This is a genomic window from Streptomyces sp. NBC_01261 (assembly GCF_036226385.1).
GTDB lineage: Bacteria > Actinomycetota > Actinomycetes > Streptomycetales > Streptomycetaceae > Streptomyces.
The window spans coordinates 8,781,350-8,838,570 of sequence record NZ_CP108463.1; the positions used below are offsets into that span (position 1 = coordinate 8,781,350).

The 57,221-nt window shown below is 70.5% G+C and carries 51 protein-coding genes and 7 tRNA genes (2 of these 58 running past the window's edge); 42 read left to right on the forward strand and 16 right to left on the reverse strand.

What is annotated here, in order from left to right:
• The 5 genes from cbiE to OG226_RS39155 form a co-directional block, all read left to right on the forward strand.
• On the forward strand, positions 1 to 183 hold the end of the coding sequence (cbiE, locus tag OG226_RS39135; protein ID WP_329351577.1) for a precorrin-6y C5,15-methyltransferase (decarboxylating) subunit CbiE. The gene continues 1,041 nt to the left of window position 1, outside the view; 183 of the gene's 1,224 nt are visible here — the last part of the coding sequence; the start codon falls outside the window, past its left edge; the stop codon is at positions 181 to 183.
• A gap of 384 nt (positions 184 to 567) precedes the next feature.
• Positions 568 to 4,539 carry a nicotinate-nucleotide--dimethylbenzimidazole phosphoribosyltransferase gene (gene cobT / locus OG226_RS39140; protein WP_329351579.1) on the forward strand — a complete coding sequence of 1,324 codons (3,972 nt, stop codon included), beginning with the start codon at positions 568 to 570 and terminating at the stop codon, positions 4,537 to 4,539.
• 175 nt (positions 4,540 to 4,714) lie between these two features.
• Positions 4,715 to 5,947: a uroporphyrinogen-III C-methyltransferase gene (gene cobA / locus OG226_RS39145; RefSeq protein ID WP_329351581.1), complete on the forward strand. Its 1,233-nt coding sequence runs from the start codon at positions 4,715 to 4,717 to the stop codon at positions 5,945 to 5,947.
• Positions 5,948 to 6,029: 82 nt separating this feature from the next.
• Positions 6,030 to 6,848, forward strand: a complete 819-nt coding sequence (locus tag OG226_RS39150) for a TrmH family RNA methyltransferase (protein ID WP_328684465.1) — start codon at positions 6,030 to 6,032, stop codon at positions 6,846 to 6,848.
• 8 nt (positions 6,849 to 6,856) lie between these two features.
• Positions 6,857 to 7,252, forward strand: coding sequence for an NUDIX hydrolase (locus tag OG226_RS39155; protein WP_329351583.1), 396 nt, complete (start codon positions 6,857 to 6,859; stop codon positions 7,250 to 7,252).
• Between the two features lie 218 nt (positions 7,253 to 7,470).
• On the opposite strand, the gene OG226_RS39160 is transcribed toward OG226_RS39155, so the two are convergent.
• Positions 7,471 to 8,847 (reverse strand): serine/threonine-protein kinase, encoded by a 1,377-nt coding sequence (locus tag OG226_RS39160; RefSeq protein WP_329351585.1) that lies wholly within the window; start codon positions 8,845 to 8,847, stop codon positions 7,471 to 7,473.
• Between the two features lie 196 nt (positions 8,848 to 9,043).
• Here OG226_RS39160 and OG226_RS39165 point away from each other — a divergent pair, with 196 nt between their 5' ends.
• The 4 genes from OG226_RS39165 to OG226_RS39180 all read left to right on the forward strand — a co-directional run bounded on the left by OG226_RS39165 (position 9,044) and on the right by OG226_RS39180 (position 11,318).
• Positions 9,044 to 9,319, forward strand: a complete 276-nt coding sequence (locus OG226_RS39165) for a hypothetical protein (protein ID WP_033282228.1) — start codon at positions 9,044 to 9,046, stop codon at positions 9,317 to 9,319.
• Between the two features lie 212 nt (positions 9,320 to 9,531).
• Positions 9,532 to 9,741, forward strand: a complete 210-nt coding sequence (locus OG226_RS39170) for a hypothetical protein (RefSeq protein WP_317888187.1) — start codon at positions 9,532 to 9,534, stop codon at positions 9,739 to 9,741.
• Positions 9,742 to 9,999: 258 nt separating this feature from the next.
• Positions 10,000 to 10,938 carry a phosphotransferase family protein gene (locus OG226_RS39175; protein ID WP_328684468.1) on the forward strand — a complete coding sequence of 313 codons (939 nt, stop codon included), beginning with the start codon at positions 10,000 to 10,002 and terminating at the stop codon, positions 10,936 to 10,938.
• A gap of 80 nt (positions 10,939 to 11,018) precedes the next feature.
• Entirely contained in the window at positions 11,019 to 11,318 is a 300-nt protein-coding gene (locus OG226_RS39180; protein WP_078652509.1) for a TFIIB-type zinc ribbon-containing protein, read from the forward strand.
• A gap of 52 nt (positions 11,319 to 11,370) precedes the next feature.
• Here OG226_RS39180 and OG226_RS39185 read toward each other — a convergent pair.
• From OG226_RS39185 to OG226_RS39205, 5 genes are all read right to left on the reverse strand, one after another.
• Positions 11,371 to 11,442 (reverse strand) — tRNA-Val (locus tag OG226_RS39185).
• 34 nt (positions 11,443 to 11,476) lie between these two features.
• A tRNA-Val gene (locus OG226_RS39190) sits at positions 11,477 to 11,548 on the reverse strand.
• Positions 11,549 to 11,567: 19 nt separating this feature from the next.
• Positions 11,568 to 11,639: transfer RNA gene (locus OG226_RS39195), tRNA-Val, on the reverse strand.
• A 1-nt stretch (position 11,640) separates the two neighbouring features.
• Positions 11,641 to 11,714: transfer RNA gene (locus tag OG226_RS39200), tRNA-Cys, on the reverse strand.
• Between the two features lie 40 nt (positions 11,715 to 11,754).
• A tRNA-Gly gene (locus OG226_RS39205) sits at positions 11,755 to 11,827 on the reverse strand.
• Positions 11,828 to 12,006: 179 nt separating this feature from the next.
• Between OG226_RS39205 and OG226_RS39210 the strand changes: the two genes are divergently transcribed.
• From OG226_RS39210 to OG226_RS39220, 3 genes are read left to right on the forward strand one after another with little or no spacing between them, the layout of a single operon-like run.
• Positions 12,007 to 13,050, forward strand: coding sequence for a chorismate-binding protein (locus OG226_RS39210; protein ID WP_329351586.1), 1,044 nt, complete (start codon positions 12,007 to 12,009; stop codon positions 13,048 to 13,050).
• Positions 13,047 to 13,868, forward strand: a complete 822-nt coding sequence (locus OG226_RS39215; RefSeq protein WP_329351589.1) for an aminotransferase class IV — start codon at positions 13,047 to 13,049, stop codon at positions 13,866 to 13,868. Before OG226_RS39210 ends, OG226_RS39215 begins: the two co-directional genes overlap by 4 nt.
• A gap of 54 nt (positions 13,869 to 13,922) precedes the next feature.
• Positions 13,923 to 14,747, forward strand: coding sequence for a GNAT family N-acetyltransferase (locus OG226_RS39220; RefSeq protein ID WP_329351590.1), 825 nt, complete (start codon positions 13,923 to 13,925; stop codon positions 14,745 to 14,747).
• Between the two features lie 15 nt (positions 14,748 to 14,762).
• Here the strand turns inward: OG226_RS39220 and OG226_RS39225 are convergent, their stop codons facing one another.
• On the reverse strand, positions 14,763 to 15,278 hold the full coding sequence (locus OG226_RS39225) for a DsbA family protein (protein WP_328684472.1): 516 nt from the start codon (positions 15,276 to 15,278) through the stop codon (positions 14,763 to 14,765).
• Between the two features lie 322 nt (positions 15,279 to 15,600).
• On the opposite strand from OG226_RS39225, the gene OG226_RS39230 reads away from it, so the two are divergent.
• A complete protein-coding gene (locus OG226_RS39230) occupies positions 15,601 to 16,050 on the forward strand; it encodes a hypothetical protein (RefSeq protein WP_328686567.1) in 450 nt (149 codons plus the stop codon).
• A gap of 169 nt (positions 16,051 to 16,219) precedes the next feature.
• Complete coding sequence (locus tag OG226_RS39235) at positions 16,220 to 16,372, forward strand: hypothetical protein (RefSeq protein WP_019059824.1); 153 nt, start codon at positions 16,220 to 16,222, stop codon at positions 16,370 to 16,372.
• A gap of 73 nt (positions 16,373 to 16,445) precedes the next feature.
• Here OG226_RS39235 and OG226_RS39240 read toward each other — a convergent pair whose 3' ends face one another.
• Together OG226_RS39240 and OG226_RS39245 are read right to left on the reverse strand one after the other, a co-directional pair.
• Positions 16,446 to 17,006, reverse strand: coding sequence for a CGNR zinc finger domain-containing protein (locus OG226_RS39240; protein WP_019059823.1), 561 nt, complete (start codon positions 17,004 to 17,006; stop codon positions 16,446 to 16,448).
• A gap of 326 nt (positions 17,007 to 17,332) precedes the next feature.
• Positions 17,333 to 17,746 carry an SsgA family sporulation/cell division regulator gene (locus tag OG226_RS39245; RefSeq protein WP_004002642.1) on the reverse strand — a complete coding sequence of 138 codons (414 nt, stop codon included), beginning with the start codon at positions 17,744 to 17,746 and terminating at the stop codon, positions 17,333 to 17,335.
• A gap of 191 nt (positions 17,747 to 17,937) precedes the next feature.
• Here OG226_RS39245 and OG226_RS39250 point away from each other — a divergent pair, with 191 nt between their 5' ends.
• The 7 genes from OG226_RS39250 to OG226_RS39280 all read left to right on the forward strand — a co-directional run bounded on the left by OG226_RS39250 (position 17,938) and on the right by OG226_RS39280 (position 25,464).
• Positions 17,938 to 18,402, forward strand: a complete 465-nt coding sequence (locus OG226_RS39250) for a TIGR02611 family protein (RefSeq protein ID WP_329351592.1) — start codon at positions 17,938 to 17,940, stop codon at positions 18,400 to 18,402.
• A 77-nt stretch (positions 18,403 to 18,479) separates the two neighbouring features.
• Positions 18,480 to 18,551: transfer RNA gene (locus OG226_RS39255), tRNA-Val, on the forward strand.
• A gap of 344 nt (positions 18,552 to 18,895) precedes the next feature.
• On the forward strand, positions 18,896 to 20,182 hold the full coding sequence (locus OG226_RS39260) for an ABC transporter substrate-binding protein (RefSeq protein ID WP_329351593.1): 1,287 nt from the start codon (positions 18,896 to 18,898) through the stop codon (positions 20,180 to 20,182).
• Positions 20,182 to 21,150 (forward strand): carbohydrate ABC transporter permease, encoded by a 969-nt coding sequence (locus OG226_RS39265; protein ID WP_329351595.1) that lies wholly within the window; start codon positions 20,182 to 20,184, stop codon positions 21,148 to 21,150. Before OG226_RS39260 ends, OG226_RS39265 begins: the two co-directional genes overlap by 1 nt.
• Positions 21,147 to 22,022, forward strand: coding sequence for a carbohydrate ABC transporter permease (locus tag OG226_RS39270; RefSeq protein ID WP_328684476.1), 876 nt, complete (start codon positions 21,147 to 21,149; stop codon positions 22,020 to 22,022). The genes OG226_RS39265 and OG226_RS39270 overlap by 4 nt, the downstream gene beginning before the upstream one ends.
• 4 nt (positions 22,023 to 22,026) lie before the next feature.
• A complete protein-coding gene (locus tag OG226_RS39275; protein ID WP_328684477.1) occupies positions 22,027 to 22,617 on the forward strand; it encodes a hypothetical protein in 591 nt (196 codons plus the stop codon).
• Between the two features lie 111 nt (positions 22,618 to 22,728).
• Complete coding sequence (locus OG226_RS39280; protein WP_329351596.1) at positions 22,729 to 25,464, forward strand: exo-rhamnogalacturonan lyase family protein; 2,736 nt, start codon at positions 22,729 to 22,731, stop codon at positions 25,462 to 25,464.
• A 7-nt stretch (positions 25,465 to 25,471) separates the two neighbouring features.
• Here OG226_RS39280 and OG226_RS39285 read toward each other — a convergent pair whose 3' ends face one another.
• On the reverse strand, positions 25,472 to 27,859 hold the full coding sequence (locus OG226_RS39285) for an SCO7613 C-terminal domain-containing membrane protein (protein ID WP_443066944.1): 2,388 nt from the start codon (positions 27,857 to 27,859) through the stop codon (positions 25,472 to 25,474).
• A 102-nt stretch (positions 27,860 to 27,961) separates the two neighbouring features.
• On the opposite strand from OG226_RS39285, the gene OG226_RS39290 reads away from it, so the two are divergent.
• Entirely contained in the window at positions 27,962 to 28,408 is a 447-nt protein-coding gene (locus OG226_RS39290) for an SRPBCC family protein (RefSeq protein WP_328684480.1), read from the forward strand.
• A gap of 53 nt (positions 28,409 to 28,461) precedes the next feature.
• Positions 28,462 to 28,533 (forward strand) — tRNA-Val (locus OG226_RS39295).
• A 60-nt stretch (positions 28,534 to 28,593) separates the two neighbouring features.
• Here the strand turns inward: OG226_RS39295 and OG226_RS39300 are convergent.
• The gene (locus tag OG226_RS39300) at positions 28,594 to 29,322 is read right to left on the reverse strand and encodes a 3'-5' exonuclease (protein WP_328684481.1); all 729 of its coding nucleotides are present in this window, start codon (positions 29,320 to 29,322) and stop codon (positions 28,594 to 28,596) included.
• Positions 29,323 to 29,503: 181 nt separating this feature from the next.
• On the opposite strand from OG226_RS39300, the gene OG226_RS39305 reads away from it, so the two are divergent.
• The 3 genes from OG226_RS39305 to thrS all read left to right on the forward strand — a co-directional run bounded on the left by OG226_RS39305 (position 29,504) and on the right by thrS (position 33,412).
• Positions 29,504 to 30,070, forward strand: coding sequence for a DUF4365 domain-containing protein (locus tag OG226_RS39305; protein WP_329351601.1), 567 nt, complete (start codon positions 29,504 to 29,506; stop codon positions 30,068 to 30,070).
• A complete protein-coding gene (locus tag OG226_RS39310) occupies positions 30,067 to 31,299 on the forward strand; it encodes a hypothetical protein (protein ID WP_329351603.1) in 1,233 nt (410 codons plus the stop codon). The genes OG226_RS39305 and OG226_RS39310 overlap by 4 nt, the downstream gene beginning before the upstream one ends.
• Positions 31,300 to 31,435: 136 nt before the next feature.
• Positions 31,436 to 33,412: a threonine--tRNA ligase gene (thrS, locus tag OG226_RS39315; RefSeq protein ID WP_328684483.1), complete on the forward strand. Its 1,977-nt coding sequence runs from the start codon at positions 31,436 to 31,438 to the stop codon at positions 33,410 to 33,412.
• Positions 33,413 to 33,464: 52 nt separating this feature from the next.
• Here the strand turns inward: thrS and OG226_RS39320 are convergent, their stop codons facing one another.
• Entirely contained in the window at positions 33,465 to 34,121 is a 657-nt protein-coding gene (locus tag OG226_RS39320; protein WP_328684484.1) for a potassium channel family protein, read from the reverse strand.
• Between the two features lie 67 nt (positions 34,122 to 34,188).
• Between OG226_RS39320 and OG226_RS39325 the strand changes: the two genes are divergently transcribed.
• Positions 34,189 to 34,749 carry an HIT family protein gene (locus OG226_RS39325; RefSeq protein ID WP_033282250.1) on the forward strand — a complete coding sequence of 187 codons (561 nt, stop codon included), beginning with the start codon at positions 34,189 to 34,191 and terminating at the stop codon, positions 34,747 to 34,749.
• A 25-nt stretch (positions 34,750 to 34,774) separates the two neighbouring features.
• Here the strand turns inward: OG226_RS39325 and OG226_RS39330 are convergent, their stop codons facing one another.
• Together OG226_RS39330 and OG226_RS39335 are read right to left on the reverse strand one after the other, a co-directional pair.
• On the reverse strand, positions 34,775 to 36,442 hold the full coding sequence (locus OG226_RS39330) for a hypothetical protein (protein WP_329351605.1): 1,668 nt from the start codon (positions 36,440 to 36,442) through the stop codon (positions 34,775 to 34,777).
• Between the two features lie 277 nt (positions 36,443 to 36,719).
• Complete coding sequence (locus tag OG226_RS39335; RefSeq protein ID WP_329351606.1) at positions 36,720 to 38,918, reverse strand: elongation factor G-like protein EF-G2; 2,199 nt, start codon at positions 38,916 to 38,918, stop codon at positions 36,720 to 36,722.
• A gap of 232 nt (positions 38,919 to 39,150) precedes the next feature.
• On the opposite strand from OG226_RS39335, the gene pgsA reads away from it, so the two are divergent.
• The 15 genes from pgsA to OG226_RS39410 all read left to right on the forward strand — a co-directional run bounded on the left by pgsA (position 39,151) and on the right by OG226_RS39410 (position 55,383).
• Positions 39,151 to 39,888 carry a phosphatidylinositol phosphate synthase gene (gene pgsA / locus OG226_RS39340; protein ID WP_266878583.1) on the forward strand — a complete coding sequence of 246 codons (738 nt, stop codon included), beginning with the start codon at positions 39,151 to 39,153 and terminating at the stop codon, positions 39,886 to 39,888.
• A complete protein-coding gene (locus OG226_RS39345; protein WP_329351608.1) occupies positions 39,885 to 40,796 on the forward strand; it encodes a phosphatidylinositol mannoside acyltransferase in 912 nt (303 codons plus the stop codon). Before pgsA ends, OG226_RS39345 begins: the two co-directional genes overlap by 4 nt.
• A complete protein-coding gene (locus OG226_RS39350) occupies positions 40,793 to 41,953 on the forward strand; it encodes a glycosyltransferase family 4 protein (protein ID WP_328684488.1) in 1,161 nt (386 codons plus the stop codon). The genes OG226_RS39345 and OG226_RS39350 overlap by 4 nt, the downstream gene beginning before the upstream one ends.
• A 173-nt stretch (positions 41,954 to 42,126) precedes the next feature.
• Positions 42,127 to 42,669, forward strand: coding sequence for a hypothetical protein (locus OG226_RS39355; protein WP_328684489.1), 543 nt, complete (start codon positions 42,127 to 42,129; stop codon positions 42,667 to 42,669).
• 191 nt (positions 42,670 to 42,860) lie between these two features.
• A complete protein-coding gene (gene pdxS / locus OG226_RS39360; RefSeq protein WP_328684490.1) occupies positions 42,861 to 43,772 on the forward strand; it encodes a pyridoxal 5'-phosphate synthase lyase subunit PdxS in 912 nt (303 codons plus the stop codon).
• A gap of 6 nt (positions 43,773 to 43,778) precedes the next feature.
• Complete coding sequence (pdxT, locus tag OG226_RS39365; RefSeq protein WP_328684491.1) at positions 43,779 to 44,393, forward strand: pyridoxal 5'-phosphate synthase glutaminase subunit PdxT; 615 nt, start codon at positions 43,779 to 43,781, stop codon at positions 44,391 to 44,393.
• Positions 44,394 to 44,444: 51 nt separating this feature from the next.
• Positions 44,445 to 45,197: a YebC/PmpR family DNA-binding transcriptional regulator gene (locus OG226_RS39370; RefSeq protein ID WP_329351610.1), complete on the forward strand. Its 753-nt coding sequence runs from the start codon at positions 44,445 to 44,447 to the stop codon at positions 45,195 to 45,197.
• A 150-nt stretch (positions 45,198 to 45,347) separates the two neighbouring features.
• A complete protein-coding gene (gene ruvC, locus OG226_RS39375) occupies positions 45,348 to 45,959 on the forward strand; it encodes a crossover junction endodeoxyribonuclease RuvC (protein ID WP_328684493.1) in 612 nt (203 codons plus the stop codon).
• Complete coding sequence (ruvA, locus tag OG226_RS39380; protein WP_328684494.1) at positions 45,956 to 46,564, forward strand: Holliday junction branch migration protein RuvA; 609 nt, start codon at positions 45,956 to 45,958, stop codon at positions 46,562 to 46,564. Before ruvC ends, ruvA begins: the two co-directional genes overlap by 4 nt.
• 11 nt (positions 46,565 to 46,575) lie before the next feature.
• Positions 46,576 to 47,646 carry a Holliday junction branch migration DNA helicase RuvB gene (gene ruvB, locus OG226_RS39385; protein WP_329351611.1) on the forward strand — a complete coding sequence of 357 codons (1,071 nt, stop codon included), beginning with the start codon at positions 46,576 to 46,578 and terminating at the stop codon, positions 47,644 to 47,646.
• A gap of 165 nt (positions 47,647 to 47,811) precedes the next feature.
• Positions 47,812 to 48,318, forward strand: a complete 507-nt coding sequence (yajC, locus tag OG226_RS39390) for a preprotein translocase subunit YajC (RefSeq protein ID WP_328684496.1) — start codon at positions 47,812 to 47,814, stop codon at positions 48,316 to 48,318.
• A gap of 140 nt (positions 48,319 to 48,458) precedes the next feature.
• Positions 48,459 to 50,225, forward strand: a complete 1,767-nt coding sequence (gene secD / locus OG226_RS39395; RefSeq protein ID WP_329351613.1) for a protein translocase subunit SecD — start codon at positions 48,459 to 48,461, stop codon at positions 50,223 to 50,225.
• Position 50,226: 1 nt separating this feature from the next.
• Positions 50,227 to 51,351: a protein translocase subunit SecF gene (gene secF / locus OG226_RS39400; protein WP_328684498.1), complete on the forward strand. Its 1,125-nt coding sequence runs from the start codon at positions 50,227 to 50,229 to the stop codon at positions 51,349 to 51,351.
• Entirely contained in the window at positions 51,348 to 51,887 is a 540-nt protein-coding gene (locus OG226_RS39405; RefSeq protein WP_328684499.1) for an adenine phosphoribosyltransferase, read from the forward strand. Before secF ends, OG226_RS39405 begins: the two co-directional genes overlap by 4 nt.
• A 952-nt stretch (positions 51,888 to 52,839) precedes the next feature.
• A complete protein-coding gene (locus OG226_RS39410) occupies positions 52,840 to 55,383 on the forward strand; it encodes a RelA/SpoT family protein (RefSeq protein WP_328684500.1) in 2,544 nt (847 codons plus the stop codon).
• Between the two features lie 65 nt (positions 55,384 to 55,448).
• Here OG226_RS39410 and OG226_RS39415 read toward each other — a convergent pair whose 3' ends face one another.
• Both OG226_RS39415 and OG226_RS39420 read right to left on the reverse strand, forming a co-directional pair.
• On the reverse strand, positions 55,449 to 56,678 hold the full coding sequence (locus tag OG226_RS39415; protein ID WP_328684501.1) for a DUF349 domain-containing protein: 1,230 nt from the start codon (positions 56,676 to 56,678) through the stop codon (positions 55,449 to 55,451).
• Positions 56,679 to 56,813: 135 nt separating this feature from the next.
• Positions 56,814 to 57,221: the end of a peptidylprolyl isomerase gene (locus OG226_RS39420; RefSeq protein ID WP_328684502.1), read on the reverse strand. The gene runs 420 nt beyond the window's last position; the window shows 408 of its 828 coding nt (coding positions 421-828); its start codon lies off the right edge, out of view — the gene reads right to left on this strand; its stop codon occupies positions 56,814 to 56,816.

Sequence of the window (57,221 nt, forward strand, 5' to 3'; positions counted from 1 at the left end):
ATCGTGGCGCACGCCTCCACCCGCGACGAGGCCGAACTCGTCGGCCGCGACCTCACGGAGCACGGCTACCACGTCGAGTGCGCCCTCCTCCAGTCCGTCGAACTGGACACCAGGGCCTGGACGGAGACGGAACGGAGCGTCGCGTTCCTGCTGAGCGGCCTCCTTCCGGAGCGCGTTTCCTGACCCTTCGTACCGTCCCCGTGATCCTGTTGTCGTACTGCGCGCGGTAGGCTGGCGGACTGTTGTACCGCATCGGGTCACCCGGCACTTCGTTCGTCAATGTCCGGAAAACCCGCCCGTTTTGGGGTGAGTGTGGTACGGCGGAACCGGAGGACGCGCAACGTGGCGCAGTCCACAGCGGGCCGTCGCGGATCAAGCTGTCGCGACGGCCGAACGCCCGCGACAATGCCAGTCAATGGCTTTGTCGTCTAAATGGCTTTGTCGCCTTTTGACGTCGGGTCGTTCGTGCCGCTGGACAGGCACGCTCGTTCTCCACTGCGGGGCGGTCGGTGCGCCGTTCCCGGTGAGCGGGTCGTAGAAGCACTAACCGATGGGCGAGGGGTACGCATGACCGACACCGGCCAGATCCCGGCCGAGGGGCTGCCGGAGAACGCAGGCATGGTGGAACAGCCAGGCGTTCCCGCGCACGGCGCGTACACCTACCTCTCCGAGACCACCACCGAGGACGAGGACCTGCTGCTCCTTCCGGGCGCCCAGGGCGCCTGGGGCAACGAGGTCCCGCCCCCTGCCCCCGAGCCCGTTTTCGAGACGGTTCATGAGCCGGTCCCGCAGGAAGCGGTGGCTTACGAGCCGGGCCTGCACGAGGCTGCCGCGCAGGAGCCTGGTGTGTACGAGGCCGCTCCACGGGAACCCGCTCCGCATGAGGCCGGTGCGTACGAGGCTCCCTTGCCCGAGCCGGCTGCGCACGAGGCTGCGTCGCAGCAGCCGGTTGGGCATGAGGCTGTTCCGTCCGAGGCCGCCGTGCATGAGCCGGGTCCGCACGAGACGGCCGGTCGTGACAGTGGTTCCGTCGATCTGGGGGGAGTCCGGCTGACCGCACCGCCGCCGCCCGCGCCGGTCCCGCCACGCCGTCCGCTGCACCTCGGCCCGCCCCTTCCCGACACCTCCGCGAGCCCGGTCCGCTCCCTCGCCGACCGCGGTCCCGCCGGGGCGCCGGTACGGCAGGCGGGCCCGCCCGCGACCGGCCCCGAGTACTTCGACGCACCCCAGCTCCGCGACCTGCCCCCGCAGGGCGCGGTTCCCTGGGGCGCCCAGGTTCCGGTGAGCGCCGGGGTGCCGACAGCGGAAACGGTTGTTCCTGTTGGCAAACCGGAGGGCCAGTTCGTCGGCGAGTTCGTCGGCGGGGGAATCGCCATGGCCCTGGACGCCGGGGTGGTCGTGCCCGAGCCCGAGCCGGGTCTCGTCATGGCCGCGGGTGCGAGCGCCGGCAAGGACGCCGACCTGGCACAGGCTCCCGACACGGGTGGGGCGTGGCAGGGGCACGGGCAGTCGTTCAACGGTGAGCCCGCGGCGGCTTTCGCCCACGTGAGCACGGAGGGCTCCGGGCACGCCGGTGTCGGTTTCGCCGAGGTGGGTCAACTGCCGGAGGGCGCCGAGGGGTTGGGTGCCGAGCAGGCCCAGGTGCAGCCGCCGGTGCAGGCCGAGGCGCAGGCGCAGGCGGAGGCGCAGGCCCCAGTGCAGGCGCAGGCGCAGGCGGAGGTGCCGGGCCCCGACGCCGGGTTCGTGCCTGGCGGTGACGGGCACGGTGGTGACGGGCACGGTGGTGACGCCGGGTTCGTGCCGGAGGGTGCGGGTGCCTTCGAGGCTGTGCCGGTTCCCGAGGCCGCGTTTGTCGTGGATGCCGTGCAGGAGTCGACGCCGGTCGCTGTGCCGGCTCCCGTGCCGGGTGCCGGTGCCGGTGCCGGTGCCGGTGCCGGTGCCGGTGTCGATGTCGCGCCGGAGCCTGAGGCCGTGCCGGTTCCCGAGGAGGCGTTCGCTTCTGAGGGTGCGGTGTTGCCGGAGGCCGTTCCTGTGGCGGGAGCCGAGGAGGGCTTCGACGCCGGGTTCGCCGCCGCTGACGAGCAGGTGCCCCAGGCCGTACTCGCGCAGGCCCCCGATGAAGTGCTCGCGCAGGAGGTCGCGCCCGAGCCGGTGTTGGTTCAGGACGCCGTGCAGGCGCCCGAGGCCGTAGTTGTTCCGGAGCCGGTCCAGGCAGCGAGCCTCGTATACGCCCCCGCTCCTGACCAGGTTCTCGAAGTCCCTCCGGCCCCCGAGATCACCCCGGTCGACGAGGCCGCGGTCATCCAGGAAGCCGAGCCAGCTCCGGCCGCTTTCACGGGAGTTGAGGCACCGCTCGCCTCCGAAGCCGCACCTCTTGCCGAGCCCGAGCCCGAAGCCGAAGCAACACCGGCCCCCGAGCCCGTCGTAGCCGCCGAATCTCATGTAGCGGAGACGCCGGTCCCCGAGGAAGCCACCCTCGCAACCGAAGCCCCGCTGGAGCCCGAGCCGCAGCCGGAGTTGCGGTCTCAGCCGCAGCCCCGCCCGGACGACTCCCTCGGCCGCTTCGTCCCGGTGGAGGGCTCCGTGCCCACCACCCCCCACCTCGCGCCGACCCCGCCGCACCCGCTCGTGCTTCCCGCGGAGGAGCGACCGGGCGTTGCAGAGGAGCCCTTCGCCGCCGTCCCCGCCCCCCGTGAGGCGGACCCGGAGCTCGTACAGCACGCGGACGACCTGGACACCCGGGCCGCTGATCAGGAAGAAGAGAGCGCGGCCGTAGTGGAAGCGGAAGACGTACGAGAGTCCACCGGCCCTGCCGCGCCCGCCTACAACGACGCCGAGCGCGAGGCCGTGCTCAAGGTGATGCGTGAGCGTCGGGACATCCGCAACGGCTTCCGCAGCGACCCGATCCCGCACGACGTGCTGTTGCGGGTGCTGGAGGCGGCGCACACCGCGCCGTCCGTCGGGCACTCTCAGCCGTGGGACTTCGTCGTCATCCGGTCCGCGGACACCCGCCGGAACATGCACGAACTGGCGCAGAGCCAGCGCGAGGCGTACGCGAAGTCGCTGCCGAAGGGCAGGGCGAAGCAGTTCAAGGAACTGAAGATCGAGGCGATCCTCGACACCCCGGTGAACATCGTCGTCACCGCCGACCCGACCCGCGGCGGCCGGCACACCCTGGGTCGGCACACGCAGCCGCAGATGGCGCCGTACTCCGCCGCGCTCGCCGTCGAGAACCTCTGGCTCGCCGCCCGCGCCGAGGGCCTCGGTGTCGGCTGGGTCAGCTTCTTCGACGAGCGTGAGATGGTCCGCGCGCTCGGCCTGCCGGAGCACCTGGAGGTCATCGCGTACCTCTGCGTCGGCTACGTCGACGAGTTCCCGGACGAGCCCGAACTGATGCAGGCCGGCTGGTCCAAGCGCCGTCCCCTGTCGTGGGTCGTGCACGAGGAGACCTACGGCCGTCGGGCACTGCCCGGCGAGGACCCGCACGACCTGCTCGCGGAGACCGTCGCCGGTATCCGCCCGCTGGACGCGAAGGCGCTCGGCGAGGCGTGGGAGCGGCAGAAGCGGATGACGAAGCCGCCGGGCTCGCTCGGCATGCTGGAGATCATCTCCGCGCAGTTGTCGGGCCTGTCCCGGCAGTGCCCGCCGCCGATCCCGGAGCCCGCGGCCGTCGCGATCTTCGCGGGCGACCACGGTGTGCACGCGCAAGGGGTCACCCCTTGGCCGCAGGAGGTCACGGCCCAGATGGTCGCCAACTTCCTTGGCGGCGGGGCGGTTTGCAACGCCTTCGCGAGCCAGGTGGGCGCCGAGGTGTGCGTCGTGGATGTCGGCGTGGCCTCCGAACTCCCGTCCACGCCCGGCCTGTTGCCCCGCAAGATCCGTGCCGGTACGTCCGACATGACGACCGGTCCCGCGATGTCCCGCGAGGAGGCCAAGCAGGCCATCGAGGTGGGCATCGAGACGGCCCGCGACCTGGTCGCGGCCGGCAACAAGGCTCTGCTCACAGGTGAGATGGGCATCGCGAACACCACCGCGTCCGCGGTCCTGATCTCGGTGTTCACGGACACCGACCCGGCGGAGGTGACGGGCCGCGGTACCGGCATCAACGACGAGACCCTGGCCCGCAAGACGGAGGTCGTGCGCCGCGCGATCGAACTCCACCAGCCGGACCCGGCCGACCCCATCGGCGTCCTCGCCGCGGTCGGCGGCTTCGAACACGCGGCCATGGTCGGCCTGTTGCTCGGTGGCGCGTCCTTGCGTACGCCGGTGATCCTGGACGGCGTCAGCGCGGGCGCGGCGGCTCTCGTGGCCCGCGCGATCGCCCCCGAGGTCCTCGCGGCCTGCATCGCGGGCCACCGCAGCGCGGAACCGGGTCACGTGGCGGCACTGAACAAGCTCGGCCTGCGCCCCTTGGTCGACCTGGACCTCCGCCTCGGCGAGGGCACGGGCGCGCTGCTGGCCCTGCCGCTGGTGCAGAGCACGGCGCGGGCGATGCACGAGGTGGCGACGTTCGATTCCGCAGGGGTGACGGAAAAGTAGGCGCCCATGGTCCGTGCCCACTCGTTCCGCAGGACGGAACGAGTGGGCACGGACCACGCATCCGCGGTCGGCTACGGCGGCTCAGCCCCTGGACCGGCTGCGCCGCCGTAGCACCCTGCCCTTAAAATCTGCGCGTCAGGGCCACCCCACGCCGTAAAAGAGGAGCCGCACCCTCATGGCCGAAAACCCCGCCTACCCCGTAGGCCTCCGCCTCACCGGCCGCAGGGTCGTCGTCCTCGGCGGCGGCCAGGTCGCCCAGCGCCGCCTCCCGGCGCTGATCGCGGCGGGCGCGGACGTCACCCTCGTGTCCCCCGAGGCAACCCCTTCCGTGGAGGCGATGGCGGACGCGGGCGAGATCACCTGGGAGCGCCGTTCCTACGCGGAAGGCGACCTCGCGAACGCCTGGTACGCCCTGATCGCCACCACGGACCCGGAGGCGAACAGCCGGGCCTCCGCCGAAGCGGAGACGAACCGCGTCTGGTGCGTCCGCTCCGACGATGCCGACCAGGCCACCGCATGGACCCCGGCGACGGGCCACAGCGAGGGCGTGACGGTCGCCGTGCTCACCACGAACGTGCGCGGTCGCGACCCCCGCCACACCGCCGCGATCCGCGACGCGGTCGTCGCGGGCCTGCGCGACGGCACCCTCGTCGCCCCCCACCACCGCACCCGCACGGCGGGCGTCGCCCTGGTCGGCGGCGGCCCCGGCGACCCGGACCTGATCACGGTCCGCGGTCGCCGCCTCCTCGCCGAGGCCGACGTCGTCATCGCCGACCGCCTCGGCCCCCGCGACCTCCTCGCCGAACTCCCCCCGCACGTCGAGGTGATCGACGCGGCGAAGATCCCGTACGGCCGCTACATGGCCCAGGAGGCCATCAACAACGCCCTGATCGAACACGCCAAACAGGGCAAGTCGGTCGTACGGCTGAAGGGTGGCGACCCCTACGTCTACGGCCGCGGCATGGAGGAGGTCCAGGCGCTGGCGGAGGCCGGCATCCCGTGCACGGTCGTCCCCGGCATCTCCAGCTCGATCTCGGTCCCCGGTGCAGCGGGCATCCCGGTCACCCACCGGGGTGTCGCACACGAGTTCACGGTGGTCAGCGGCCATGTGGCCCCTGACGACGAGCGCTCCTTGGTCGACTGGCCGTCCCTCGCCAAGCTCACCGGCACGCTGGTGGTCCTCATGGGCGTGGACAAGATCGGAAAGATCGCCGAAACCCTGATCGCGCACGGCAAGCCGGCCGACACCCCGGTCGCCCTGATCCAGGAGGGCACGACGGCCGCCCAGCGCCGCGTGGACGCGACGCTCGCGACGGTCGGCGAGACGGCACGCGCCGAGGACGTGAAGCCGCCGGCGGTGATCGTCATCGGCGCGGTCGTCGCCGTGGGCCCGAGGACGGCCGAGTAATCCGCGGCATCTGCGTAACCCCGGGTAACACAACCCGTTCCCAGCCGTTGGCACCACACCCAGGACAAGGCAGTATCACCCTGTGGCCGATCTCATCACCGTTGAGGATCCCGACGACCCGCGCCTGCGTGACTACACGGGCCTGACCGACGTAGAGCTGCGCCGCAAGCGTGAACCGGCCGAGGGCCTGTTCATCGCCGAGGGCGAGAAGGTCATCAGACGGGCCAAGGACGCGGGCTACGAGATGCGCTCGATGCTGCTGTCCGCGAAGTGGGTCGACGTCATGCGGGACGTCATCGACGAACTCCCGGCCCCCGTCTACGCGGTGAGCCCGGAACTGGCCGAACGCGTCACGGGCTACCACGTCCACCGAGGCGCACTCGCCTCCATGCAACGCAAACCGCTCCCCACGGCGGATGAACTCCTCCAGAGCACCCGCAGGGTCGTCGTCATGGAGTCGGTCAACGACCACACCAACATCGGCGCGATCTTCCGCTCGGCGGCGGCACTGGGCATGGACGCGGTCCTGCTGTCCCCGGACTGCGCGGACCCGCTCTACCGCCGCAGCGTGAAGGTCTCCATGGGTGCGGTCTTCTCGGTCCCGTACGCCCGCCTGGACAGCTGGCCCAAGGGCCTGGAGTCGGTCCGAGAGGCGGGCTTCACCCTCCTGGCCCTCACTCCCGACGAAAAGGCGAAGAGCCTGGACGAGGCGGCCCCGCACCGGATGGACCGGGTGGCCCTGATGCTGGGAGCCGAGGGCGACGGCCTGTCGACCCAGGCCCTGGTCGCCGCCGACGAATGGGTCCGCATCCCCATGGCCCACGGCGTCGACTCCCTCAACGTGGGCGCCGCGGCCGCGGTCGCCTTCTACGCGGTGGCCACCGGCCGCCCCGAACTCTAGGAGCCCGCTTGGCCCCGCGCGAGGCGATCGTCGCCGTCCTCCGACGAGCGGACCGGGTCCTGGTCATCCGCCGAGGCCCGGACTCGGCCCGCGCCGGCTACTGGGCACCCCTCAGCGGCAAACTGGAACCAGGCGAAACCCAGGAAGAAGCCCTGGTCAGAGAGGTCAAGGAGGAGGTAGGCCTAACGGTCTCCCCCCGCTCCAAGGTCTGGCAGTCCGACGCGGCCGACGGCACCTTCCGCCTCCACTGGTGGACCGCCACGGAAACGGGCAACGGCACGATCGTCCCCGACCCGGGCGAGGTGTCGGAGGTCCGTTGGGTGACGCCGGAGGAGTTCCTGAGGATGACTCCCGCGTTCGACGCGGACCGGGAGTTCTTCGAGGACGTGCTGCCGGGGTTGTAGGCGTTCATCATTCAGGGCGGGGCGCCGCGATCGAGCCGGTTCGGTATTCACTTTCCAGCGCAGGCCGCCACCATCAGCCCGTCCGGCGTTCGAGGACGAGCCGTTCAGGCCGACGGGGGTCCGGGGGCGGAGCCCCTGGGCGGGGCGGAAGGGGCGGCGGCCCCTGGGGATGGGACGGGTAGGGGCGGCGGGGGCGAAAGAACCACCACCGACCCCCGCTACTCGGTGACCCCGTACAGCCCGTCCGAAACCGAACCATCCGCCCCCACGACACTCCCGTGCCCCGTACGCCCAAGCCCATGAGCCGGCCCCGAACACCCCTGAGCCACCGCGATCCCCAGCGCGACCAGCAACGTCACCACGACGAACACGAACAACCGCTGCCGCAGCAACCGCGGATTCGCGGGCCGCCGCCCGGTTCCCGTCGTCCGCGGCCCCGACCGCCCGGCACCACTGCGAGGCGCGGGACGACTCCCGCTGCCGGACCGGGTGTTGTTCCGCCCAGCCGGAGTCGGCCGTGCCTGACCGGCCCGGGACGGCACCCCACCCGCACGCGACGGACTACCACCACCCCGCGACGGACCACCGCCACCCCGGGACGACGGCGCGGCACCACGAGGCGTCGGCGTCCCCTGAGAACCCTGAGGATTCTGCGGCCGCCGCTGCCCCTGGGTACGCTGCTGCTCCGGATAACTGTCGGTGAGCCGCCCGGTAGGCCGATCCGCCTCCGCCGCACGCGGCCCCGGTGGCCGCACATCGGCCATCCCCTGAGCCTCACGCGCGGCGATCTCCTTGAGCCGCAAGGACAGTTGGAGCGTGCTGGGCCGCTCCTCGGGATCCTTCGCGAGGCACGCGCGGACGAGCGGCGCGAGCGCGTCCGGCACCCCGTGCAGCTGCGCCTCCTCGTGCACCACGCGGTACAGCATGACCTCGGAACTACCGTGCCCGAAGGGCGAGTCGGAGGTCGAGGCGTAAGCGAGCGTGGCCCCGAGCGAGAACACATCGGTGGCCGGAGTGACCGCGGCGCCCCGCACCTGTTCGGGCGCGAGGAACCCGGGCGAACCCACCGCCGTACCGACATGCGTGAGCGTCGACGCACCGGTCGCCCAGGCGATACCGAAGTCGATGATCCGCGGACCCTTGGGGGAGAGGAGGATGTTCGACGGCTTGAGATCCCGATGGACGACCCCGGCTTCATGCACCGCGACGAGCCCCTCGGACAGGGCGGCTCCGATGGCGGCGACCTCGGCCGCACCGAGCGCCCCCTCGTCGGCGACCTTGTCGTGCAGGGACGGCCCGGGCACGTACTGAGTGGCGAACCACGGCCGATCAGCCTCAAGATCCGCCGCGACCAGCCGAGCGGTGCACCCACCGCGAATCCGCCGGGCGGCCCCGACCTCGCGTGCGAACCGCGAACGGAACTCCTGGTCCTCCGCCAGATCCGGCCGGATGACCTTCAGCGCGACCCGCTGACCCTTGCGGTCGGAGCCCAGATAGACGACGCCCATTCCGCCCGCGCCGAGCCGTCTGTGAAGCCTGAACGAGCCGACGACGCGCGGGTCCTCGCGCCTCAGGCGCATCATCGCCATGTTCATCCCCGCTGCCCGGTCCGTGTGACGAGCGACAGCTTACGTTTCCACGGCCGCCCGCGCGCAAAGGCCGCGCCCTCTCGAACCGACGGATTGTCAGTGCCGGGTGGGAAACTTGAAGAGTGGTCAGAGGCGTTGCGAGCAGCAGGACTTCACACCGCGTCGGACCCCAACCAACCATCACAGAAGGGGGATTGAGCGCGTGAAGGGTGATCGCGTCGAGATAGTGGTGGACGCCGGCGACACAACACGTACCTACGAGGTGGTGGCGAGCAGGGCGGGCCGTCGGGTGGAGACGGCGGTGCGCCGAGGGGTGGTGGAAGTGAGCGAAGTCACCCGCAGTGGCTCGGTCGTCCGCACCGCCCGCTTCATGGCGACCAGGGTCCTCGCCCTGGTCGAGCAGCCGGTCCCGCGCGAGGACAGCTCAGAGAAAGCGGGGCACACCGGACTACCCCTCCGGGAAGACCCCGAGACGTAGGACCCGGTCTCCACCCAGGGGAGTACTCCGCAGGTCATCGCTCATCCTCCGGGAGGCCCGCCAATCGGTACGAGGGCATGACGACCCGCACCCGCCGCACGCCTAGATTTGAGGTCAAGCGGCGGGTGCAGCACTCGTCCCCCGAGGTCAGACACCCGCCGCTGCCAACGACAACTGAGCTAGGTCAACGGAGCACGGTCAGGAGAGGGACCATGGCCCATACGGCACCGCGGGCATTGATCCGCGAAGAGGGACGCAAGGCGTACAACGCGGCCTTCCACACCCGCCGCACGGGCCGTCGCCACCCACTGGTGGCGACCTTGATGGCACTTCCCCTGGCGGTCCTGCTCCTGGTCGTCTTCGACGGCTGGGAGACCGTGGCCACACAGGCGTCGTCCGTGGGAGTGATGCTGGGGCGCTGAGCGGCGACCCCAGGCCCGGAAGAGCGGTCCGGGCGGGGACATCAGCCCATGAAACCCCGTGGGGACGGGGGTGCGGCGGACGGCAAAAAAAGCCGGCGCAGCTGGGGAGCTGCGCCGGCTTTGCCATGCCCTGAGGCGCCCTGGGTGCAGCGCCCCAAAGGGGCACGGGAACCGCGCGACCGGCCCCCACCGGCCTGCGGCGAAGCCACCTGCCCAGCCGTACGCTCCCAACGAGAGCCGTACGACCCGAGGGGCCCCGTGATCACCCACCAGTTGCTGCCGGCGCTGACAGCCCGAGCCGGAACCGCGGCACACGCCCGAACCCCCAGCTGCCCCTGCGGAGCAACCCGTACCCTCACCGACCGCCCCGACGGCACAGTTGTCCGCCACGAGGACACCGTCGCGAAGGCCCACGCCCCGCACACGGACCCCGCCGACCTCGCGGCCCGCCTCACCACGGCCGACGCCCTCCCCGGCATCCTCCTGCCCCCGCTCGACCCCACCCCCCTCCACCTGCACGACCGCTTGGTGACGTGCTGGCCCTACGGCACTCCCGTGGACCCGGACGACCCGGACGCGGCCCCCTGGGAAGCGGCGGCCACCCTCCTCGCCCAGCTCCACCGCACACCGCCCCCCACCCGGCTCCCACCCATGCGAGGCCCCCTCAAGGCGGTCCGAGCGATCACCCGGCTCCGCGAGGCCGGCCCCCACCCCGCGGCCGCTCCCGTCCTGCACGCCTGGACGCGGCTCCCCGCCTGGGCCCGCGCGGAGGCACCCCAGCCGGACACCACCACCCTCTGCCACGGCGACCTGCACCTAGGCCAACTCGTCCGCCACCCGGCCCCCGACGGCCCGTGGCTGCTGATCGACGTCGACGACCTGGGCGTAGGAGTCCCGGGCTGGGACCTCGCCCGCCCCGCCGCCTGGTACGCCTGCGGACTGCTCCCGCCCGACGAGTGGACCTGTTTCCTGACCGCGTACCGCGGGGCGGGCGGCCCGGCCGTCCCCGCGGACGGCGACCCCTGGCTCGCCCTGGACGTTCCCGCCCGCGCGCTCACCGTCCAGACCGCCGCCCTGGCGATCGTCAAGGCGGTCGCGGCGGACCGCCCGCTGGACGAGGTGGAGCTGGCCGTCGTGGACGCGTGTGACCGAATGGGTTCCGTACCGGCCGAGTTGGCGCCCGAATCCGCGAAGTAGGGTGCAACCGACCGGGGTCGGACGGAGTCTGTCCTGGGGAAACACCAAGATGTACCGACGGGCGAGGAGTTGAGCCGAGCATGCAGTGTCCGAAGTGCCATGCGCCGATGCACACGTACAACCGCAACGGTGTCCAGATCGAGCAGTGCAGCAACTGCCGGGGGATCTTCCTCGACTACGGCGAGCTGGAGGCGCTGACCCGCGTGGAGTCCCAGTGGCAGCAGCCCGCCCCGCCGCCCCCGGGCCCGCAGGCCTACCCGGCCCCGTCCGCGCCCGCCTGGGGCGCCCCGCACGGCGGCGGTCACGGTGGTGGCCACTACGGCGGTCACGGCGGCCACCACCGCCACAAGAGCTTCGGCCACATGCTGTTCTCCAGCTGACCGGCACACGAAGAAGCCCCCGGACGCGGTGAGCGCCGGGGGCTTCGGTGTGTGGACGATACTGGGATTGAACCAGTGACCTCTTCCGTGTCAGGGAAGCGCTCTCCCGCTGAGCTAATCGTCCTCGGGACCATGATCCGGGGATCATGGGCGGTGCGTGCGCGATACTGGGATTGAACCAGTGACCTCTTCCGTGTCAGGGAAGCGCTCTCCCGCTGAGCTAATCGCGCGGGGATCCTTGCGGACCAGTGGACGATACTGGGATTGAACCAGTGACCTCTTCCGTGTCAGGGAAGCGCTCTCCCGCTGAGCTAATCGTCCTTGGAGGTGGAGACGGGATTTGAACCCGTGTAGACGGCTTTGCAGGCCGTTGCCTCGCCTCTCGGCCACTCCACCAGGAGTGCGGGGGGTCGGGAAGATCCCCCACTTTCCTGCGAGCGGACGACCAGGTTCGAACTGGCGACCTCAACCTTGGCAAGGTTGCGCTCTACCAACTGAGCTACGTCCGCTTGTCGTTTCCGCTCGGCTTGCGCGTCGCGGCGACGAGTTGAACTCTAGCGGATTCCCGGGCCAGTACAAAAACGCGTTTGTGCAGCGTGCTGGCCTGCGACTACGGGAACACATGGTCAGGGCACCCGCGGTGACATGGCCGGGCAACCTGTGAGACACCCGCCATAGACTCGACGACGTGTTCCGCCTCACCCCTCTCGCCCGTTTCGGCGGCCGTGTCGCCACCGGTCTCCTCGATGTCACCAGCGATCCCGCGGCCCTGGACTCCAGCGGCTTCTGGGCGGTCGCGGCCGACTTCGAGGGCCGTCTGACCTGCGCGCGCTTCCGCGACGTACGCCACGAACCGGTCCCGGCACCAGCCCCCGGCGCCTGGCACGCCCCCGCGGCCGAGGCCTGGAGCTCCTCCCTCGACCGCGCCGCCTACACCGCCGGCGTCCGCCGCATCCGGGACCACATCGCGGCCGGCGAGGTCTACCAGGCCAACCTGTGCCGCGTCCTGTCCGCACCGGTCGCCCCCGACGCCGACGTGGACGCCCTCACCGCCCTGCTCGCACGCGGCAACCCGGCGCCGTACGCAGGAACGATCCGCTTGCCCGACCACGGCGTCGAGATAGCCACCGCCTCCCCCGAACTCTTCCTGCGCCGCACCGGCCGGGTCGTCGAGTCGGGCCCGATCAAGGGCACCGGGCGGACGGAGGCGGATCTGCTGGAGAAGGACTTCGCCGAGAACGTGATGATCGTGGACCTGGTCCGCAACGACCTCGGCCGCGTGTGCGCCACGGGGACCGTGACCGTGCCGGACCTGTGCGTCGTGGAGAAGCACCCGGGTCTGGTCCACCTCGTGTCGACGGTACGAGGCGAACTGCCCGCCGCCGCCGGTTGGCCGGAGCTGCTCGTCGCCGCCTTTCCGCCCGGGAGTGTCACCGGTGCGCCCAAGTCCAGTGCCCTGCGCATCATCGACACCTTGGAGACCGCGCCCCGGGGCCCCTACTGCGGGGGCATCGGCTGGGTCGACGCGGACCGGGGGACCGGTGAACTGGCCGTAGGCATCCGCACCTTCTGGATTGACCGCGCCGACGGCACGCTGCGTTTCGGCACCGGCGCGGGCATCACCTGGGGTTCGGACCCCGAGGGGGAGTGGCGGGAGACCGAGCTGAAGGCGTCCCGGCTGCTCGCGATAGCGTCGGGCGCGTACGAGGTGAGCGGAGAGGCTCTTTCATGAAGATCTGGCTCGACGGCGGGCTGCAGGACATCGAGTCCGCCCGTGTCTCCGTCTTCGACCACGGACTGACCGTGGGCGACGGCATTTTCGAGACGGTGAAGGTGACGGACGGCAAGACGTTCGCGCTGACCCGGCATCTCGACCGGCTGACCCGTTCCGCGCGCGGCCTCGGGCTGCCCGACCCCGACCTGGACGAGGTCCGCCGCGGCTGCGCGGCCGTCCTCGACGCCGGTCCGCTGCCGCTCGGCCGGCTCCGGATCACGTACACCGGCGGCCACGGCCCCCTCGGCTCCGACCGCGGCGAGCACGGCCCGACCCTCGTGGTCGCCCTCGGCGAGACGAAATACCGCCCCGACTCCACGGCCGCCGTCACGGTCCCCTGGACCCGCAACGAACGCGGCGCCCTCACCGGCCTCAAGACGACCTCCTACGCCGAGAACGTCGTCGCCCTCGCCCGCGCCCACCAACACGGCGCCTCCGAGGCCCTGTTCGCCAACACGGTCGGCCAACTCTGCGAGGGCACGGGGTCGAACGTCTTCGTCGTCCTGGACGGCGAGATCCACACCCCGCCGGTCGCCTCGGGATGCCTCGCCGGCATCACCCGCGCCCTGACCGTCGAATGGACCGGCGCCAAGGAGACCGACCTGCCGCTGGACGTCCTGAAACGCGCCGACGAGGTCTTCCTCACGTCGTCGCTGCGGGACGTACAGGCCGTCCACCTGGTCGACGAGCGTCAACTCCCGGGTACCGCAGGGCCGGTGACCAGCAAGGCCATGCGCGTGTTCGACGAGCGGTCGGGCGACGACCTTGATCCATAAAAGCCCTCTCTGAGCGGGCTGACCTGGGGGTCCAGGTCGGGTAGAACACAGTTGATGACCACGACCCTGCGGCCGACCGAGCCGCTTCAGCGCGAGGCCGACGGGACGCGTTCACGCCGCTACCAGGTGTGTGTGAACAGCCGTTCCGTCGGCGCGATACACCTCGGCACGAGTGCGGTCTTCGGCGACTCGGTGGCCCAGATCCTGGACCTCCGTATCGAAGAGCAGGACGGCCGGCGCGGTCGGGGCACCGTGGCCGCACTCGCCGCCGAGGAGGTGGCGCGGGGCTGGGGCTGCGAGCGGATCGAGGCATCCGTGCCCGCGGTGGCGGAGGTGGCGCTCAAGATGGCGACCAGCCTCGGCTACGTCGTCCGCAACCGCCACCTGGAGAAGTCCCTCGGCGACACCGGGCCCGAGCTGCCCGCGGGGAGCCGGGGGCGGCCCATGACCCAGGAGGAGTTCGGCCCCTGGCTGGAGCGGGACACGGAGACCTTCATCCAGAGCTGGACCGAGCGCGGGGTGCCCGAGGCCGAGGCCCGGACCAGGGCTCTGGAGGGCACCGCCGCCCTGCTGCCCGACGGACTGGCCACCGAGGGCATGCTCTTCAGCGTCCTGGAGCACGAGGGCGCCGCGGTCGGCACGCTCTGGACGGGCCCCCGTGACGGCAAGGCCTTCGTCAACAAGGCCGAGGTCGACGCGCGACACAGGGGCAGGGGCCACGGCCGCACCCTGATGCTCCTGGCCGAGGCACAGGGCGTCGCGGCCGGTCTGCCGACCATCCGCCTGAACGTCTTCGCGGGCAACACGCCCGCCGAGCGGCTCTACGAATCACTCGGCTACGAGACGGTCACCCACCACCTGTACAAGAGCCTGCTCTGAGAATCGGTCCGAGGCTCACTCGCCCCCGGCGAGCAACCGGTCGGCGATCTCCTCGATGCGGGCGCGGAGCCCTTCCTGGCTCTTGCCGCCGTCGAGAAGCTCGCCGCCGATGACATACGTCGGGGTGCCGGTCACGCCGATGGCCTTGCCCTCGGCCTGGTCGGCGTCGACGATCAGGATGTGCCGCCCGTCGATCAGGGCGGTGTCGAACTCCTCGGCGTCCAGACCGAGTTCACCGGCCACCGCGACCAGGAAGGGTTCTCCCTCACGGTCCAGCTCCGCGACCCGGCCGAGCACGGCCTCGACGTAGTCCCAGCCCCGCCCCTGCTCTACGGCCTCCTCGGCGGCCTGCGCGGCGGCGAACGCGTGCTTGTGCTTCTCCAGGGGGAAGTGCCGCAGCCGTACCTCCAGGCGGTCGCCGTAGCGGGCCCGCAGGGCGCGTACATCGTCCAGGGCGGTGTCGCAGTCCGGGCACTGGAGCTCGCACCAGACGTCGAGGACGGGGGTGCGCACGGAGGGGAGGTCACTCATGGGACCAGTCTCCCAGCCCCGGCCGCGCTCCTCGAACCGGGACCACGGGCCGCGTCCGTACGACGCCGACCGGCACCTGGGGAGGATGCGACCCGGAGATGTCCCTGATGTCCGACCGGGGCATGGCCTCCCGGGGACCGGACGGTGCAGGATGGAAGGGACGAAGTGCACGCTGCCCGATCGACCGCACGCTGTCCGATCCGAAACGTGCCCGACCGGCGCCTGTGCGCACTGGACCTGCCCGACCCGCACCCGCGTGCCGGGAGCGTGCCCGACCGGGCGCGACCGAGACCTGCCGACCGAACCACGCCTGGAGGACCGGATGATTGCCGAGACCGTCTGTTCCGCCGTCTCCGCGGCCGGCCTGGGCATCGCGGCGGTCACGGCGTACCGGAAGCGTTTTCTCTCCGCCGCCCGTATCGCCGCCTATTCGCTGGTGCCGGTCGGGCTGGTGATGACCGGGGTCGTCGGCTGGGCGGCCGACACCGCGTTCAGTCCTACGGCCTGGGCGGGTTTCGTGGTGCTGGGCGGCGCCTGGCTGCTCTTCATGGGCACACGTGCCGTGGAGCGCCGCCGCGGCGGTGGCGGCACCCGCAAGGAACGCAGGGCGGCCCGCGCTTCGGCTCAGCCCGACGCGGTGGCCCCGGCGGCCTCCGCCCCCTCCCTGGGACCGGCCAAGCGCCCGGCGACCCGGCCGGCGGCAGCGCCCCGCGCGCAGAGCGGGGACGACTTCAGCGACATCGAGGCCATCCTCAAGAAGCACGGCATATGACGGTCGGACGGGACCGCGACGGAAACGACACAGAGTGAGCCAGGTCCGCCGGTAAGCGTTCAGGAGTCGTCGCGACTCGAAACAGACATCACGGAATTCGGCGAACTCCCTCTCATAACGGGCGTGTTGATCGCGCCGGGGGTCTTCGCTGCGTCATCATCGCGGCGAGATGCTGGACACGACACAGAGCGACGCCGCGCCGCCGAAGGACGAGCCGCGCGGGTGCCTTTTCGCCCTTTCCCAGCCACCGCTGATGATCTTCCTAGCGGTGATCGGGTGTCTGCTGCTCATGGCCTCGCTGCACGACCTGCTGATGCTGTGAGCCGTACTCGTGGTCCCCGACGTCACCCGCCGGGGGCCACGAACTCATCGATTCCTTCGTGCCGAGTCGGGCGTCAGCCCGCCGCTTCCTTGCGTCGCGCCCGGTACGCGGCCACGTGCAGCCTGTTCCCGCAGGTCCGGCTGTCGCAGTACCTGCGGGAGCGGTTCCGGGAGAGGTCGACGAAGGCGCGCCGGCAGTCCGGGGCCTCACAGCGGCGCAGCCGCTCCTCCTCGCCGGCCACCACGAAGAACGCGAGCGCCATCCCGCAGTCGGCGGCGAGATGGTCGGCGACCGAGGCGCCCGGCGCGAAGTAGTGCACGTGCCAGTCGTAGCCGTCGTGGTCCGTGAGCCGGGGGGTGGTGCCCGCGGCGGCGACCAGGTCGTTGATCAGCCCGGCGGCGGTCCGGGGGTCCGGGGCCGAGAAGACCGCGGTGAACCGGCCGCGGATCTTGCGCACGGCGGAGAGGTCGAACTCCGACAGCACCCCGACATCGCTGATCTCGTGGTTTCGTACGAAATCCGCGAGCAGCGCGACATCCTGCAGTCCGTCCGGCGCCGCTGCGTCCTCCGGTGCGGTGTTCACCAGATCGACCACGGTGTCGAGGGCGCACCGGGTGTCGTGGGTGATCAGCACGTTTCGCTCCCTGGCCTGGGGGTCGGGCGGGCGCCCGCCGATGCTGGCCGATGGTAGTGGCTTCCCGGAGGGCGGCCCGCTGTCTCTAAGAACGGGACCGTGCCCCTCGCGGTTCCCCGGACCGGGCAGAGCGCTCCCGGGCGGGACCACGGAGAGTTCGCGCGGCCGGGAGCACGGAAGGTCCAGTGACCGGGTACCACGCGCACCGGCGCCGCCCCCGCGACGAATCGCGGCGACGGCGCCGGTGTGTGCCCTATGCGGTTGTCTAGGCCCGAGCCGTCTCCCCGAGTTCGGACGGCGCCGGGCGGCTTGGTTGGGACCTCGCGCTAGCTCTCCGCCAGGATGTGCGACAGCTCCTGATCCAGGTCGAAGTGCCGGTGCTCCGTGCCAGGTGGCACGGCGGCGTCCGTCCGCTTCAGGAAGGACTCCAGAGCCCGCGCGGGAGCCTCCAGCAGGGCTTCGCCCTCAGGAGAGCTCAGCGCGATGCAGACGACGCCCTGACCGTGACTACGGGATGGCCAGACACGGACGTCGCCTGTGCCGGTGGGCCGGTGGAGGCCCTCCGCGAGAAGGTCGCGGGCGAACACCCACTCGACGGTCTCCTCGGCTCCGGTGTGGAAGGTGGCGTGCACGGCGTAGGGGTCGGCCGTGTCGTACCTCAGGCCTGCGGGGACAGGCAGGGATGACTCGCTCGACACAACGAGGCGCAGGTGCAGCTCGCAGCTGACCGTGGTGTTCATAAGCGCCAGGGCCTTTCGCTCAGTGTGCGCTCGGGGATTCGCACGTCGGCGAAATCGACATGCCACCTACGGTGCCGTTGTAAACCCCTCTGAGTGTTTTGCGTGCCTTTACGTAACTCTTCCGGCCGAGGGCTCGATCGCTCCGTGGGGCCATTCCGGTGACTGGTTTCCCTCGGGTAGGGTTTGTCCGTATGAATACGGGGAGTGACGAGCCGGGTGGGGTTGTCGTGGCGTCGGACGGGGCGGCCGACGAGACGCGGTCGGACGGGGCGCGGGACGGGCAGGGGCTCGGTTCCAAGGCGCCGGAATTCATCAAGGCACGCCGCGCGCTGCACCTGAGCTGGCAGGTCGGCGTCTTCGTCATCGGCCTCGCGGTGGTCGTCGCCGGCATCATCATGCTGCCGCTGCCGGGACCCGGCTGGTTCGTGATCTTCGGCGGCATGGCGATCTGGGCGACCGAGTTCGTCTGGGCCCAGCTGGTGCTCCGCTGGACGAAGCGCAAGGTGACCGAAGCGGCACAGCGTGCGCTCGACCCCGCCGTACGCCGCCGCAACATCGTCCTGACCTCGGTCGGCCTGGTCATCGTGATCGCCCTGGTCGCCGTCTACCTCTGGAAGTTCGGCGTCGTGATGCCCTGGAAGATCAAGGACCAGTGATCCGCTGACGGTGTCCGGATGCCTTCCCGCGCTGGTCGGGGCACCCGCTGACATGGGGTAATGTTCTCCGTGCGCCCGGGCGATTAGCTCAGTGGGAGAGCGCTTCGTTCACACCGAAGAGGTCACTGGTTCGAACCCAGTATCGCCCACCCGGACCGACGGCCCGCCTGTGATCACACAGGCGGGCCGTCGTCGTTCGGTCACCGGATCGCGCCGTCAACTCCCCACCGCCCAGGCGTTTTTCGGCCGCTTGGTGTCCGGGCACGGCAGACCGCTTCCTGTTCGGCCGACCGGCCGCGCGCGCCTCACCTGCGGTGTCCGTCCCGTCGCACCCGCAACGTGTCCGGCGGGGCCGGCGTAGCGCTCGGCCGGTCCGCGAGAAATTCCTGTCCGAATCATTGACGCACCCCGAGGGCCTCCGTACCTTGTGCCAGCAAGCGCTTACTTGAAACGATTCATGCAGGTGGCGACGATGCTACGGGGAGGGCCCATCATGGGAACCCGCACGAATGTGGAGAGGCGTACGGTCCTGAAGGCCGCCGGAGTCTCGGCGGTCGCGCTCGGGGTGGCCGCGACGGGGTGCGGCGGGAACGACGGCACGTCCGCGAACGGGAATGTGACGATCCGTTACTCGTGGTGGGGTGCCGAGGAGCGGGCGAAAAAGATCAATCAGTCCATCGCGCTCTTCGAAAAGAAGTATCCGAAGATCAAGGTGAAGACGGACTTTCAGGACTATCCCTCTTTCTGGGAGAAGTTCCAGACGCAGGCCGCGGGCGGAAATCCACCGGACGTATTCCAGAACGCCGTCGGATTTCTTCGGAAGTACGACAAGAGAGGTGTCCTGCTCGATCTCGGATCACAGATCGACGCGGGAAATCTGAGCCTGGATCACTTCCGCGCGGGCGTCGTGAAGGTCGGCGAGGTCGACGGCAAGCAGCTCGGTGTTCCGGTCGGTTCGAACACCATGGCGCTGGTCATCGACAAGAAGGTCTACGCGAAGGCGGGCGTCGACCCCACGGCGGGCTGGACCTGGGACGAGTACTTCAAGGCCCTCAAGACGGTCCACGACAAGACCGGAGTCCCCGGGGACACCGGCTACTTCAGCATCATGTACCTGTACGACCTCTACCTCCGGCAGAACGACAAGGCGTTCTTCACCAAGGACGGGCTCGGTTTCGAGGAGTCCGATCTGACGGAGTGGTGGACGGACGGATACGGCCGGGTGAAGGCCGGCATCGTCACCTCCCCGAAGGTCGTCGCCCAGGACACCCCCAAGTCCTCGCTCTCGGCCGGACACGGCGCCTCGGAATTCACCTGGGACAACTTCACCGTCCGCTACACGGCGGAGGGCACCAGCGACTACGGCCTCGCGCCGATCCCCACCACCGACGGCAAGGACACCGGCCAGTACCTCGCCTCCCTGATGCTCAGCGGCTCCGCGCGCACCAAACACCCGAAGGAAGTCGCCCAGTTCATCGATTTCATGGTCCACGACCCCGCGGTCGGCAAGATCATGGGCTACGACCGGGGCATCCTCGCGACCACCGACCAGTACGACGCGTTCAAGCCGACCGACACGGTCCAGAAGGAGATCGCCCAGTACGAGGCGGACACCGCCAAGGCCGGTGTCCTCGGGACGATCACCCCGCACCCGTCCGGCGCCGACACCGCCGAGTCCGCCTTCCTCCGCATCGGCGGGGACATGGCGCTGGGCAAGACCAAGGTCGCCGACGCGGTGAAGCAGTTCTTCTCCGAGGCGCAGGCCGCCTTCTCCGCCTGATGGGAACCGCCGTGACGCTCGTCGACGACGCTCCGCCCGCCACCCGGCCGACCCGCTCCGCCACCCCCGCCGCCAAGAAGCGGCGGGGGCGCCGCGAGAACCTCGCCGGCTACCTCTTCATGTCTCCATGGATCGCCGGCTTCCTGCTGCTGACCGCGGGCCCCATGGTCGCCTCCCTCTACTTCGCGTTCACCGACTACAACCTCTTCGACAGCCCGAAGTGGATCGGCTTCGACAACTTCACCCGGATGTTCGACGACCCCCGGTGGCAGAAGTCGGTCGAGGTGACGGCGAAATACGTCGTCATCGGTACCCCGCTGAAACTCCTGCTCGCCCTCGGCGTCGCCATGCTGCTCGCCCAGAGCCGCCGCGGCCAGGCCCTCTACCGGGCCGCCTTCTACGCCCCCTCGCTCATCGGCGCGAGCGTCTCGATCGGCTTCGTCTGGCGGACGCTCTTCTCCGACGGCGCCGTGGTGGACCGTACGCAGTCGTTGTTCGGCTCCCATGTCGGCGGCTGGGTCGGCGACCCCGACTGGATCCTCTACTCCCTGGTCGCGCTCACCGTCTGGCAGTTCGGCGCGCCGATGGTCATCTTCCTCGCCGGGCTCAAGCAGGTGCCGAGGGAGTTGTACGAGGCCGCAGCGATGGACGGGGCCGGGCCCTTCCGCCGGTTCTGGAACATCACGCTGCCGATGATCTCCCCGGTGCTGTTCTTCAACGTGCTGCTGGAGACCATCCACTCCTTCCAGATCTTCGGCTCCGCGTACGTCGTCTCCAACTCGCAGTGCGGACCGGCCGACGCCACGCTCGTCTACACCTGCTACCTCTACCAACAGGGCTTCAAGAACGCCCAGATGGGCTTCGCGTCCGCGATGGCCTGGATGCTGCTGCTCGCCGTGGCGCTCGTGACGGCCGTCCTCTTCTGGTCGCAGAAGAAGTGGGTGCACTACGAGGAGGACGCCCGATGAGTGCTACGACTGCCTCGAAGTCCCCGGGGCTGGGGCGCAAGCGCACCGGCTCGCTCGTCTGGCACGTCGGCGCGCTGGCCGTCCTCGCCGTCGTCCTCTACCCGGTCGTCTGGGTCATCGGCGCCTCGTTCAAGCCGAGCAAGGACGTCATCAACAGCCTGCAACTCTTCCCCGGCCACCCGATCCTCACCAACTTCAAGGGCCTGGCCAAGGGCATCGCCGACATCTCGATCTGGACGTTCTTCCAGAACTCCCTTTTCTACGCCCTCGGTTCGGTCCTCGGCATCCTCATCTCCTGCTCCCTGACGGCCTACGCCTTCGCCCGCATCCGGTTCGCCGGCCGCAACCTGCTTTTCTCCCTCATGATCGGCACGCTCCTGCTGCCGTACCACGTGCTGCTGATCCCGCAGTACGTGATGTTCCAGAAGCTCCAACTGGTCAACACCTACGTTCCGTTGCTGCTCGGCAAGTACCTGGCGACCGAGGCCTTCTTCGTCTTCCTCATGGTGCAGTTCATGCGCAACCTGCCGAGGGAACTGGACGAGGCCGCCCGGCTCGACGGCTGCGGGCACCTGCGGATCTACTGGTCGATCGTGCTGCCGCTGTGCCGGCCCGCGCTCATCACCAGCGCGATCTTCACCTTCATCAACGCCTGGAACGACTTCATGGGCCCGCTGATCTACCTCAACGAGCCCGGAAAATACACCGTTTCACTGGGCCTGATGATGTTCCGCGACTCCGACGGCGTGGCCGCGAACTACGGCGGCATGATCGCCATGTCGCTGGTCGCGCTGCTGCCGGTGCTGCTGTTCTTCCTCGCCTTCCAGCGGTACCTGATCGACGGTATGGCGACCTCCGGACTGAAGGGCTGAGCCGGTGGCCGAAGCACGCGTGAAGGCACGCAGGGAGTCGGTCTTCGCCGAGCGGTTCGGGGTCTTCGCCGAATGTCTGCTCACCGGGGTGTGGATCGCCGTCGCATCGGCGGGAGTTGTCACGTATCCCGCCGCATTCGCCGCCGGGGCACGGCACTTGAGGCGCCGCACGGGCCATGTGGGCGGCGGCTGGCGGGAGTTCGCCGCGGACTTCCGGGCGGCGGTGCACGGTGGGTGGGTCGTCGGGGTCGCCGGGTGGGGCGCGGTAGCCGCCGCATGGGTGGACGTCCAGGCCGTGCGCGCCGGGCTGCCCGGTGGGCAACTCGTCGGTGCCGTAGGGGTGTTCGCGTTGCTCGGAACCGTCGTCGCCGGGATGCGCGCGGCGGCCGTCTGGGCGCCGGGGGACACCTGGCGGGCGCTGCTTGCCGAGGCCGGTCGCCGCACGGTGCTCGACCCGGCCGGTTCCTTCCTGCTCGTCGGCGGGCTGGTCCTCGTCGGCTGTTCCGCCCTGCTCATCGCACCGTTGGCGGTCCCCGTGCTGGGGGCCGTCGCCGCCGCGGCCGTCGCCGTGGAGGAGCGGTACCGGCGCCGCTGACGGGCGGTGCCCTCGCATCAGGTCGGCGCGTTCCCGGCGTCGTACCTCTATCTGTCATGCCCCTGACCAGACGGACGTGAAGAAAGCCTCCCGCACGGAAAGGAACAGGTCATGTCTCCCATTCCCCGCAGGTCCCTGCTCAAGGCGGCCGCCGTCGCCGGAGCCGCCGCGCAGTTCAGCTGGGTGCTGGGCGCGAAGGACGCCCAGGCCGCGCCCGGAGCGGCGGCGGCCGACGGCGACCCGGTGACCCTCGACTGGCTGGAGGACGGTGGTCTCGGCGCCGCGCCCGGTTCGACGGTCGGTGTGCCGTGGCCGATGGGCACCTACCAGGAGGATCAGACCTTCGCGCTGACGGATGCCGAGGGTGCGGCCGTGCCGGTGCAGTCCTGGCCGCTCGCCTACTGGCCCGACGGCTCCCTCAAGTGGACGGCCCACGCGGTGAGTTCGGGCTCCGGCAAACTCACCCTCGCCGCCGGGGACACGGCCGCCCCCGCCAAGAAGGTCACCGTCGACAAGAACGGCGGCACCATCGACGTGTCGACCGGGGTCATCACCGCGAAGATCGGCAAGAACGGCTCCACCCTCATCAAGTCGGTCACCCGGGGCGGCACGGAGATCGCCAAGAACGGCCGTCTCGTCCTCATCCGCCAGCCAGAGATCGAGGACGAGGACCAGGGTTCGGTGAAGACCGAGCGCTTCGACGGAGTGATCGGCGAGGTCACCGTCGAACAGGACGGCCCGGTCCGTGCCGTCGTCCGCATCGACGGCAAACACCGCAAGGGCGGCCGGAGTTGGCTGCCGTTCTCGATCCGCCTCTACTTCTACGCGGGCGCCGACTCCTTCCGCATGGTGCACACGATCACCTTCGACGGCACGGTGGAACCGGGCAAGGCGAGCGGCGACTTCATCCGCGGGCTGGGGGTCCGCTTCACCGTGCCGATGCGAGACGCGGCCTACGACCGCCACATCCGCATCGGCGGCGAGGGAACCGGCCTGCTGCGCGAGGCAGTTCAGGGCATCAGCGGCCTGCGCCGAGACCCGGGCGCGACCGTCCAGGCCGCCCAGTACGCGGGCCAGAAGCTCGCCGACCCGTCCACCTGGGACCAACGCGTCACGAGCCGCCTCCAGTACATCCCCAAGTGGGGCGACTACACCCTCTCCCAGCTCTCCGCCGACGGCTTCACCCTGCGCAAGCGCACCACCAAGGGCCACGGCTGGATCCCCGCCGGGGGTGGCGGACACGCCTCCGGATTCGGGTACGTCGGCGGGGCGAGCGGCGGATTCTCCTTCGGGCTGCGGGACTTCTGGGAGAAGTTCCCCGCGCAGCTCGACATCCGCGACGCCCACACCGACGAGGCCGAGGTCACCCTCTGGCTCTGGTCGCCCGAGGCCCAGCCGATGGACCTGCGCTTCTACCACGACGGCATGGGCCAGGACACCTACGCCAAGCAGCTCGAAGGCCTCGAAATCACCTACGAGGACTACGAACCCGAGTTCGGCACCCCGTACGGCATCGCCCGCACCTCCGAACTCCTCTTCTGGGCCGACGCGTCGACGCCTTCAGCGGAGACACTGGCCCAACAGATCGACGCCGTAAGGGTGTTGCCCCAACTCGCCGCCCCACCACAACAGTTGATCAAGTCCAAGGTCTTCGGCCCCGGCCTCTACTCCGAGCCCGACCGCTCCACCACCGCCAAGGCGAAGATCGAGGACCACCTCGACTTCCTCTTCACCTACTACAAGGACCAGGTGGCGCAACGCCGTTGGTACGGCTTCTGGGACTACGGCGACTTCATGCACTCCTACGACACCGTCCGCCACCAGTGGCGGTACGACATCGGCGGCTACGCCTGGGACAACTCCGAGCTGTCGCCGGACATCTGGCTCTGGTTCGCGTACATCCGCTCGGGCCGCTCCGACATCTTCCGCTTCGCCGAGGCCCTCACCCGGCACACCGGCGAGGTCGACGTCTACCACCTCGGCGAATGGGCCGGCCTGGGCACCCGGCACGGCGTCCAGCACTACGCCGACAGCGCCAAGCAGCAGCGCATCGCCAACACCACCTACCGGCGCTACTACTACTTCCTCACCGCCGACGAACGCGTCGGTGACCTCATGGCGGCGAACGTCGACTCCGACGAGACCTTCCTCGTCCTCGACCCGATCCGCAAGATCCGCACCGCGCCGTACACCCCCGACCGGCACGCCCTGTCGATCGGATTCGGCACGGACTGGAGCGGGTTGGTGTCGGCGTGGCTCACCGAGTGGGAACGCAGGGGCCCCCAGTGGGAGAAGGCCAAGGCGCGCGTCCTGTCGACCATGGAGACAATCGCCGCCCAGCCCAACGGATTTGTGCAGGGGAGCGGGCTGTACGACCTTGACACCGGCAGGTTCGCCATCGCCTCCGCGCCCGTCGTGTCCGTCTCGCACCTCTCGGCCGTCTTCGGCCTCAACGAGCTCTGCGCGGAGCTGATTCACCTCGTCGACATGCCCAAGTTCAAGGAGGTGTACATGGACTACTGCCGCTACTTCAACGCCTCCAAGACCGAACAGGCGGCACGCTACGGCTCCAACTTCGGCACCCTGCTGCTCTTCCAGGGCCACTCACGCCTCGACGCCTACGCAGCCGTACAACTCGGCGACGCGGCACTCGCCAAGCGGGCGTGGACGAAGTTCTACGGTTCCGACGGCTACATGGAGTCGTCCCCGTGGAAGACGGAGCCGCTGACCGGCCCCGTGACGCTCGTCGCGGGCGGTGAGGCCGCGTGGGTGTCCTCGAACGACACCGCGCTGTACGGCCTCGCCGCCATCGAGAACCTGGCCCTGCTCGGCGACAGGATGCCCTAGCGCGGGGCTAGTTCATCCTGCCCAGGACCTCCCGCACCCGCCGGGCGTCCCGGATCCGCTGCTCGTACGTCGCGCCGAGCGCGAGCAGCAGGACTCCGGCGAGGGCGGGAGGCGCCCAGCGGGGCAGGGCGCCGACGGCCTGGGCGATGTACGGGGCGAGTTCGTGCAGGGTGTCCAGCACGAGGGTGCCGCCGCCGAGGAGGAGCGGTGCCTGGAGGCGGTGCCGCGCGCCGATCAGTGTGACAAGCAGCGCGGCCGTGCCCAGCAGCAGCGGGCGGGTCCAGTGCGGGTCCGCCCACGCCGTGAGGAGGCTCGGGGCGAGCGTGGCGGCGAGCCCGGGGCCGTAGGCCGTCCAGGACGAGGCGTTCGGGTCGCGGCGCCTGCGCAGCGCGCCCACCAGCAGCGCCGGGACGGTCACCGCCAGCGTGTACGCCTCGGGGCTGCCGACGTTCCACGTGGACAGTCGTACCCAGGTGGCGAGGACGAACAGGGCGGCGGCCGCGTAGCCGACCTTCCTGCGCTCGGGCCGTAGCGCCGTGCCCGCCGCGATCACTCCACAGAGGGCCAACACCAGTGCCAGGACGGGCAGTTCGGCACCCGCGAGACCGATCGCCAGTACGCCCGCGACGGCACCCGAGATCTCGACCACCAGCGTCGTCGCCGGATCGGCGAGGCGCGCGGCGAGCACCGCGGCCGTCACCGGTACGGCGAGCACCAGCAACGCGATGTGCTGCGGCTGCCAGTCGAGGGCGGCACCCGCCGCGCAGGCGAGGGCGGTCGCGTACCCCAGCGAGAAGCCCGCGGAGACCGGCGCCAGGCGCCCGCGCCAGGCCGCAGCCGCCAACAGGGCGGTCAGCGAGGCGAGTACGGCGAGCGTGGCCGGTTCGGAGGCCAGCGCGAGGGAGACGAGGACGAGAGAGGTGAACAGGGCGAGGGCTGTGGCGACGCGGTGCGTGAGCGAGAGCAGGGCCACGACGATGAGGGCGTACATCGACAGGCCGACAGCGTAGGGAAGGTGCAGTGCGGTCGGGACGATCATCGCCGTCACCCACGCCAGGGTCAGCGCGGCGGCGAGGGCCCGGGGTCGCCATACGACGCTGCGGACCGTGAACGCGAGCACTCCGGCGACCGCGACGAGTACCAGGGGAGCGGTGGTCTCGTGCATGGGCCACGGGATGTCCACCGTCGCCGCGGCTCGCGCGTCGTCCGGCGCGCCGGACCAGATGCGGGAGAGCCACGCCGCCGGGCCGAACAACGTGGTGACGACGGCCGGCAGGGTCAACAGCAGCGCGATCCCCTGTACGCCGACGGAGGCCAGGCCGAGACCGCGGCGCACCGGCTCGGGCAGCGAGCCCCGGACGAGCGTCAACAGGCCCATCCCGCAGGCGAGATAGCCCAGAACCGCCCAGTCGTAGGACAACGGCACCCGCAGCACGCCACCGAGCGTGCCGACCACGAGCAGGCCGCCCGTCGTGGCCGCGCCCGTCCGCAGTCCCGGGCCCGGGACGAGCCACGCGGCGGCGAACACACCCGCCGCCGCGAGGACCAGGAGCGCCGTCGCACGGGCGGCGGCGCCCGGACCGGCCGCGGACAAGGAGATCAGCCCGGCCGTCAGCACGCCCAGGCCGCCCAGACCGAACGCACCGCCCACGGCGACGAAACGAACGGCCTTCGGGGAGACCCGGAGCGCGATCATCATGTCCATCGCGGCGGTCACCAGCATCGCGGCCGTGACCGGGCGGATGCCTCCACCGGCCGCCACCACCCAGAGGATCAAGGGGAGTTGGGCGACCACGAGCGCCGAGGGAAGAGGCAGGAGGAGCGTGCGCGCGGTGGTCGGGTCCGTGCGGGTGGCGGCCGGGCTCGGGAGTGCCGCCACGCCGATGCCGTACGCCGCCCACAGCGCGGCCAGCAGGGTCGTCGCCGCTGCCGCGAACGTCGTGCCGTCCCCGTCCGGGAAGGCGACCTCGTGCAGCGCGTACGCGTCCAGCACCGTCAGCACGAGACCGAGGCCCGCGAGCGACTCGGCCGTGGAGCGCAGGCCCCGGCGCAGCAGCGCGACGGGTGCGGCGAGCGTCGCCAGGGTCACCGCGCCGAGCACCAGAGCCCGGCCCGCGATCCCCATGCTCCCCCAACTGACCAGCGTGAACGCGATCGCGGCGAGGATGAGCAGGGTGGCGCCGAGCAGGAGCAGCAGGTTCTGCACGCTCGGTGCGGTGGCCTCGCGCCGGGGCGGTGCGGCGGACGGCGGTGTCACGGGCGCGGGCCGGGCCGGCTGGAGCACGGTCAGCAGCCAGGCGCGCCGGTGCAGCAACTGCGCGCGGCGGGCGTCCAGTTGGTGCAGCTCGGCGTCCAGGATCCGCAACTCGACGGCCGGGGGCGGGATGTGCGTCATGTCTCGGAGTGTGGTCGCGTGACCGCCGTACGACATGAGCGCACGTACTCAAAACGTACTCAGGTACCGGGAGACGGGCCCCTGGCCGGGCAGACTCCCGCCATGGACTGGACCCATTACCGCTTCCGTGCCCGATGGTCCCTGCCCGCGCCGCCCGCCGTCGTGTACCCGTTCCTGGAACGGGCCGAGGACTATCCCCGCTGGTGGCCGCAGGTGCGCGAGGTCGAGCGGATCGACGACACGACCGGCGTCATCCGCATCCGCGCGAGCCTGCCGTACGTCCTGACCTTCACCGCGCGCGAAGTGCGGCGCGACCCGGCCGCCGGGGTGTTGGAGATCGCGATGACCGGTGATCTGGTGGGCTGGGCGCGGTGGACGCTCACGGCCGACGGTTCCGGCACGCTCGCCCGCTACGAGCAGGAGGTCGACCTGAACCGGCCGCTGCTCAGGCGGTTCGCCGTACCCGGGCGGCCGGTGTTCCGCGTCAACCACGCGCTGATGATGCGGGCCGGACGGCGCGGGCTCCTCGCACACCTGGCAGCGGTCTGACGGAAGCGGTTTGAAGGAAACCCGTGGGGGCCTGTATTGTTCGGTGCGTTCCCGGGCGATTAGCTCAGTGGGAGAGCGCTTCGTTCACACCGAAGAGGTCACTGGTTCGAACCCAGTATCGCCCACCGGGAAAGGCCGGTCCGCAGCAGCGGACCGGCTTTTTTGTGCGCCGACGTGCCGACCGCTTATGCGGCCTCGGCCGTCAGGTCCGGGCGCAGTGGCCACGACTGGTCCACCGACTCCGGGGTGCCGCTGCGCGCGAACCACGCCTGGAGGCCGCGTGCTTGGGCCGCGTGCCACGTCGACTGCAGGGTGTGCAGCTCGGCGGGGGACAGGCGTTCCAGGCGGGTCGCGAAGCGGCGGCCCAGGGCTCGGATCAGCTCCAGGGACGCCAAAGCGTCCGCGCCCGCGTCATGCGCGCCCTCCAGTGTGACGCCGTAGTGGGCGCACAGGTCGGTGAGGGTGCGGCGGCCCTTGCGGTAGCGGTCCAGGTGTTTGTCGAGGACCCGGGGGTCCAGGACCTGCAGGGGCGTCGACTCGAACCAGTGGTCCAGCGAGCACGCGCGGTGGCGGCGCAGTTCGCGGTCCAGCAGGGTCAGGTCGAACGGCGCGTTCATGATCACCAACGGGCGTCCCATCGCGGCCTGTTCGGCCAGCTCGTCGGCTATCTCGTGCATCACCGGCGCGGGCCAGCGGCCGTTGCGCTGAAGATGCTCATCCGTCAGTCCATGGATCGCCGTCGCCCCGGCGGGCACCGGCACCCCCGGGTTCACCAGCCACCGGGTCACCCGGGGACGGGTACCGGGGGCGTCCTGGACGACGACGGCGGCCGACACGATCCGGTCGGTCTCCACATCCACGCCCGTGGTCTCCGTGTCGAACGCGGCCAACGGGCCCTCGTACCAGCACGTCATACGTACACAACTCCTTGTTCACCCACGGCAGCTGACGTACCGTCTTCTGCCTGTTTGGTGATACCCGGGCTGTTTGCGCCGTACGCCGGAAGGACACAACAGGAGTGCGGGTCTTTGCAGTTCAGCGACCCGATCAGGCATTCAGCACAGCAATTCACCTGAACTCGGAAGGCTGTTGGCCATGGTGATAGCGCAGCCCGAGCGGGGCGGGCTGCTGCCCGAACGGACGGCACCCCAGCGCGGATCGCTCGCCACCACCGCCTGCATGGAGACACTGCAGGTGGGCTATCTGCACGCCGTCGCCGCCGCGGCCGGCTGCTCGCTGTCGCAACCCTTTCCGGACAACGGCATCGACTGGCATGTCAGTCACGGCTCGCCCGGGCACACGGTGGACGACGAGGTCACGATAAAAGTGCAGCTCAAGTGCACTTACCAGATCCCGCCGAATCCGCCGGGACGTTCCTTCTCCTTCACGCTCGACAACGACCATCTGCGCAAGCTCGCCCGCACACCGGTCTCGGTGCACAAGATCCTGGTCGTGATGCTCGTCCCGCGTTCCCGGGACGACTGGCTGCGCGCCAGCCACGACCGGCTCGACCTGCGGCACTGCTGCTACTGGGTCAACCTCGCCGGTCACGCGATCACCGGCCGGACCCGGACCACCGTGCGCATACCGACCTCGCGCATCTTCGACGACCGGGCGCTGTGCGAGATCATGACGCGGGTCGGGACGGGAGGCAGGCCATGAGGCACCGCTCGGTCGAGGAACACCTGCGGACGGTACGACCGCATCCCGTGGACGACTCCTCCTGGGAACGGCCCCCCGAGCCCGACCAGGTCGACCCCGCCGTCCTCGGCGCCCTGCTGCGCCGGCACGGCTGGCAGCGGCGCGGCGGAGCGCCCGGACGGTACGGCCGCTGGACCCCACCCGGGCCCGGCGGCTCGGGCACCAGCCTGCTGGTCCCCGAGAGCCGGGCCTTCCCCGACAGCGACGACCTCCTCGGCGAGGCGCTCGACGCGCTCGCCCGCAGCAACACCCCGTCCGCCCGCGAGGTCCTCGTCGGCCTCGCCGTACCGAGCGACGAGATCCGCTGGTGGCGCGACATCCCCACCGGACCGGCGGGCGCCGCGTCCTGGACGGTCGAAGAGCAACTCCGCGCCGCCGCACGGCAGATGCTGCTCGCCGCCGCACTCGCCACACGCGCGCGTGCCGGCTACTACGGCGCCCGCCACCGCCGCCCCGCCGCCGCGTCCCTGGAACACGTCCTCGTCGGCTCCGCGCCCGGCGGCCGTCAACTCACCGCGTTCGTCCCCGTCGACACCGGCCGCGCCCTCGCCGTACGCCTCCACCAGGCCCTGTACGCCACCCGCGAGGCCATCGACTACGAGCGGGCCACCGGCGGCATGGACGCCTTCGACGGGGCCGTGGAGGCGGGCGTCAGCCGGGAGTTGACCGAAGCCGTCGTCGCGCTCGTGCGTGGCACCGAGGGCGCCCGCATCGCCGTCGAGTGGGCGCCCGGCGCCGGTGTCCCCGAGGGGTGTGCCGCGCAGGCCGAGGCCGTCGAGTTCTCGCCGGGTGACCTGCCCGTGCTGCGTGCGGCCGGGGCCCGCTATCTGCGCGAGGAACCGGCCATGCCCGTGCGCATCACCGGCTCGGTGGTGCGGATGCGCAGGTCGGGGCCGCGCGGCGAGGGCACCGTACGGATGCAGGTGATCGCCGGCGCCGAGGTCGGGCACGTCCGGATGACCCTGGACGAGGAGTCGTACCGGACAGCCGGTCACGCCCACCTCGTCGGACTGCCGGTACGGGTGCACGGGCGGCTGGAGAGCCGGGGCGGGTTCCGTCGACTGACCGGCGCCTCGGGGGTCGTACCCGTACAGGTGGACGAGGCGGAGCGGGACCGGCTGATGAAGTCGATCCAGGGGAACGAGGAGGGCACTGCCTTCTTCGAGGAGGCGTGCACCGGGGAGGACTGAGGGAGCGCGGGGGAGCGGGGCGGGGCCGGGGCCCAGGGGCAACCGTTTCGCGGTGGGCCCCTTAGGGTCGGTACGATCCCCTATTGCGCGCGCTCACGGTATGGCGCCGCATCCACCCTGTAGTCAGGAGAGACCCGTGTCAGACGTCCGTGTGATCATCCAACGCGATTCCGAGCGGGAAGAGCGCACGGTGACGACGGGCACCACGGCCGCGGAACTCTTCGCCGGCGAGCGCTCGATCATCGCCGCGCGCGTGGCCGGGGAGCTCAGGGACCTGGCGTACGAGGTGAAGGACGGGGAGGAGGTCGAGCCCGTCGAGATCTCCTCCACCGACGGCCTGAACATCCTGCGCCACTCCACCGCGCACGTCATGGCGCAGGCCGTGCAGGAGCTGTTCCCCGAGGCCAAGCTGGGCATCGGCCCGCCGGTCAAGGACGGCTTCTACTACGACTTCGACGTCGAGCGGCCGTTCACGCCCGAGGATCTCAAGGCCATCGAGAAGAAGATGCAGGAGATCCAGAAGCGCGGCCAGCGTTTCTCGCGGCGCGTGGTGACCGACGAGGACGCTCGCGAGGAGTTGGCTTCGGAGCCGTACAAGCTCGAACTGATCGGCATCAAGGGCTCCGCGTCGACCGACGACGGCGCGGACGTCGAGGTCGGCGGCGGCGAACTGACGATCTACGACAACCTCGACGCCAAGACCGGCGACCTGTGCTGGAAGGACCTCTGCCGCGGTCCGCACCTGCCCACCACGCGCAACATCCCGGCGTTCAAGCTGATGCGCAACGCGGCCGCCTACTGGCGCGGCAGCGAGAAGAACCCCATGCTCCAGCGCATCTACGGCACCGCCTGGCCCTCCAAGGAGGAGCTGAAGGCGCACCTCGACTTCCTGGTCGAGGCCGAGAAGCGCGACCACCGCAAGCTGGGCAGCGAGCTGGACCTGTTCTCCATCCCGGAGCAGATCGGCTCCGGCCTGGCCGTCTTCCACCCCAAGGGCGGCGTCGTCCGCCGGGTCATGGAGGACTACTCGCGGCGTCGGCACGAGGAGGAGGGCTACGAGTTCGTCTACACCCCGCACGCGACGAAGGGGAAGCTCTTCGAGACGTCCGGGCACCTGGACTGGTACGCCGACGGCATGTACCCGCCCATGCAGCTCGACGAGGGTGTGGACTACTACCTCAAGCCCATGAACTGCCCGATGCACAACCTGATCTTCGACGCGCGCGGCCGTTCGTACCGTGAACTGCCGCTGCGCCTCTTCGAGTTCGGGACCGTGTACCGGTACGAGAAGTCGGGCGTCGTGCACGGGCTGACCCGCGCGCGGGGCTTCACGCAGGACGACGCGCACATCTACTGCACCCGCGAGCAGATGGCCGACGAGCTCGACAAGACGCTCACCTTCGTCCTCAACCTGCTGCGGGACTACGGCCTGACGGACTTCTACCTGGAGCTGTCGACCAAGGACCCGGAGAAGTTCGTCGGCTCGGACGAGGTCTGGGAAGAGGCCACCGAGACGCTGCGCCAGGTCGCCGAGAAGCAGGGGCTGCCGCTCGTGCCGGACCCGGGTGGGGCCGCGTTCTACGGCCCGAAGATCTCCGTCCAGACGAAGGACGCGATCGGGCGGACCTGGCAGATGTCCACGGTCCAGCTGGACTTCAACCTGCCGGAGCGCTTCGACCTGGAGTACACCGGTCCCGACGGTTCCAAGCAGCGGCCGGTCATGATCCACCGGGCGCTGTTCGGATCCATCGAGCGGTTCTTCGCCGTACTGCTTGAGCACTACGCGGGTGCGTTCCCGGCGTGGCTGGCGCCGGTGCAGGCGGTCGGTATCCCGATCGGGGACGGGCACGTCGAGTACCTGGAGAAGTTCGCCGTGGCGGCGAAGAAGAAGGGGCTGCGCGTCGAGGTCGACTCGTCCTCGGACCGCATGCAGAAGAAGATCCGCAACGCGCAGAAGCAGAAGGTCCCGTTCATGGTCATCGTCGGCGACGAGGACATGAACGGCGGGACGGTGTCCTTCCGTTACCGCGACGGCTCGCAGGAGAACGGCATCGCGTTCGACGACGCCATCGCGAAGATCGAGCAGGTCGTGGCGGACCGGGCGCAGGTCTGAGTCCGCTGTCGCGGGCCTGAGTCCGCTGTCGTTCGGGAGACCCCCGGGGAGTTCAGATCCCCGGGGGTCTCTCGTCGTCCTCCCGCGTGAAGACCTGGAGCAGCCAGGAGGCGAAGGTTCCGGTGACCGCGCCGAGCAGGGCCAGGCCGATGGCCATCATGCCCACGGCGATCAGACGGCCGAGCGGGGTGACGGGGGCGACGTCGCCGTAGCCGACGGTCGCGAAGGTCGCGCAGGTCCACCACACGGCGTCGCCGAACGTCCTTATCGTCGCGCCCGGGGCCGCGTGTTCCTCGTGGTAGACGGAGAGGGCGCCGGCGAAGCCCAGCAGGACGGTGGACAGGCCGGCGTAGACGATCACGCGCGCGTGCAGGGCGAGTCGGGGCTGTCCGTGCCGTCGCTGGACGGCCTCGTAGACCCTGACGACCCGCAGTGGTCGCAGCAGGGGCAGGAGCAGGACCAGGGTGTCCAGCCAGTGCGTGCGGACGAAGCGCAGGCGTTGGCGGCTCAGGCGCCAACGGACCGCGTAGTCGACGGCGAAGAGCGCCCAGGCGGCGAACAGCGCGGCGAGGCAGACGTCCTGCCAGGTGTCCGGCAGGCCGTGGGCCAGGATGCGGACCGCGTACGCGGCGAGGAAGACCAGGGACGCCACGGCGAGGGGGACCTCCGTGCGCTGCTCCCAGCGGGCCTTGCGGCTGTCGTCGTCCATCGGCCCAGCTTGGCGCGGGAGGGGTTTCGCGCAACCCCGGCGACACGCCGCGAACGGGCGAAGCCATATGCTTCCCTGCATGACGAGTGAGCCGGAGCAGCAGATCGGAGTGGGCACGCCGGACGCGTTCCAGCGCCTCTGGACGCCCCACCGGATGGCCTACATCCAGGGCGAGAACAAGCCGACCGGCCCGGGTGCCGACGACGGTTGCCCCTTCTGCTCGATTCCGGCGAAATCGGACGAGGACGGGCTGATCGTCAGGCGCGGTGAGCTGGTGTACGGGGTGCTCAATCTGTACCCGTACAACGGCGGCCATCTGATGGTCGTGCCCTACCGTCACGTCGCGGACTACACCGACCTGACGGACGCGGAGACCGTGGAGCTGGCGGCCCTCACCAAGCAGGCGATGACGGCCCTGCGTACCGCCTCCGGCGCCCACGGGTTCAACATCGGCATGAACCAGGGGAGCGTGGCGGGCGCGGGTATCGCCGCCCACCTCCACCAGCACATCGTCCCGCGCTGGGGCGGCGACACGAACTTCATGCCGGTGGTCGGCCACACGAAGGTGCTGCCACAACTCCTCGCGGACACACGGAAGATGCTCGCGGACGCGTGGCCCACGGCGTGAGCCACGCGGCGTCCCAGGTGGCCGCCTACGCGTCGTAGAGGTCTGCTTTCCGGGGTGACGCGTCCTGCACGCCCCCGCTGAGGATCGACGAGCGGTTGCTGAACTTCTCCGTGTCCACGCCGTTCTCGTCGAGGACACGGATCGCGGCGGCGTGGACCACGCGCAGGACCGGTGTCGCGGCGCGGAGCGCGTCGTCCGCCATGAAGCGGTGGCGCCAGGGCTGGTCGGCCCAGGCGTGCCGCAGGCCGAACGGCTCGGGCAGGGATATGGAACCGCCGAGCCAGTTCAGCAGCGGCGGGTACCAGGTGATCGGGGCGCGGACGGCGAGGCGAACGACCTCGTCGGCGGGGACGAGCGGGAGCTTGACCGTGCGGGTCTCCCACGGCTTGAGGGTCTTCTGGACGCTCTTCGACGGAGCCTCGGGCTTGCCGGTGAACAGGGAGTTCACGGGTCCCAGGGCGTGCCCGGTGATCTCGATGCGCAGCGTCTTGTGCAGCACGGTGACCGTGATCATCATCGTGATGACCAACTGCCCTTCCCAGAGCGTCCATTGGACGCCCAGGTAGTGGCGGTCGCCGGCGCCGAACTGCTGCTTGTTGCAGATGTCCTGTATCGCGTGTGTCTTGACCTGGTACGCGTCCACGTCCGTGCCCCCAGGCCGGGACACGGCCTTGGCACCCTCGCCGATCGGCGTGACCACCCAGTGGCGTATGGACGCCTTCGGGAAGCCGCCGGTGTTGATCGTGTTCCGCTCCAGCATGCGCAGGTCGTCGTGGATGTTGCGGATGACGTCCCAGCTGCGGAAGGGGTGGATCTCCCGGGTGGGGTCCCGCGCGATCAGGTCCTCGGCGAGCTGCCAGCTGCCCCAGCGGGTGCCCATGCCGAGGATGCCCTTGGGGCCCGCGTAGAAGATGGAGTTGGACTGCTGTTCGGCGCTGAGCGTGGCCAGGGACTGGCGGAGCTGCTCCGCCTGGGTCTCGCCGGGACTGGTCGGCACCGCCTCGGGGACCTTGGCGCCGACGCTGCTGCCGGACAGCAGGCTGTCCCAGCGCCCGCGCAGATCCTTCGCGGTGTTCTCGCAGACCTGCTTGGCCCACAGCCATCCGACCACGGGGAGGACGACGCACGCGCGTGCGTACCAGGACCAGAAACCCGCGAAGGGCATCTTGATCAGGAAGATCACGGCGACCGCGCCCACCGCGACGAGCAGGGTCGTGGCGATCGCGCCGGCCCTCTTGTTCGTCTGCGTGCGCTTGTCGATCAGGCTGCGCAGCTGGAAGACCAGCAGCCAGACGATCAGCCCGGGCAGGAACAGCAGGCCGCACAGCACCATGATCGTGGACAGCCTGTTGTCCCGCGCGCGGCGGATGTTGTTGGCCGCCAGGGCGTGCTCGACGACGGACTGCGGTTCGGTGCCGAAGGACTGGATGAGCGGCTTGCGTCCGGGGCCGAGCATGCGGGCCACCAAGGCGCCGGAGAACGCCTCACCGAGGTTGGGGCGGAAGATCGTCGCCCACTTGCGGCCCTCGTTGACGGCCGTCTGGTGCCATTCGTTGTCGGCCTTCTTGATGTCGGCCACCGGGTTGTCCCGGTAGGCCGCCGAGGCCAGCGCGAAGGTCGCCGTCTGCCCCTCGTCGCCGGTACGCGGCACCTGTGGTCCGAAGATGTCCGCGTAACCGCTGTCAACGGTCATTCCCGCCCCCGATCGCCGCTGTTCCCGCTCCTGCGGCTTTCCCGACTTCCGTGCTCCGCACACCTGTTGATCAGGTCATCAGCGTATCGGCAGCCACTGACATTCGTCGGCGGACGGCGGAAGCCCCTCCTTTTTTGGCTCGTTCGCCTTCGGAGCGCTCTCAGCCGGTGTCGGGAGCCCGACCGCGCTCAGCCCTGCGGGCCCCCGCGCGCTCGGCCTCTCGACACCGGCGCGCCCCTACGGCTCACTCGCGGCGCCGACACCGAAGTTCCTCGAACTACGGGGCGTCGCCCGCTTCTTCGCGAATCCGTTCGGCGATCTGCGGAGGCATCGGTTCGTGCCGGGCGTAACTGCGGTTGAAGCGTGCGGTGCCGTGCGAGAGGGAGCGGAGGTCCACGGCGTAGCGGCCGATCTCGATCTCCGGTACCTCGGCGCGGATCAGTGTGCGCGCGCCGGTCGTCTGTTCGGTGCCGAGCACCCGGCCGCGCCGTCCGGACAGGTCGCTCATCACGGCGCCCACGTAGTCGTCGCCGACCAGCACGGTCACCTCGGCCACCGGTTCCAGGAGATGGATCTTCGCGTCGACCGCGGCCTCCCGCAGCGCCAGCGCGCCGGCCGTCTGGAACGCGGCGTCCGAGGAGTCCACCGAGTGCGCCTTGCCGTCCAGGAGCGTGATCCGTACGTCGAGAAGGGGATGGCCGGCCGCAACTCCCCTTGCCGCCTGGGCCCTTACGCCCTTCTCCACCGACGGGATGAACTGCCGCGGCACCGCGCCGCCGATCACCTTGTCCACGAACTCGATGCCCGTGCCGCCCGGCAGCGGCTCGACCTCGATCTCGCAGATCGCGAACTGCCCGTGCCCGCCGGACTGTTTGACGTGCCGGCCGCGTCCCTGCGCCTTGGCCGCGAACGTCTCCCGTAGGGAGACCTTGTGCGGCACCAGGTCGACCTGGACGCCGTAGCGGCTGCGCAGCCGCTCCAGGGCGACGTCCGCGTGGGCCTCGCCGAGGCACCACAGGACGACCTGGTGGGTGTCCTGGTTCTGCTCCAGGCGCATGGTCGGGTCCTCGGCGACGAGCCTGCTCAGGCCCTGCGAGAGCTTGTCCTCGTCGGCCTTGCTGTGCGCCTGGATGGCGAGCGGCAGCAACGGGTCGGGCATCTCCCAGGGCTCCATCAGCAGCGGGTCGTCCTTGGCCGAAAGCGTGTCCCCGGTCTCCGCGCGGCCCAGCTTCGCCACGCACGCGAGGTCGCCCGCGATGCAGTGCGTGAGCGCCCGTTGCTGCTTCCCGAAGGGCGCGGACAGGGCGCCGACGCGTTCGTCGACGTCGTGGTCCTCGTGCCCGCGGTCGGCGAGCCCGTGCCCGGAGACGTGGACGGTCGCGTCGGGCCGTAGCGTCCCGGAGAAGACGCGCACCAGGGAGACGCGGCCGACGTACGGGTCGGAGGCGGTCTTCACGACCTCGGCGACCAGCGGCCCGTTCGGGTCGCACGGCTTGAGCTCCCGCGCCCTGCCGTCGACCGTGGTGACCCCGGGCGCCGCGCGCTCCAGCGGGGTCGGGAAGCCGCCTGTGACCAGCTCCAGCAGCTCGACCGTGCCGAGACCCTGCCGGGCGCCCTCGGCGGCGGGAGCGGCCGCCAGGACGGGGAAGAAGACCCCACGCGCCACGGCCCGCTCCAGGTCGCCGATCAGCGTCGTGACGTCGATCTCCTCGCCGCCGAGATAGCGGTCCATGAGGGTCTCGTCCTCGCTCTCCGCGATGATCCCCTCGATGAGCCGGTTGCGGGCCTCCTCGATCCGCGGCAACTGGTCGGGCCCGGGCTCCGACTCCTTGCGCTCGCCGGACGCGTAGTCGAACACCTTCTGCGACAGCAGCCCGACCAGACCGGACACGGGCGCGTGCCCGTCCGGCCCCGGCGCGCCGTGCAGCGGCAGATACAGGGGGAGCACGGCGTCGGGGTCGTCCGCGCCGAAGACCGCCGCGCAGGTGCGGGTCATCGCCTCGAAGTCCGCGCGCGCGGACTCCAGATGCGTGATGACGATGGCGCGCGGCATGCCGACCGCCGCGCACTCCTCCCACACCATGCGGGTCGAGCCCTCCACCCCGTCGGAGGCCGAGACGACGAAGAGGGCCGCGTCCGCCGCTCGCAGACCGGCCCTCAACTCGCCGACGAAATCGGCGTACCCGGGGGTGTCGAGAAGATTGACCTTGTACCCGTCCCAGTCGACGGGCACCAGGGAGAGCTGCACCGAGCGCTGCTGCCGGTGCTCGATCTCGTCGTAGTCGGAGACGGTGCCGCCGTCCTCCACGCGGCCCGCCCGGTTCACCGCCCCCGCGGTCAGCGCGAGGGCCTCCACCAGAGTCGTCTTGCCCGATCCGGAGTGGCCGACCAGCACCACATTCCGTACGGACGCGGGGTGGTCGGCCGCTGTAGCCCTGCCGGCGGCTCCGGGGTGTGCGTTCGCCTTGTCGCCCATGGCCTTGCCTCCCGTACACGGTGAGGTCACTGTGGGCGCGGACACACGCAGCCGCGTGCGGTGGCGGCTCCGATGACGCCCGCGGTGGTTCGAGCTTTCCACTCCGGTCACGGTGCGTCCATACACGGGACGCGATCCGGCCCTGACACCGATGGCATCGCGTCGTGCTGCAGCCATTCAGAACATGGGCACGCGGGTGCCCGGCCGTCGCCCACGCGCGCGCGTGGCTACGATGGGCCAGCCGGTGGCCAGCAGGGGCCGCGCGGCGACACCGACCCTCGGGAAGGCCATGCTGAACAAGTACGCGCGTGCATTCTTCACGCGTGTCCTCACGCCGTTCGCCGCGTTTCTGATCCGCCGGGGCGTCAGCCCCGACACGGTCACCCTCCTCGGCACCGCCGGAGTGGTCGCGGGCGCGCTGGTCTTCTATCCCATGGGCGAGTTCTTCTGGGGCACGGTCGTGATCACGCTGTTCGTGTTCTCGGACCTCGTCGACGGCAACATGGCCCGCCAGCTGGGCCGCTCCAGCCGCTGGGGCGCCTTCCTGGACTCCACGCTCGACCGGGTGGCCGACAGCGCGGTCTTCGGCGGCCTGGCCCTCTGGTACGCGGGCGGCGGCGACAACATCGCCCTGTGCGCCGTCTCGATCTTCTGCCTGGCCAGCGGCCAGGTGGTGTCGTACACCAAGGCGCGCGGCGAGTCGATCGGCCTGCCCGTCGCCGTCAACGGCCTGGTCGAGCGGGCCGAGCGGCTCGTGATCTCACTCGTGGCGTGCGGCCTCGCCGGTCTGCACAAGTTCGGCGTCCCGGGCATCCAGTGGCTGCTGCCCATCGCCCTGTGGATCGTCGCCGTCGGCAGCCTGGTCACGCTGATCCAGCGCGTCGTCACGGTCCGCCGGGAGGCCGCCGAGGCCGACGCCACGGCGGCCCAGGAGGCCCCGGAGCAGCACAGCAGCGGAGCGACTCCGTGAGCGGTGCCCAGGAGCGGCTGACGGACGCGCTCTACGGCCTCGGCTGGAGCGCCGTCAAGAAGCTCCCCGAGCCGGCCGCCGTCCGGCTCGGCCGCACCGTCGCCGACCTCGCCTGGAAGCGGCGAGGCAAGGGCGTACGGCGACTGGAGAGCAACTACGCGCGCGTGGTGCCCGACGCGAGCCCCGAGCGGCTCGCCGAGCTCTCGCGCGCGGGCATGCGGTCGTACCTGCGCTACTGGATGGAGTCCTTCCGGCTCCCCGCCTGGAGTGCCGAGCGCGTGAAGGGGGGCTTCGACCCCAAGGACGTCCACCACCTCACCGACGGCATCGCCTCCGACCGCGGTGTCATCCTCGCGCTGCCCCACATGGCCAACTGGGACCTCGCCGGCGCCTGGGTCACCACCAAGCTGGAGACCCCGTTCACCACGGTGGCCGAACGCCTCAAGCCGGAGACGCTCTACGACCGCTTCGTCGCCTACCGCGAGGGCCTCGGCATGGAGGTCCTCCCGCACAGCGGCGGCACCGCCTTCGGCACCCTGGCCCGCCGTCTGCGCGACGGCGGCCTGGTCTGCCTGGTCGCCGAACGCGACCTGTCCGCCTCAGGCGTCGAGGTCAAGTTCTTCGGCGAGCCCACCCGTATGCCCGCGGGCCCGGCCCTCCTGGCCCAGCAGACCGGCGCACTCCTGCTCCCCGTGACCCTCTGGTACGACGACTCACCGGTCATGAAGGGCCGGGTCCACCCGCCGGTCGAGGTACCCGAGTCAGGTGACCGGGCCGAGAAGACGTCTGTCATCACACAGGCGCTGGCAGACGCTTTCGCCACCGGCATCGCCGACCACCCGGAGGACTGGCACATGCTGCAGCGCTTGTGGCTCGCGGATCTCGACCCCACGAAGGGGCCCGCGTGAGGATCGGCATCGTCTGCCCCTACTCCTGGGACGTCCCGGGCGGCGTCCAGTTCCACATCAGAGACCTCGCCGAGTACTTCATCCGGCTCGGCCACGAGGTCTCCGTCCTGGCCCCGGCCGACGACGACACCCCGCTGCCGCCGTACGTCGTCTCGGCCGGCCGCGCGGTCCCGGTGCCGTACAACGGCTCGGTGGCCCGCCTGAACTTCGGCTTCCTGTCCGCCGCCCGGGTCCGACGCTGGCTGCACGACGGCGAGTTCGACGTCATCCACATCCACGAACCGACCTCGCCGTCCCTCGGCCTGCTCGCCTGCTGGGCGGCGCAGGGCCCGATCGTCGCCACCTTCCACACCTCGAACCCGCGCTCCCGCGCGATGATCGCCGCGTACGCCATCCTTCAGGCGGCCCTGGAGAAGATCAGCGCGCGCATCGCCGTGAGCGAGTACGCCCGCCGCACGCTCGTCGAACACCTCGGCGGCGACGCGGTCGTCATCCCGAACGGCGTCGACGTCGACTTCTTCGCCCGCGCCGAACCCAAGTCGGAGTGGCAGGGCGAGACCATCGGCTTCATAGGGCGCATCGACGAGCCCCGCAAGGGCCTCCCGGTGCTGATGAACGCCCTCCCGAAGATCCTCGCCGAGCGCCCGAAAGCCCGGCTCCTGGTGGCCGGCCGCGGCGACGAGGAGGAGGCCGTCGAATCGCTCCCCAAGGAACTGCGTTCACGCGTCGAGTTCCTCGGCATGATCAGCGACGACGACAAGGCCCGCTTCCTGCGCAGCATCGACCTCTACGTAGCCCCCAACACCGGCGGCGAGAGCTTCGGCATCATCCTCGTGGAGGCCATGTCGGCGGGCGCCCCGGTCCTCGCCTCCGACCTCCCCGCCTTCGCCCAGGTCCTCGACCAGGGCGTCGCCGGCGAACTGTTCCCCAACGAGGACGCGGACGCCCTCGCCGACGCGGCCGTACGACTCCTGGGCGACCCCGTACGCCTGGCGGAGCTGCGACGGAGCGGAAGCGCCCACGTACGCCGCTTCGACTGGTCGACGGTCGGCGCGGACATCCTGTCGGTCTACGAAACGGTGACCGCAGGTGCCGCAGCGGTCGCCACCGACGAACGCACCGGCCTCCGGGCGAGGTTCGGCTTGGCGCGGGACTGAGGAGCGGCAACTTCTTGATACGGGCTGGTACATCCAGCCCGTCCGGCGTTTGAGGACGAGGCCGTCCAGGCCGAAGCGGGGGCGTGGGGGCGGCAGCCCCCACAACGCCCACACCAACCCCCCGCACGAATCCCGGTCAACCCGAGTGGAACGGCCCCGTAGGCTTGCCGCCCGTGACCGCAACCCTGATCTGGATCCTCGTCGCCGTCGTCGCGATCGGCCTGTACCTGAGCTGGACCGCGGGACGGCTCGACCGGCTGCACGCCCGGATCGACGCGGCCCGCGCGGCACTCGACGCCCAACTGCTGCGCCGCGCCTCGGTGACCCAGGAACTGGCCACCTCCGGCGTCCTCGACCCGGCCGCCTCGATCGTCCTCTACGAGGCCGCGCACGCCGCCCGGCAGGCCGAGGAGGAGCAACGGGAGGTCGCCGAGAGCGAGTTGAGCCAGGCCCTGCGCGCCGTCTTCGCGGAGGCTCCGCAGGTCGAGGGCGTCCGCGAGGCACCCGGGGGAGAGGCGGCGGCCCGCGAACTCACCGAGGCGGTACGGCGGGTGCCCATGGCCCGGCGCTTCCACAACGACGCGGTACGCGCCGCCCGCGCCCTGCGCCGGCACCGCAAGGTCCGCTGGTTCCGGCTGGCCGGACACGCGCCCTTCCCGATGGCCTTCGAGATGGACGACGAGCCACCGGCAGCGCTGGTGGACCGGGCCGCGTAGAGAACAGCCGCAGAACCCAGCCGCAGAACCGGGCCGTAGGACATGGCCCCAGGACACGACCGTGGGGCACAGCCGTAGGTACAGCGGTTCGAAAACGATCCACCGCCTACCCATTGGCCCTTGCTGTGGCCTGCATCTCTGACGTTTCCTCGGTACTGCAGCAACCCTCTTTCACCGAGTGAGGTCACCCCGTGTCCAGCACCCCCAGCTCCGCCCAGACTCCCGAGACCGGCACCGCGCGCGTGAAGCGCGGCATGGCCGAGCAGCTCAAGGGCGGTGTGATCATGGACGTGGTCAACGCCGAGCAGGCGAAGATCGCCGAGGACGCCGGTGCCGTGGCCGTCATGGCCCTGGAGCGGGTCCCCGCCGACATCCGCAAGGACGGCGGCGTGGCCCGGATGTCCGACCCGACGATGATCGAGGAGATCATCGAGGCGGTCTCCATCCCGGTCATGGCCAAGTCCCGCATCGGCCACTTCGTCGAGGCCCAGGTCCTGCAGTCCCTCGGCGTCGACTACATCGACGAGTCCGAGGTCCTCACCCCGGCCGACGAGGTCAACCACTCCGACAAGTGGGCCTTCACGACCCCCTTCGTCTGCGGTGCCACCAACCTGGGCGAGGCCCTGCGCCGCATCGCCGAGGGCGCCGCGATGATCCGCTCCAAGGGCGAGGCCGGCACCGGCAACGTCGTCGAGGCGGTCCGCCACCTGCGCCAGATCAAGAACGAGATCGCCAAGCTGCGCGGCTTCGACAACAACGAGCTGTACGCCGCCGCCAAGGAGCTGCGCGCCCCGTACGAGATCGTGCGCGAGGTCGCCGAGCTGGGCAAGCTCCCGGTCGTGCTGTTCTCCGCCGGTGGCGTCGCCACCCCCGCCGACGCCGCGCTGATGCGCCAGCTCGGCGCCGAGGGCGTCTTCGTCGGCTCCGGCATCTTCAAGTCCGGCGACCCGGCCAAGCGCGCAGCCGCCATCGTGAAGGCGACCACCTTCTACGACGACCCGAAGATCATCGCGGACGCGTCCCGCAACCTCGGCGAGGCCATGGTCGGCATCAACTGCGACACGCTCCCCGAGTCCGAGCGCTACGCCAACCGCGGCTGGTAACCACCCATGGCGGATGTTTCTTCAGCCCCTGTCATCGGCGTCCTGGCCCTCCAGGGCGACGTACGGGAGCACCTGATCGCCCTGGCCGCGGCCGACGCCGTGGCCAGGCAGGTCAGGCGCCCCGAGGAACTCGCCGAGGTGGACGGTCTCGTCATCCCCGGGGGTGAGTCGACCACCATCTCCAAGCTGGCCGTCCTCTTCGGAGTGATGGATCCGCTGCGCGCACGCGTGCGTGCCGGTATGCCCGTCTACGGCACCTGCGCCGGCCTGATCATGCTCGCCGACAAGATCCTCGACCCGCGCTCGGGCCAGGAGACGATCGGCGGCATCGACATGATCGTGCGCCGCAACGCCTTCGGACGTCAGAACGAGTCCTTCGAAGCGGCTGTCGACGTCCGGGGCATCGAGGGCGATCCTGTGGAGGGCGTCTTCATCCGCGCCCCCTGGGTCGAGTCCGTCGGTGCCGAGACCGAGGTCCTCGCCGAACACGAGGGCCACATCGTCGCGGTCCGCCAGGGCAACGCGCTCGCCACGTCGTTCCACCCGGAACTGACCGGCGACCACCGCGTGCACTCCCTGTTCGTCGACATGGTGCGCGCGAACCTGGCTCCGGGGTCCTAGTAGGATCTCTGGGGTTCGTAAAGAGTTGGGTTACGCGAAGGAGACAGGCAGATGTCCGGCCACTCTAAATGGGCTACGACGAAGCACAAGAAGGCCGTGATCGATGCCAAGCGCGGCAAGCTCTTCGCGAAGATGATCAAGAACATCGAGGTCGCGGCCCGGACCGGCGGCGCCGACGTGTCCGGCAACCCGACGCTGTTCGACGCCATCCAGAAGGCCAAGAAGAGCTCGGTCCCGAACAAGAACATCGACTCCGCGGTCAAGCGCGGCGCCGGTCTCGAAGCCGGTGGCGCCGACTACGAGACGATCATGTACGAGGGTTACGGCCCGAACGGTGTCGCGGTGCTCATCGAGTGCCTCACCGACAACCGCAACCGCGCCGCCTCGGACGTGCGCGTCGCCATGACCCGCAACGGCGGGAACATGGCCGACCCCGGCTCCGTCTCGTACCTGTTCCACCGCAAGGGTGTCGTGATCGTCCCCAAGGGCGAGCTGGGCGAGGACGACGTCCTCGGTGCCGTGCTCGACGCGGGCGCCGAGGAGGTCAACGACCTCGGTGAGTCCTTCGAGGTCATCTCCGAGGCCACCGACCTGGTCGCGGTCCGCACCGCGCTCCAGGACGCCGGCATCGACTACGACTCCGCCGACGCCAACTTCGTCCCGACCATGCAGGTCGAGCTCGACGAGGACGGCGCCCGCAAGATCTTCAAGCTGATCGACGCGCTGGAGGACAGCGACGACGTGCAGAACGTCTTCGCCAACTTCGACGTCAACGACGAGGTCATGGAGAAGGTCGACGCGTAGCGCTGCCGCGAGCTGAAGTCGAACAAGCGGTTCAACGGGCCGACGGGACACACCCCGTCGGCCCGTCGCTTTGTCAGTGACACCCGATAGCCTGCACAAACTGGGGGTCCCCCGGTGAAGCTGGGGGAGATCGAACGAGGGGGGTTGGGAGTGCGGGTACTGGGTGTCGACCCCGGACTGACCCGATGCGGTGTCGGAGTGGTCGAGGGCGTCGCGGGCCGGCCGCTCACGATGATCGGCGTCGGTGTCGTACGGACCCCGGCGGACGCCGAGTTGGGGCTGCGCCTCGTCGCCATCGAGCAGGGCATCGAGGCGTGGCTGGACGAACACCGGCCCGAATTCGTTGCCGTGGAGCGGGTGTTCAGCCAGCACAACGTGCGCACGGTGATGGGCACCGCCCAGGCCAGCGCCGTGGCGATGCTCTGTGCCGCCCGCCGCGGCATCCCCGTCGCCCTGCACACTCCCAGCGAGGTCAAGGCCGCCGTCACCGGCAACGGCCGCGCCGACAAGGCCCAGGTCGGCGCCATGGTCACCCGGCTCCTCCGGCTCGACGCGCCCCCGAAGCCCGCCGACGCGGCCGACGCCCTCGCCCTCGCCATCTGTCACATCTGGCGCGGCCCCGCGACCAACCGCCTCCAACAGGCCGTCGCCCAGAACCGGTTGCAACAGGCGGTCGCCCAACACGCGGCCGGCGCACGCAAAGCACCGCAAGCCCCGCAAGCACCGAAGACCCCGCACGCATCGAAAGGCCGTACCGCATGATCGCCTTCGTCAGTGGCACGGTCGCCGCACTCGCCCCCGACGCCGCCGTCGTCGAGGTCGGCGGTGTCGGCATGGCCATCCAGTGCACGCCGAACACGCTGTCCACGCTCCGCCTCGGCAAGCCGGCCAAGCTCGCCACCTCCCTCGTCGTCCGCGAGGACTCGCTCACCCTGTACGGCTTCGTGGACGACGACGAACGCCAGATCTTCGAGCTGCTCCAGACCGCGACCGGTGTCGGCCCCCGGCTCGCACAGGCGATGCTCGCCGTGCACACCCCGGACGCGCTGCGCCGGGCGGTGGCCGCCGGGGACGAGAAGGCGCTCATGGCGGTCCCGGGCATCGGCAAGAAGGGCGCCCAGAAGCTGCTGTTGGAGTTCAAGGACCGGCTCGGCGCCCCGGTGGGGTCCGCCCCGGCGATCGGCGCCCCGGTCACCAGCGGCTGGCGCGATCAGCTGCACGCCGCCCTCATCGGCCTCGGGTACGCCACCCGTGAGGCCGACGAGGCCGTGGCCGCCGTAGCACCGCAGGCCGAGGCCGCCGAGGGCACGCCGCAGGTGGGGCAGTTGCTGAAGGCGGCCCTGCAGACCCTGAACCGCGCCCGCTAGGAGAACCGTCAGTGAACTGGGACGACACGACCGACGAGACCGCCGCCGAGCGGCTGGTGGGCTCGGTCGCGGACCGCGAGGACCAGGCCGTCGAGGCCGCCCTGCGCCCCAAGGACCTGGGCGAGTTCATCGGCCAGGAGAAGGTCCGCGAGCAGCTCGACCTGGTGCTGCGCGCCGCACGCGCGCGTGGCGCCACCGCCGACCACGTGCTGCTCTCCGGCGCCCCCGGCCTCGGGAAGACCACCCTGTCGATGATCATCGCGGCCGAGATGGAGGCCCCGATCCGCATCACCAGCGGCCCCGCCATCCAGCACGCCGGCGACCTCGCCGCGATCCTCTCCTCCCTCCAGGAGGGCGAGGTCCTCTTCCTCGACGAGATCCACCGCATGTCCCGGCCCGCCGAAGAGATGCTCTACATGGCGATGGAGGACTTCCGCGTCGACGTCATCGTCGGCAAGGGCCCCGGCGCCACCGCGATCCCGCTCGAACTGCCGCCGTTCACCCTGGTCGGCGCCACCACGCGCGCGGGACTGCTGCCACCCCCGCTGCGCGACCGCTTCGGCTTCACCGCGCACATGGAGTTCTACGAGCCCACCGAGCTGGAGCGCGTCATCCACCGCTCGGCGAACCTCCTCGACGTGGAGATCGACCCCGCCGGTGCCGCCGAGATCGCCGGCCGCTCCCGCGGCACCCCCCGCATCGCCAACCGGCTGCTGCGCCGCGTCCGGGACTACGCCCAGGTCAAGGCCGACGGATTCATCACCCAGGACATCGCCGGAGCCGCCCTCAAGGTCTACGAGGTCGACGACCGCGGCCTCGACCGGCTCGACCGCGGTGTCCTCGAAGCCCTGCTCAAGCTCTTCGGCGGCGGACCGGTCGGCCTCTCCACCCTCGCCGTCGCCGTGGGGGAGGAGCGCGAGACCGTCGAAGAGGTCGCCGAACCCTTCCTCGTACGCGAGGGACTGCTCGCCCGCACCCCGCGCGGACGCGTCGCCACCCCGGCCGCGTGGGCGCATCTCGGCCTCACCCCGCCCCGCGCGTCAACCGGGGGAAACGGACAAGGGGACCTGTTCGGGGCGTGACAGCGGGGGCACTGGCCGGGTCAGGAACCCCGGTGCCATGCTGAGCGTTGTTCCATCAGCGTGGACTCGCTTAGACTCCGCCGATGCCGCCTTTGTGGGCGGCGCCGACCACCCCCATCCACCAGGCCGCTCACCGCCGCGGTCGTGCGAAGGAAATTCCGTCCCGTGAATATCGTGACCCTCCTCCCGTTCATCGTGCTCATCGGGGCCATGTTCCTGATGACCCGCTCCGCCAAGCGCAAGCAGCAGGCGGCCGCGTCGATGCGTAGTGACATGCAGCCCGGCACCGGCGTCCGCACGATCGGGGGCGTGTACGCGACGGTCAAGGAAGTCAACGAGGAGACGGTTCTCCTCGACGCCGGCCCGGGCATCGAACTTCTCTTCGCGAAGAACGCGATCGGCGCCGTCCTCACCGACGACGAGTACAACCGCATCGTCCACGGCATCGAGCACGACCTGAAGGACGACGCCGACATCGTCCCGGACGACGCCTCCTCCCTCACCGACACCGACGAGCCCGCCGCCGACTCTTCCGACGACAAGCCCATCGACCTCGGCAAGAAGGACGCGGCCGACGAGCCGGCCGACGCCACCGAGGAGCCGGCGAAGCCCGCCGAGGCGAAGACGGAAGAAGAGCCGAAGAAGACCGACGGCGACACCGACGCGAAGTAGTAACGTCCCGGGAGCGCGGCGCGACCCGCTCGCGCCCCGCGCACCCGGTACGTGCGTCGCTCGCACGGGATCCCGACACCATGTCATGGCCGTAGCCGCGCTGACCCGGCGTGGAGCGGCCCGAGAGGGAGTACGAGAAGGTGGCAGCACCTAAGAGGGGCCGCAGCGCGAGCGCCCAGAGCAAGCCGTGGCGCTCGCTGGCCCTCATCCTGATCGCCATCGTGGCGCTCACCGGTGGCATGTTCGCATCCGGGCACAACACTCCGCGTCTCGGCATCGACCTGGCCGGCGGCACGAGCATCACGCTGCGGGCGGTGGCCCAGCCCGGCGAGGCATCGTCGATCAACAAGACCAACATGGACACCGCGGTCGACATCATGAACCGCCGTGTCAATGGTCTTGGTGTCTCGGAGGCCGAGGTCCAGACCCAGGGCTCCAGGAACATCATCGTCAACATCCCCAAGGGCACGAACTCGGAGGAGGCGCGGCAGCAGGTCGGTACGACCGCCAAGCTGTACTTCCGCCCGGTCCTGGCCACCGAGGCCTCCACGGGCGCCGCGACGGCGAGCCCGTCACCGAGCGGGTCCGGCAGCGCCTCCAGCAGCCCGTCGAGCACGCCCAGCTCCAAGGCGAGCGCTTCCTCGTCGAAGACCGGCTCCGCGACCCCGACGGCCACCGCCACCTCTCAGGGCCGTGCCGCCAGCGACGCGCTGAAGGCCGACTCCACCTCGTCCGCGAGCCCCAGCGCCTCGGCCAGCGCCACCCCGTCGGCGGACAGCAGCGCCGCCGCCAGCGCGGCTGCCGCCAAGCTGGAGGCCCAGTACACCGCGCTCGACTGCTCCAAGAAGTCGGTCCAGAACACCGCCGGCAAGACCGCCAAGGCCGGCGACGCGACCGTGGCCTGCGGTCAGGTCTCGGGCGTCTGGTACAAGTACGTGCTCGGCCCCGCCGCCGTGGACGGTACCGACGTCAAGAAGGCCGCGGCCGTCCTGAACACGACGACCGCCGCCGGCTGGCAGGTCACCATGGACTTCACCGGCAAGGGCGGCGACAAGTTCGCCAAGGTCACCGGTGAACTGGCGAAGAACACCGCCCCGCAGAACGAGTTCGGCATCGTCCTCGACGGCCAGGTCGTCTCCAGCCCGTCCGTCAGCTCGTCGATCACCGGCGGCAGCGCGGAGATCTCCGGCAGCTTCACCCAGGAAGAGGCCCAGAGCCTCGCCAACATGCTGTCGTACGGCGCCCTGCCGCTGACCTTCAAGGAGGACAGCGTCACCACGGTGACCGCGGCCCTCGGCGGTGAGCAGCTGCACGCCGGTCTGATCGCGGGCGCGATCGGCCTCGCGCTGGTCGTCATCTACCTGCTGATCTTCTACCGCGGTCTGTCGGTCATCGCGATCCCCTCGCTGCTGGTCTCCGCGATCCTCACCTACGTGATCATGGCGCTGCTCGGCCCGGGCATCGGCTTCGCGCTGAACCTGCCGGCCGTCTGCGGCGCGATCGTCGCGATCGGTATCACCGCGGACTCGTTCATCGTGTTCTTCGAACGCATCCGGGACGAGATCCGCGAGGGCCGCTCGCTGCGTCCGTCCGTCGAGCGGGCCTGGCCCCGTGCCCGGCGCACCATCCTGGTCTCCGACTTCGTGTCGTTCCTCGCCGCCGCGGTGCTGTTCATCGTCACCGTCGGCAAGGTCCAGGGCTTCGCGTTCACGCTCGGTCTGACCACCGTGCTCGACGTGGTCGTCGTCTTCTTCTTCACCAAGCCGTTGATGACCATCCTCGCCCGCAGGAAGTTCTTCGCCGACGGCCACAAGTGGTCCGGCATCGACCCGAAGGCGCTGGGCGCCAAGCCGCCGCTGCGCCGCACCCGCCGCCCCTCCGCCCCCGTCGACCCGAAGGAGGCGTGAGATGTCGAAGCTCGGCAACCTCGGCGCCCGACTGCACCGTGGCGAGGTCGGGTACGACTTCGTCGGCAATCGCAAGATCTGGTACGGCATCTCGATCCTGATCACCATCACGGCCATCCTCGGCCTGACGGTGCGCGGCCTGAACATGGGCATCGAGTTCCAGGGCGGCGCCGCCTTCACCACGCCGAAGCACATGAGTGCCTCGGTGACCCAGGCCGAGAAGTACGCCGAGGACGCCTCGGGCCACGACGCGGTCGTCCAGAAGCTCGGCGACGGCAGTCTGCGCATCCAGATCGCGGGCATCGACACCGACAAGTCCGACAGCATCAAGACGAAGCTGGCGAAGGACCTCGACGTCAGCTCCGAGAACATCGCCGCGGACCTGGTCGGTCCCAGCTGGGGTGACCAGGTCGCCAACAAGGCCTGGGAGGGCCTGGCGATCTTCATGGTGCTGGTCGTGATCTATCTGGCGATCGCCTTCGAGTGGCGCATGGCCCTGGCCGCGCTCGTCGCCCTGATCCACGACATCACCATCACCATCGGGATCTACGCCCTCGTCGGCTTCGAGGTCACGCCCGGCACGGTGATCGGTCTGCTGACCATCCTCGGTTACTCGCTCTACGACACGGTCGTCGTCTTCGACAGCCTCAAGGAGCAGACCAAGGACATCACCAAGCAGACCCGGTGGACCTACAGCGACATCGCCAACCGGTCGATCAACGGCACCCTGGTGCGTTCCATCAACACCACGGTCGTCGCGCTGCTGCCGGTCGGGGCCCTGCTGTTCATCGGTGGCGGCTTCCTCGGCGCGGGTGTGCTCAACGACATCTCGCTGTCGCTGTTCGTCGGCCTCGCGGCCGGTGCGTACTCCTCGATCTTCATCGCCACGCCGCTCGTCGCCGACCTCAAGGAGGCCGAGCCGCAGATGAAGGCGCTCAAGAAGCGCGTTCTCGCCAAGCGCGCCCAGGCCGCCGCGCAGGGCGAGCCGGTGGAGTCCCAGGTCACCGACCACGCGGACGACGACTACGACGACGACCCCGAGGACGCGGCAGCCGTCGTCGGCCCGCGCACCCAGCCGGCGTCCCGCAACCGCGGCCGTGGGCGTCCCTCGGGGAAGCGTCGATGACCGACATCCAGGAGTTGCTGCTCAGCCGTATCCGCGATGTGGCGGACTACCCGGAGCCGGGGGTGATGTTCAAGGACATCACCCCGCTCCTGGCGGACCCGGCGGCGTTCACGGCGCTCACGGACGCGCTCGCCGAGATCGTCGTGAGCACCGGTGCGACGAAGGTCGTGGGCCTGGAGGCCCGCGGCTTCATCCTCGGCGCCCCGGTGGCCGTCCGCGCGGGCGTCGGCTTCATCCCCGTGCGCAAGGCGGGCAAGCTCCCCGGAGCGACCCTCAGCCAGGCGTACGACCTGGAGTACGGCTCCGCCGAGATCGAGGTGCACGCCGAGGACCTGAGCGCCGGTGACCGCGTCCTGGTCGTCGACGACGTCCTGGCCACCGGCGGCACCGCCGAGGCGTCCCTCCAGCTGATCCGCAGGGCGGGCGCCGAGATCGCGGGCGTCGCCGTCCTCATGGAGCTGGGCTTCCTCGGCGGCCGGGCAAGGCTGGAGCCGACCCTCCAAGGCGCTCCCCTGGAGGCACTGCTCAAGCTGTGAGCAGGTCAGCAGATGTTCACGACGAACGGCCGTCCCGGTCTCACCGGGACGGCCGTTCCCGTAGTGGCGGCCGAGTGGGAACGCTCGCACGGCGACGGCCGTACGGAACGCGATCGCACCTCAGACCCGGGCAGGCGGCCACAGCGCATCGCGGACCTTGTGGCGCCGGCTCTTCCGGTGCCGCCGGTACCGGCGCGTGGGTACCGGAGCGCGGCGCTGCTGGCGGCCAGTCCCTGCCCCGTCACCCGCAGCACATCCTCAGATCGCCCTGGGGGGACCGGGTGGCCTGCCCGCGCAGCGCAGCCCTTGTCGCGCCGGTCCTCCCCGTGCGCCGGTACCGCAGCCCGCGTCGGCGCCCGGACACCGGCACGGGAGTCCGCCCGGAGTGCGGAGCTGTCGGCGGCCGGCCCCAGCTCCGTCACCCGCAGCGCATCCTCAGATCGCCCTGGAGGGACCGGGCGGTCCGATGGCGCAGCGCAGACGTTGCCGCGCCGGTCCTCCTCGTGCTCCGGTACCGCAGCCCGCGTCGGCGCCCGGACGCCGGCACGGGGGTCTGCCCGGAGTGCGGAGCTGTCGGCGGCCGGTCCCTGCTCCGTTACCCGCAGCGCATCCTCAGATCGCCCTGGGGGGACCGGGCGGTCCGACGGCGCAGCGCAGACGTTGCCGCGCCGGTCCTCCCCGTGCTCCGGTACCGCAGCCCAAGCTAGCGCCCGGACGCCGGCACAGGAGCCCGCCCGGAGCGCGGCGCTGTCCCCGCCAGTCCCCGCTCCGTCACCCGCAGGACACCCTCTGATCGCCCCGGAGCCGTCCGGCGGAATCCTGGGGCAGCCCCTCGCGTTTCATCCGTAGACGGCCCTCACAGCGGCCTGAAGGCGAGTCCGGAGCCCGGGATCGCTACCATGGGCACTCCGGAGCCTGATCTGGGGACCCGGATCGCGCACGAGGAGTCCTCTTGGCAGACGAGGCCCAGCCCCTGACCGCCGCCAAGCCCGAGCCCACCCCGGGCCCCGCGGCGGAACCCGCCACGAGCGCGAGCACCGCACCGGCCGAACCGCGCCCGGCGGCGGAGCACGACCGGTCGGCGCCCGCCGACAAGGCGGCCGAGCCCGCGCGCCCGAAGCCTGCTCAGGCCGAGGTCCCGGCGGCCACCCCTCCCGCGCCCCGTCCCACGGCAGGCCAGCCCGCACGCACCGGCGGGGGCTCCTCCAACCGCGTCCGCGCCCGCCTGGCCCGCCTCGGCGTCCAGCGCTCCAACCCGTACAACCCGGTCCTGGAGCCCCTGCTGCGGATAGTGCGCAGCAACGACCCGAAGATCGAGACGGCCACCCTCCGCCAGGTCGAGAGCGCCTACCAGGTCGCCGAGCGCTGGCACCGCGGCCAGAAGCGCAAGAGCGGCGACCCGTACATCACGCACCCGCTGGCCGTGACGACGATCCTCGCCGAACTCGGCATGGACCCGGCCACGTTGATGGCCGGCCTGCTGCACGACACCGTCGAGGACACCGAGTACGGCCTCGACCAGCTCCGCCGCGACTTCGGCGACTCCGTCGCCCTCCTCGTCGACGGCGTCACCAAGCTCGACAAGGTCAAGTTCGGCGAGGCCGCGCAGGCCGAGACCGTGCGCAAGATGGTCGTCGCGATGGCCAAGGACCCGCGCGTCCTGGTCATCAAGCTCGCCGACCGCCTGCACAACATGCGCACCATGCGCTACCTCAAGCGCGAGAAGCAGGAGAAGAAGGCGCGCGAGACCCTGGAGATCTACGCGCCGCTCGCCCACCGCCTGGGCATGAACACCATCAAGTGGGAACTGGAGGACCTCGCCTTCGCGATCCTCTACCCCAAGATGTACGACGAGATCGTCCGGCTGGTGGCCGAGCGGGCACCGAAGCGTGACGAGTACCTGGCCATAGTGACCGACGAGGTCCAGACCGACCTGCGCGCCGCCCGCATCAAGGCGACCGTCACCGGCCGCCCGAAGCACTACTACAGCGTGTACCAGAAGATGATCGTCCGCGGCCGCGACTTCGCGGAGATCTACGACCTGGTGGGCATCCGCGTCCTCGTGGACACCGTCCGCGACTGCTACGCCGCCCTCGGCACCGTGCACGCGCGATGGAACCCGGTCCCCGGCCGGTTCAAGGACTACATCGCGATGCCCAAGTTCAACATGTACCAGTCGCTGCACACCACCGTAATCGGCCCCAACGGCAAGCCCGTCGAGCTCCAGATCCGCACGTTCGACATGCACCGCCGCGCGGAGTACGGCATCGCCGCGCACTGGAAGTACAAGCAGGAGGCCGTCGCCGGCACCTCCAAGGTGCGCGCGGAGACGCCCCGGACCACGGGCAAGGACGACCACCTCAACGACATGGCGTGGCTGCGCCAGTTGCTCGACTGGCAGAAGGAGACCGAGGACCCGGGCGAGTTCCTGGAGTCCCTGCGCTTCGACCTGTCCCGCAACGAGGTCTTCGTCTTCACGCCGAAGGGCGACGTGATAGCGCTGCCGGCGGGCGCCACCCCGGTGGACTTCTCGTACGCGGTGCACACCGAGGTCGGCCACCGGACCATAGGAGCACGGGTCAACGGGCGGCTCGTACCGCTCGAATCCACCCTGGACAACGGCGACTTGGTGGAGGTCTTCACCTCCAAGGCACCCGGCGCGGGCCCCTCCCGAGACTGGCTCGGCTTCGTGAAGTCGCCGCGCGCCCGCAACAAGATCAGAGCCTGGTTCTCCAAGGAGCGCCGTGACGAGGCGATCGAGCAGGGCAAGGACGCCATCGCCCGCGCGATGCGCAAACAGAACCTGCCGATCCAGCGCATCCTCACCGGCGACTCCCTCGTCACGCTCGCGCACGAGATGCGCTACCCGGACATCTCCTCGCTGTACGCGGCGATCGGCGAGGGCCATGTCGCCGCGCAGAACGTCGTACAGAAGCTGGTGCAGGCGCTCGGCGGCGAGGAGGCGGCCACCGAGGAGATCGACGAGAGCGTGCCGCCGGCGCACGGCCGGGGGCGCAAGCGCCGGTCGAACGCCGACCCGGGTGTCGTCGTCAAGGGCGTCGACGACGTGTGGGTCAAACTGGCCCGCTGTTGTACGCCCGTCCCCGGCGACCCCATCATCGGCTTCGTCACGCGGGGCAGCGGTGTGTCGGTTCACCGCAGCGACTGCGTCAACGTGGAGTCACTGTCCCGCGAGCCCGAGCGCATCCTGGAAGTCGAGTGGGCGCCCACCCAGTCCTCGGTCTTCCTGGTCGCCATCCAGGTAGAGGCCCTGGACCGCTCCCGGCTCCTCTCGGACGTCACCCGCGTCCTGTCCGACCAGCACGTCAACATCCTCTCCGCGGCCGTCCAGACCTCCCGCGACCGCGTCGCCACCTCCCGCTTCACCTTCGAGATGGGCGACCCCAAGCACCTGGGCCACGTCCTGAAGGCCGTCAGGGGCGTCGAGGGGGTCTACGACGTCTACCGCGTGACGTCGGCGCGCAACAAGACGTAGGGCATACGCGGAAGGGGCTCCCGTACGGTGCGTACGGGAGCCCCTTATGCATGCGTGCCCAGCGGTCAGCCGCCGAACTCCTGCAAGCCCTTCAGCGCCTGCTCCAGCAGGGCCTGGCGGCCCTCCAGCTCGCGCTGGAGCTTGTCGGCGCGGGAGGTGTTGCCCTGGGCGCGGGCCTGCTCGATCTGGCCCGTGAGCTTGTCCACGGCGGCCTGGAGCTGACCGGTCAGACCCTCGGCACGCGCGCGTGCCTCCGGGTTCGTCCGGCGCCACTCGGTCTCCTCGGACTCCTGGAGGGCCCGCTCGATCGTGTGCATCCGGCCCTCGACCTTCGGGCGGGAGTCACGCGGCACATGGCCGATGGCCTCCCAGCGCTCGTTGATCGAGCGGAAGGCCGCGCGGGCCGCCTTCAGATCGGTGACCGGCAGGAGCTTCTCGGCCTCCTCGGCCAGCTCCTCCTTGAGCTTCAGGTTCTCCGTCTGCTCGGCGTCCCGCTCGGCGAAGACCGAGCCGCGGGCGGCGAAGAAGACGTCCTGGGCGCCGCGGAAGCGGTTCCACAGATCGTCCTCGTGCTCGCGCTGGGCGCGGCCCGCAGCCTTCCAGTCGGCCATCAGCTCGCGGTAGCGCGCCGCCGTGGGACCCCAGTCCGTCGAGGCCGACAGACCCTCGGCCTCGGCGACCAGCTTCTCCTTGGTCTTGCGGGCGTCCTCGCGCTGCGCGTCCAGCGACGCGAAGTGCGCCTTGCGCCGCTTGGAGAAGGCCGACCGGGCGTGCGAGAAGCGGTGCCACAGCTCGTCGTCCGACTTGCGGTCCAGGCGCGGCAGACCTTTCCAGGTGTCCACCAGCGCGCGCAGCCGCTCACCGGCGGCCCGCCACTGGTCGGACTGCGCCAGCTCCTCCGCCTCGACGACCAGCGCCTCCTTGGAGTGCCGGGCCTCGTCGGACTGCTTGGCGCGCTGCTGCTTGCGCTCCTCGCGGCGCGCCTCGACGGTCTCCACCAGCTTGTCCAGCCGGACGCCCAGCGCCGCCAGGTCGCCCACCGCGTGGTGGGCGACGACCTGCTCACGGAGATGGTCGACGGCCGCCTGCGCGTCCTTCGCCGACAGGTCGGTGGTCTTCACGCGCTTTTCGAGGAGGCCGATCTCGACAACCAGGCCTTCGTACTTGCGCTCGAAGTAGGCCAGCGCCTCCTCGGGGGAGCCGGCCTGCCAGGAACCGACGACCTGCTCGCCGTCGGCCGTACGCACGTACACGGTCCCCGTCTCGTCGACGCGTCCCCACGGGTCGCTGCTCACAGCGCCTCCTCCACATGATGCCTGCACAGGGCCTCTGTGCCCCCGGGCATCGTCCACAGTTTCGTCACGGCCAACATAGGCGACCGGCGGGTTGCCTGTCCGCATCCCGCGCGACCGAAATTTCGCTGTTGACGGTCAGGATTTCGTGACGGTCGCCTTGTTGATCACGACCGTCGCGTTCGGTGCTCCGTCGCCCGCGCCCGTGCTCTCACCCGCGGCCGCGATCTTGTTCAGGACCTTCATCCCGGAGGCCGAGATGGTACCGAACGGGGTGTAACTGGCCGGGAGCTGGCTGTCCTTGTAGACGAGGAAGAACTGGCTGCCGCCGGTGTGCTTCTGACCGGTGTTCGCCATCGCCACCGTGCCCGCCGGGTACGTCCCGCCCTTGAGGATGGTGTCCTTCAGGTTCTCGTCCGGGATCGTGTAACCGGGGCCGCCGCTGCCCGCGCCCGTCGGGTCGCCGCACTGCAGCACGTAGATGCCGCTGGTGGTGAGCCGGTGGCACTTCGTGTGGTCGAAGAAGCCCTTGCCGGCGAGGAAGTC

Coding starts and splice junctions, on each gene's coding strand:
- OG226_RS39325 (WP_033282250.1), top strand. CDS start 34,189: ATGCTTCCCTGCATGACGAGTGAGCCGGAGCAGCAGATCGGAGTGGGC.
- OG226_RS39225 (WP_328684472.1), bottom strand. CDS start 15,278: ATGAGTGACCTCCCCTCCGTGCGCACCCCCGTCCTCGACGTCTGGTGC.
- ruvA (WP_328684494.1), top strand. CDS start 45,956: ATGATCGCCTTCGTCAGTGGCACGGTCGCCGCACTCGCCCCCGACGCC.
- OG226_RS39370 (WP_329351610.1), top strand. CDS start 44,445: ATGTCCGGCCACTCTAAATGGGCTACGACGAAGCACAAGAAGGCCGTG.
- OG226_RS39160 (WP_329351585.1), bottom strand. CDS start 8,847: ATGAACATGGCGATGATGCGCCTGAGGCGCGAGGACCCGCGCGTCGTC.
- OG226_RS39320 (WP_328684484.1), bottom strand. CDS start 34,121: ATGGACGACGACAGCCGCAAGGCCCGCTGGGAGCAGCGCACGGAGGTC.
- OG226_RS39300 (WP_328684481.1), bottom strand. CDS start 29,322: ATGACGTGCTGGTACGAGGGCCCGTTGGCCGCGTTCGACACGGAGACC.
- OG226_RS39285 (WP_443066944.1), bottom strand. CDS start 27,859: ATGACGCACATCCCGCCCCCGGCCGTCGAGTTGCGGATCCTGGACGCC.
- OG226_RS39330 (WP_329351605.1), bottom strand. CDS start 36,442: ATGACCGTTGACAGCGGTTACGCGGACATCTTCGGACCACAGGTGCCG.
- OG226_RS39335 (WP_329351606.1), bottom strand. CDS start 38,918: ATGGGCGACAAGGCGAACGCACACCCCGGAGCCGCCGGCAGGGCTACA.
- OG226_RS39405 (WP_328684499.1), top strand. CDS start 51,348: ATGACCGACATCCAGGAGTTGCTGCTCAGCCGTATCCGCGATGTGGCG.
- pdxT (WP_328684491.1), top strand. CDS start 43,779: ATGGCGGATGTTTCTTCAGCCCCTGTCATCGGCGTCCTGGCCCTCCAG.
- OG226_RS39230 (WP_328686567.1), top strand. CDS start 15,601: ATGATTGCCGAGACCGTCTGTTCCGCCGTCTCCGCGGCCGGCCTGGGC.
- OG226_RS39215 (WP_329351589.1), top strand. CDS start 13,047: ATGAAGATCTGGCTCGACGGCGGGCTGCAGGACATCGAGTCCGCCCGT.
- OG226_RS39270 (WP_328684476.1), top strand. CDS start 21,147: ATGAGTGCTACGACTGCCTCGAAGTCCCCGGGGCTGGGGCGCAAGCGC.
- cobA (WP_329351581.1), top strand. CDS start 4,715: ATGGCCGAAAACCCCGCCTACCCCGTAGGCCTCCGCCTCACCGGCCGC.
- OG226_RS39180 (WP_078652509.1), top strand. CDS start 11,019: ATGCAGTGTCCGAAGTGCCATGCGCCGATGCACACGTACAACCGCAAC.
- secF (WP_328684498.1), top strand. CDS start 50,227: ATGTCGAAGCTCGGCAACCTCGGCGCCCGACTGCACCGTGGCGAGGTC.
- OG226_RS39260 (WP_329351593.1), top strand. CDS start 18,896: ATGGGAACCCGCACGAATGTGGAGAGGCGTACGGTCCTGAAGGCCGCC.
- OG226_RS39310 (WP_329351603.1), top strand. CDS start 30,067: ATGAGGCACCGCTCGGTCGAGGAACACCTGCGGACGGTACGACCGCAT.
- OG226_RS39290 (WP_328684480.1), top strand. CDS start 27,962: ATGGACTGGACCCATTACCGCTTCCGTGCCCGATGGTCCCTGCCCGCG.
- OG226_RS39170 (WP_317888187.1), top strand. CDS start 9,532: ATGGCCCATACGGCACCGCGGGCATTGATCCGCGAAGAGGGACGCAAG.
- OG226_RS39250 (WP_329351592.1), top strand. CDS start 17,938: ATGAATACGGGGAGTGACGAGCCGGGTGGGGTTGTCGTGGCGTCGGAC.
- OG226_RS39265 (WP_329351595.1), top strand. CDS start 20,182: ATGGGAACCGCCGTGACGCTCGTCGACGACGCTCCGCCCGCCACCCGG.
- pgsA (WP_266878583.1), top strand. CDS start 39,151: ATGGGCCAGCCGGTGGCCAGCAGGGGCCGCGCGGCGACACCGACCCTC.
- OG226_RS39245 (WP_004002642.1), bottom strand. CDS start 17,746: ATGAACACCACGGTCAGCTGCGAGCTGCACCTGCGCCTCGTTGTGTCG.
- OG226_RS39305 (WP_329351601.1), top strand. CDS start 29,504: ATGGTGATAGCGCAGCCCGAGCGGGGCGGGCTGCTGCCCGAACGGACG.
- OG226_RS39235 (WP_019059824.1), top strand. CDS start 16,220: ATGCTGGACACGACACAGAGCGACGCCGCGCCGCCGAAGGACGAGCCG.
- OG226_RS39220 (WP_329351590.1), top strand. CDS start 13,923: ATGACCACGACCCTGCGGCCGACCGAGCCGCTTCAGCGCGAGGCCGAC.
- cobT (WP_329351579.1), top strand. CDS start 568: ATGACCGACACCGGCCAGATCCCGGCCGAGGGGCTGCCGGAGAACGCA.
- OG226_RS39280 (WP_329351596.1), top strand. CDS start 22,729: ATGTCTCCCATTCCCCGCAGGTCCCTGCTCAAGGCGGCCGCCGTCGCC.